Source organism: Deltaproteobacteria bacterium, assembly GCA_016874755.1.
Classification (GTDB): Bacteria; Desulfobacterota; Binatia; order UBA9968; family UBA9968; genus DP-20.
On the sequence record VGTH01000004.1, the window covers coordinates 57,672 to 115,342 of the forward strand.

General features: G+C 57.2%; 50 protein-coding genes (2 of these 50 cut by a window edge). 28 read left to right on the forward strand and 22 right to left on the reverse strand.

Going from position 1 to position 57,671, the window contains the following annotated elements; translation table 11 throughout:
• On the forward strand, positions 1-60 hold the 3' portion of the coding sequence (locus tag FJ145_03650) for a 2-oxoacid:ferredoxin oxidoreductase subunit beta (protein MBM4260517.1). It extends 972 nt beyond the left edge of the window; 60 of the gene's 1,032 nt are visible here — the last part of the coding sequence; its start codon lies beyond the left edge, outside the window; its stop codon occupies positions 58-60.
• Positions 61-134: 74 nt separating this feature from the next.
• Here the strand turns inward: FJ145_03650 and FJ145_03655 are convergent, their stop codons facing one another.
• The gene (locus FJ145_03655; GenBank protein MBM4260518.1) at positions 135-782 is read right to left on the reverse strand and encodes a cysteine hydrolase; all 648 of its coding nucleotides are present in this window, start codon (positions 780-782) and stop codon (positions 135-137) included.
• A gap of 66 nt (positions 783-848) precedes the next feature.
• Entirely contained in the window at positions 849-1,838 is a 990-nt protein-coding gene (locus FJ145_03660) for a molybdopterin-binding protein (GenBank protein ID MBM4260519.1), read from the reverse strand.
• Positions 1,839-1,980: 142 nt separating this feature from the next.
• Between FJ145_03660 and FJ145_03665 the strand changes: the two genes are divergently transcribed.
• Genes FJ145_03665 through FJ145_03675 form a run of 3 tightly spaced genes read left to right on the forward strand, consistent with a single transcriptional unit; the run spans position 1,981 to position 4,745 of the window.
• Positions 1,981-2,958: a chromate resistance protein gene (locus tag FJ145_03665; protein MBM4260520.1), complete on the forward strand. Its 978-nt coding sequence runs from the start codon at positions 1,981-1,983 to the stop codon at positions 2,956-2,958.
• A gap of 12 nt (positions 2,959-2,970) precedes the next feature.
• Positions 2,971-3,564 carry a superoxide dismutase gene (locus FJ145_03670; GenBank protein ID MBM4260521.1) on the forward strand — a complete coding sequence of 198 codons (594 nt, stop codon included), beginning with the start codon at positions 2,971-2,973 and terminating at the stop codon, positions 3,562-3,564.
• A 17-nt stretch (positions 3,565-3,581) separates the two neighbouring features.
• A complete protein-coding gene (locus FJ145_03675; protein ID MBM4260522.1) occupies positions 3,582-4,745 on the forward strand; it encodes a chromate transporter in 1,164 nt (387 codons plus the stop codon).
• Between the two features lie 6 nt (positions 4,746-4,751).
• On the opposite strand, the gene FJ145_03680 is transcribed toward FJ145_03675, so the two are convergent.
• On the reverse strand, positions 4,752-5,804 hold the full coding sequence (locus FJ145_03680; protein MBM4260523.1) for an Ldh family oxidoreductase: 1,053 nt from the start codon (positions 5,802-5,804) through the stop codon (positions 4,752-4,754).
• Between FJ145_03680 and FJ145_03685 the strand changes: the two genes are divergently transcribed.
• The gene (locus FJ145_03685) at positions 5,787-6,974 is read left to right on the forward strand and encodes an ABC transporter substrate-binding protein (GenBank protein MBM4260524.1); all 1,188 of its coding nucleotides are present in this window, start codon (positions 5,787-5,789) and stop codon (positions 6,972-6,974) included. The two genes, FJ145_03680 and FJ145_03685, sit on opposite strands and share 18 nt — an antisense overlap.
• 121 nt (positions 6,975-7,095) lie before the next feature.
• Complete coding sequence (locus tag FJ145_03690) at positions 7,096-7,581, forward strand: hypothetical protein (GenBank protein MBM4260525.1); 486 nt, start codon at positions 7,096-7,098, stop codon at positions 7,579-7,581.
• 24 nt (positions 7,582-7,605) lie between these two features.
• On the opposite strand, the gene FJ145_03695 is transcribed toward FJ145_03690, so the two are convergent.
• On the reverse strand, positions 7,606-7,863 hold the full coding sequence (locus FJ145_03695; GenBank protein ID MBM4260526.1) for a type II toxin-antitoxin system Phd/YefM family antitoxin: 258 nt from the start codon (positions 7,861-7,863) through the stop codon (positions 7,606-7,608).
• Positions 7,864-8,396: 533 nt separating this feature from the next.
• Between FJ145_03695 and FJ145_03700 the strand changes: the two genes are divergently transcribed.
• The gene (locus FJ145_03700) at positions 8,397-9,287 is read left to right on the forward strand and encodes an alpha/beta hydrolase (GenBank protein ID MBM4260527.1); all 891 of its coding nucleotides are present in this window, start codon (positions 8,397-8,399) and stop codon (positions 9,285-9,287) included.
• 137 nt (positions 9,288-9,424) lie between these two features.
• Here FJ145_03700 and FJ145_03705 read toward each other — a convergent pair whose 3' ends face one another.
• The 4 genes from FJ145_03705 to FJ145_03720 all read right to left on the reverse strand — a co-directional run bounded on the left by FJ145_03705 (position 9,425) and on the right by FJ145_03720 (position 14,642).
• Positions 9,425-10,429 carry an extracellular solute-binding protein gene (locus FJ145_03705; protein ID MBM4260528.1) on the reverse strand — a complete coding sequence of 335 codons (1,005 nt, stop codon included), beginning with the start codon at positions 10,427-10,429 and terminating at the stop codon, positions 9,425-9,427.
• Between the two features lie 73 nt (positions 10,430-10,502).
• Positions 10,503-11,492 carry a hypothetical protein gene (locus FJ145_03710; GenBank protein MBM4260529.1) on the reverse strand — a complete coding sequence of 330 codons (990 nt, stop codon included), beginning with the start codon at positions 11,490-11,492 and terminating at the stop codon, positions 10,503-10,505.
• Between the two features lie 117 nt (positions 11,493-11,609).
• Entirely contained in the window at positions 11,610-13,424 is a 1,815-nt protein-coding gene (locus tag FJ145_03715) for a hypothetical protein (GenBank protein ID MBM4260530.1), read from the reverse strand.
• A gap of 219 nt (positions 13,425-13,643) precedes the next feature.
• The gene (locus FJ145_03720; protein MBM4260531.1) at positions 13,644-14,642 is read right to left on the reverse strand and encodes an ABC transporter substrate-binding protein; all 999 of its coding nucleotides are present in this window, start codon (positions 14,640-14,642) and stop codon (positions 13,644-13,646) included.
• 161 nt (positions 14,643-14,803) lie between these two features.
• Between FJ145_03720 and FJ145_03725 the strand changes: the two genes are divergently transcribed.
• Complete coding sequence (locus FJ145_03725) at positions 14,804-16,492, forward strand: amidohydrolase family protein (protein MBM4260532.1); 1,689 nt, start codon at positions 14,804-14,806, stop codon at positions 16,490-16,492.
• Positions 16,489-17,544 (forward strand): hypothetical protein, encoded by a 1,056-nt coding sequence (locus FJ145_03730; protein MBM4260533.1) that lies wholly within the window; start codon positions 16,489-16,491, stop codon positions 17,542-17,544. Before FJ145_03725 ends, FJ145_03730 begins: the two co-directional genes overlap by 4 nt.
• A gap of 519 nt (positions 17,545-18,063) precedes the next feature.
• Here FJ145_03730 and FJ145_03735 read toward each other — a convergent pair.
• Positions 18,064-18,870, reverse strand: a complete 807-nt coding sequence (locus FJ145_03735) for a hypothetical protein (GenBank protein MBM4260534.1) — start codon at positions 18,868-18,870, stop codon at positions 18,064-18,066.
• A gap of 152 nt (positions 18,871-19,022) precedes the next feature.
• Here FJ145_03735 and FJ145_03740 point away from each other — a divergent pair, with 152 nt between their 5' ends.
• From FJ145_03740 to FJ145_03760, 5 genes are all read left to right on the forward strand, one after another.
• A complete protein-coding gene (locus FJ145_03740; protein ID MBM4260535.1) occupies positions 19,023-20,564 on the forward strand; it encodes an insulinase family protein in 1,542 nt (513 codons plus the stop codon).
• Positions 20,565-20,566: 2 nt separating this feature from the next.
• Positions 20,567-22,324 carry an insulinase family protein gene (locus FJ145_03745; protein MBM4260536.1) on the forward strand — a complete coding sequence of 586 codons (1,758 nt, stop codon included), beginning with the start codon at positions 20,567-20,569 and terminating at the stop codon, positions 22,322-22,324.
• Positions 22,325-22,354: 30 nt separating this feature from the next.
• Positions 22,355-24,760 carry a CoA transferase gene (locus tag FJ145_03750; protein ID MBM4260537.1) on the forward strand — a complete coding sequence of 802 codons (2,406 nt, stop codon included), beginning with the start codon at positions 22,355-22,357 and terminating at the stop codon, positions 24,758-24,760.
• Between the two features lie 48 nt (positions 24,761-24,808).
• Positions 24,809-25,948: a hypothetical protein gene (locus FJ145_03755; protein ID MBM4260538.1), complete on the forward strand. Its 1,140-nt coding sequence runs from the start codon at positions 24,809-24,811 to the stop codon at positions 25,946-25,948.
• A gap of 107 nt (positions 25,949-26,055) precedes the next feature.
• Complete coding sequence (locus FJ145_03760; GenBank protein MBM4260539.1) at positions 26,056-26,604, forward strand: DNA-3-methyladenine glycosylase 2 family protein; 549 nt, start codon at positions 26,056-26,058, stop codon at positions 26,602-26,604.
• Positions 26,605-26,613: 9 nt separating this feature from the next.
• Here the strand turns inward: FJ145_03760 and FJ145_03765 are convergent, their stop codons facing one another.
• From FJ145_03765 to FJ145_03790, 6 genes are all read right to left on the reverse strand, one after another.
• Positions 26,614-26,904, reverse strand: a complete 291-nt coding sequence (locus FJ145_03765; protein ID MBM4260540.1) for a type II toxin-antitoxin system RelE/ParE family toxin — start codon at positions 26,902-26,904, stop codon at positions 26,614-26,616.
• The gene (locus FJ145_03770; GenBank protein ID MBM4260541.1) at positions 26,846-27,841 is read right to left on the reverse strand and encodes an ABC transporter substrate-binding protein; all 996 of its coding nucleotides are present in this window, start codon (positions 27,839-27,841) and stop codon (positions 26,846-26,848) included. The genes FJ145_03765 and FJ145_03770 overlap by 59 nt, the downstream gene beginning before the upstream one ends.
• Before the next feature lie 606 nt (positions 27,842-28,447).
• On the reverse strand, positions 28,448-29,260 hold the full coding sequence (locus FJ145_03775) for an enoyl-CoA hydratase/isomerase family protein (GenBank protein ID MBM4260542.1): 813 nt from the start codon (positions 29,258-29,260) through the stop codon (positions 28,448-28,450).
• A 330-nt stretch (positions 29,261-29,590) separates the two neighbouring features.
• Positions 29,591-30,607, reverse strand: coding sequence for an amidohydrolase (locus FJ145_03780; GenBank protein ID MBM4260543.1), 1,017 nt, complete (start codon positions 30,605-30,607; stop codon positions 29,591-29,593).
• 89 nt (positions 30,608-30,696) lie between these two features.
• The gene (locus FJ145_03785; GenBank protein ID MBM4260544.1) at positions 30,697-32,391 is read right to left on the reverse strand and encodes an iron ABC transporter permease; all 1,695 of its coding nucleotides are present in this window, start codon (positions 32,389-32,391) and stop codon (positions 30,697-30,699) included.
• Between the two features lie 107 nt (positions 32,392-32,498).
• Entirely contained in the window at positions 32,499-33,716 is a 1,218-nt protein-coding gene (locus FJ145_03790; GenBank protein ID MBM4260545.1) for an extradiol dioxygenase, read from the reverse strand.
• A gap of 349 nt (positions 33,717-34,065) precedes the next feature.
• Between FJ145_03790 and FJ145_03795 the strand changes: the two genes are divergently transcribed.
• The 3 genes from FJ145_03795 to FJ145_03805 all read left to right on the forward strand — a co-directional run bounded on the left by FJ145_03795 (position 34,066) and on the right by FJ145_03805 (position 38,538).
• The gene (locus tag FJ145_03795; protein MBM4260546.1) at positions 34,066-35,799 is read left to right on the forward strand and encodes an FAD-dependent oxidoreductase; all 1,734 of its coding nucleotides are present in this window, start codon (positions 34,066-34,068) and stop codon (positions 35,797-35,799) included.
• Between the two features lie 178 nt (positions 35,800-35,977).
• On the forward strand, positions 35,978-37,996 hold the full coding sequence (locus FJ145_03800) for a hypothetical protein (GenBank protein MBM4260547.1): 2,019 nt from the start codon (positions 35,978-35,980) through the stop codon (positions 37,994-37,996).
• A 176-nt stretch (positions 37,997-38,172) separates the two neighbouring features.
• Positions 38,173-38,538: a hypothetical protein gene (locus FJ145_03805; GenBank protein MBM4260548.1), complete on the forward strand. Its 366-nt coding sequence runs from the start codon at positions 38,173-38,175 to the stop codon at positions 38,536-38,538.
• A 328-nt stretch (positions 38,539-38,866) separates the two neighbouring features.
• Here the strand turns inward: FJ145_03805 and FJ145_03810 are convergent, their stop codons facing one another.
• The gene (locus FJ145_03810) at positions 38,867-40,360 is read right to left on the reverse strand and encodes a M20/M25/M40 family metallo-hydrolase (GenBank protein ID MBM4260549.1); all 1,494 of its coding nucleotides are present in this window, start codon (positions 40,358-40,360) and stop codon (positions 38,867-38,869) included.
• A 156-nt stretch (positions 40,361-40,516) separates the two neighbouring features.
• On the opposite strand from FJ145_03810, the gene FJ145_03815 reads away from it, so the two are divergent.
• Positions 40,517-40,906: a hypothetical protein gene (locus FJ145_03815; GenBank protein ID MBM4260550.1), complete on the forward strand. Its 390-nt coding sequence runs from the start codon at positions 40,517-40,519 to the stop codon at positions 40,904-40,906.
• A gap of 35 nt (positions 40,907-40,941) precedes the next feature.
• On the opposite strand, the gene FJ145_03820 is transcribed toward FJ145_03815, so the two are convergent.
• Positions 40,942-42,102 carry a hypothetical protein gene (locus FJ145_03820; protein MBM4260551.1) on the reverse strand — a complete coding sequence of 387 codons (1,161 nt, stop codon included), beginning with the start codon at positions 42,100-42,102 and terminating at the stop codon, positions 40,942-40,944.
• 124 nt (positions 42,103-42,226) lie between these two features.
• Between FJ145_03820 and FJ145_03825 the strand changes: the two genes are divergently transcribed.
• The 3 genes from FJ145_03825 (at position 42,227) to FJ145_03835 (ending at position 45,416) form a co-directional block, all read left to right on the forward strand.
• Positions 42,227-43,435: a Rieske 2Fe-2S domain-containing protein gene (locus FJ145_03825; GenBank protein ID MBM4260552.1), complete on the forward strand. Its 1,209-nt coding sequence runs from the start codon at positions 42,227-42,229 to the stop codon at positions 43,433-43,435.
• 73 nt (positions 43,436-43,508) lie between these two features.
• Entirely contained in the window at positions 43,509-44,132 is a 624-nt protein-coding gene (locus tag FJ145_03830; protein ID MBM4260553.1) for a hypothetical protein, read from the forward strand.
• 126 nt (positions 44,133-44,258) lie between these two features.
• Positions 44,259-45,416, forward strand: a complete 1,158-nt coding sequence (locus FJ145_03835; GenBank protein ID MBM4260554.1) for an ATP-binding protein — start codon at positions 44,259-44,261, stop codon at positions 45,414-45,416.
• A 122-nt stretch (positions 45,417-45,538) separates the two neighbouring features.
• On the opposite strand, the gene FJ145_03840 is transcribed toward FJ145_03835, so the two are convergent.
• On the reverse strand, positions 45,539-46,585 hold the full coding sequence (locus FJ145_03840; protein MBM4260555.1) for a hypothetical protein: 1,047 nt from the start codon (positions 46,583-46,585) through the stop codon (positions 45,539-45,541).
• A gap of 31 nt (positions 46,586-46,616) precedes the next feature.
• Positions 46,617-47,744: an amidohydrolase gene (locus FJ145_03845; GenBank protein ID MBM4260556.1), complete on the reverse strand. Its 1,128-nt coding sequence runs from the start codon at positions 47,742-47,744 to the stop codon at positions 46,617-46,619.
• A 181-nt stretch (positions 47,745-47,925) separates the two neighbouring features.
• Here FJ145_03845 and FJ145_03850 point away from each other — a divergent pair, with 181 nt between their 5' ends.
• The 5 genes from FJ145_03850 to FJ145_03870 all read left to right on the forward strand — a co-directional run bounded on the left by FJ145_03850 (position 47,926) and on the right by FJ145_03870 (position 52,375).
• Positions 47,926-49,077: an extracellular solute-binding protein gene (locus tag FJ145_03850; protein ID MBM4260557.1), complete on the forward strand. Its 1,152-nt coding sequence runs from the start codon at positions 47,926-47,928 to the stop codon at positions 49,075-49,077.
• Between the two features lie 157 nt (positions 49,078-49,234).
• The gene (locus FJ145_03855) at positions 49,235-50,008 is read left to right on the forward strand and encodes an ABC transporter substrate-binding protein (protein MBM4260558.1); all 774 of its coding nucleotides are present in this window, start codon (positions 49,235-49,237) and stop codon (positions 50,006-50,008) included.
• An 8-nt stretch (positions 50,009-50,016) separates the two neighbouring features.
• Positions 50,017-50,256: a hypothetical protein gene (locus FJ145_03860; GenBank protein ID MBM4260559.1), complete on the forward strand. Its 240-nt coding sequence runs from the start codon at positions 50,017-50,019 to the stop codon at positions 50,254-50,256.
• Positions 50,257-50,270: 14 nt separating this feature from the next.
• Positions 50,271-51,362, forward strand: coding sequence for a hypothetical protein (locus FJ145_03865; GenBank protein ID MBM4260560.1), 1,092 nt, complete (start codon positions 50,271-50,273; stop codon positions 51,360-51,362).
• Between the two features lie 14 nt (positions 51,363-51,376).
• Entirely contained in the window at positions 51,377-52,375 is a 999-nt protein-coding gene (locus tag FJ145_03870; protein MBM4260561.1) for a hypothetical protein, read from the forward strand.
• 142 nt (positions 52,376-52,517) lie between these two features.
• Here the strand turns inward: FJ145_03870 and FJ145_03875 are convergent, their stop codons facing one another.
• Positions 52,518-53,573, reverse strand: a complete 1,056-nt coding sequence (locus FJ145_03875; GenBank protein ID MBM4260562.1) for an extracellular solute-binding protein — start codon at positions 53,571-53,573, stop codon at positions 52,518-52,520.
• 243 nt (positions 53,574-53,816) lie between these two features.
• On the reverse strand, positions 53,817-54,902 hold the full coding sequence (locus FJ145_03880; protein MBM4260563.1) for a hypothetical protein: 1,086 nt from the start codon (positions 54,900-54,902) through the stop codon (positions 53,817-53,819).
• A 172-nt stretch (positions 54,903-55,074) separates the two neighbouring features.
• Between FJ145_03880 and FJ145_03885 the strand changes: the two genes are divergently transcribed.
• Entirely contained in the window at positions 55,075-56,085 is a 1,011-nt protein-coding gene (locus FJ145_03885) for an extracellular solute-binding protein (GenBank protein ID MBM4260564.1), read from the forward strand.
• Between the two features lie 54 nt (positions 56,086-56,139).
• Positions 56,140-57,501: a CapA family protein gene (locus FJ145_03890; protein MBM4260565.1), complete on the forward strand. Its 1,362-nt coding sequence runs from the start codon at positions 56,140-56,142 to the stop codon at positions 57,499-57,501.
• Between the two features lie 109 nt (positions 57,502-57,610).
• Here the strand turns inward: FJ145_03890 and FJ145_03895 are convergent, their stop codons facing one another.
• Positions 57,611-57,671, reverse strand: partial view of a ribulose phosphate epimerase gene (locus FJ145_03895; protein ID MBM4260566.1) — the 3' end only. The gene runs 719 nt beyond the window's last position; only the last 61 of its 780 coding nucleotides appear in the window; its start codon lies beyond the right edge, outside the window — the gene reads right to left on this strand; it ends in the stop codon at positions 57,611-57,613.

A 57,671-nucleotide genomic window follows, 5' to 3' on the forward strand; every position in this document is an offset into this window, starting at 1 on the left:
GACATGTTGCAGCCGCCAGTGGAAGCGCTGGAGCGGATTAACTCGGACTTGATGAAGTAGATTTGTTCTAACCAAAACAAAAAGGCCCGGCAGGAATCATCCTCCGGGCCTTTCTTGTTTATAGGCAACCGAATTCATAGGCCGGGTGCTTTGTCCGGCAAGCTTTTCCAAGTGTCGATGATTTCGTTCGCAGACGCGACCATGCCAAAGTGGCGCCGGATATTATCCAGCGTGCCCAGGTGCAGCTTGGCTTCGTAGGCGGCGGAGCAGTCGTCGATCATCGTTACATAATAGTCGAACATGTAGGCGTCGCGCGCCGTGGTCTCGACGCAGACGTTGGTTGCCACGCCGCAGACCAGCACACTCTGAATGTTGCGGGCTTTTAGGACCGTGTTGAGATCGGTGTTGATAAAGGCGCTGTAGCGGTGTTTGACCACCACCCGCTCGGTGGGCAGCGGCGCGATGCCGTCGTAGAACTCGGCACCCCAGGTCCCCTCGCGGCAGGTGCTGAGCCCGCCTTTTTGTGAGCTGCGATAGATCCACGACGGCGTGTCGGTCCATTCGCTGTGCGTGGTGCGGATGTAGACGATGGTCAGGCCAATGCGCCGGGCTTCGTCGATCAAGCGCGTAAGCGGCGTCATGATCGCCATCGCCGCGCTGACGTCCTCGCCGCGCTTGCCGGCGCTGCCGTTGGGGCTGCAGAAATCGTTCTGCACATCGACGACGATTAGCGCCGCATTTTTCGGATCACAACGCTCTTTCAAAGTGCGTAAGACATCCATACAACCTCGGCTTCAAAATCCGAATTTGACAATTGTCCATTTTCCATTATCCATTTTCAATTGTTCTTAGTGGTCGTGTTTCCGCGCTAACCCGCCATGACCCATCTTCATAATCTCATTGCGGGTGATCTTTTCGCCGGCGATCAGGCGCGGCAGGAGCGCATCGAAGGCAGTAAACGGATCGTGGAGCACGCAGCCGGACAAGCCCATGACCGGCGTGTCGCCGAGATAAGCCATCAAAAACATCGAACCCGGCAACACCGGGAAACCATGGGTTTCCACCTTCGCGCCGCTGCGGCGAATGCCTTCCGGCGTTTTGTCGTCCGGATCGACGGACATACCGCCGCTCACGAGAATAACGTCCGCGCCCGCCTGCTTCGCATCCTTGATATGTCCGGCGATAACGTCCGGATCGTCAGGCGCGAGCTTTACGGATTCAACGCTCGAGCCAAAGTCCCCAACTTTTTTGCTCACCACCGGGCCGAAGCCGTCTTTAATCCTGCCGGTAAAAACCTCGCTGCCAGTAACCACCAGGTGAATTTTCTTCGCCGGCATCGGCATGATCGCAACAATCGGTCTGCCTTTGCAGAGCGCTTCGGCTTTCTGCACCAGCTCTTCTTTTACGACGACGGGAATGGTCCGCGTGCCAGCTACCACGGTTCCTTCACGCACTGGCCGGTCGCCCGGCAATGTTGCGAGCATGAGGTCGCCCAGCGAGTTGAATTGATAGAGCAGCTCGCCGTCCACTTTAAGCAAACCACCCATGGTCGCGACGAGATTGATGCGCCCCTCGCTCGGGTCGGTCAGTTTCAAGTTGGCGCCAGCCGCAGCTTTTGCCAAACGCCGCGCCGCGTCTTCTTCATGCAGCTCATCTTTCTCCAACTCCATGATGTAAATGTTGGCTTTGCCGACGTCTAGCAGCTTCGAGACATCTTCTTGGCGAATGATGTGGCCGCGACGAAACGCGGGGCCTTTGTGCTTGCCGGGGATGATCTCTGTGATGTCGTGGGCCAGCGGCATCCCGACCGCCTGTTCAACGGGAATGACTTTGAGCATTAATGATCTCCGTCGTGAGAATTTCTAAATCTGGTAATCTTGGATTCTATATCACGCCAAATGGTTTTCCAGCACTGCGCCAGCCAAAAATCGGTTGACTCGCTGATACAGCTATTATAGATACTGATACACTTTTTATACCATGAACGCGCCACTGGAAGCACGCTGGCTTTTACTGATTCATCAGCTGCCGCCTAAGCCGGCCTATTTGAGGGTTAAGATTTGGCGCCGTCTGCAGCGGCTCGGCGCTGTGCCGGTGAAAAACGCCGTCTACGCCTTACCCAAAAACGAACAGACCCAAGAAGATTTCCAATGGGTGCTGCGCGAGATCGTTCAAGCCGGCGGCGATGCTTCGCTTTGCGATGCTCGATTTATTGAGGGAATTAGCGACGATCAACTAGAACAGTTGTTCCGTTGCGCAAGGGAGGACGATTTTCAGCAGATTGGCAAGCAAGCCGCGCGCATCGCGGACCGGGTGTCGAAGAAGCGCAAATGGCCGGCTGATCAGAAGCGAGCCCTGGCCGTAGAATTGGAGCGGCTGCAAAAACGGCTGGCGGAAATTGTCGCCATCGATTTCTTTGGCGCTTCGGGACGCGACGCTGCCGAGCGGCAGCTCTTTGCCTTGGGCGCGCGCTTGCATGAGCCTGGCGATGGCGCGACGGCGGCGAAAGCGAAGCGGCCTATCCAAGACTTGAAGCGCCGCACCTGGGTGACGCGTAAAGGCATTCACGTGGACCGCATGGCTAGCGCATGGTTCATTCGGCGTTTTGTCGATACGGAGTCTCAGTTCAAGTTCGTTAACGCCAAAGGGTACCAACCCCAACCCGAAGAGCTGCGCTTCGACATGTATGAGGCGGAATTTACCCATGAGGGGGACCTGTGCACTCTTGAGGTCCTGTTCGATCGCGTCGACGTCAAAGACCCGGCCGTCCGAAAAATCGCCGAGATCGTCCACGACATCGATTTGAAGGATGGCAAGTTCGGCCACGAAGAAACCGCGGGCATCGACCGCCTGATTGCCGGCGTGGCCATGGCGCACAGTGACGACGAGGCGCGCCTGGCCCGCGCCATCGCGCTATTCGACGACTTGTACGAGTATTTTAGACGCAAAAGCAGATGAGAGGAGGAAATCATGCCGTACGAAATCAAACCGCTTTCCTGCGACCCAAAGAATCTCCAGGGCCTGTCGGAAAAACTTGTCCTGAGCCACTACGAAAACAACTACAAAGGCGCGGTCAATCGGCTTAACGCGATCACGGCGCAGCTTGAAACGCTCGATTTCGCCACCGCCCCCGTGTTCGTCATCAACGGCTTAAAGCGCGAAGAGTTGATCGCCAGCAATTCGATGATCCTCCATGAGCTCTACTTCGACAGTCTCGGCGCCGGCGGCGCGCCGGCCAGCGCGTTAAGAAACGCTCTTGCGCAAGATTTCGGAAGCGTCGAGAAATGGACGGCGCAGTTTACCGCAATGGGCAAAGCCCTCGGCGGCGGTTCCGGATGGGTGCTGCTCACCTACTCTCATCGCGATAAGAAACTCCTTAACCAGTGGGCCGCCGATCATTCTTGCAGTTTAGCCGGCGCGACACCCATCCTTGCGCTCGACATGTATGAGCATTCGTATCACATCGATTTCGGCGCCCAGGCGGCTGCCTACGTCGACGCCTTTATGGCCGACATCAACTGGGATAACGTCGCTCGTCTGTACAGCGCGAAAACCAGTTCTTAGATCGAAGGGGTTAAAATATGTCGCTGGCGGAATTGGTTCGTTATTTTCTCTATCTCGGAACCTTTGGCTTTGGCGGACCCGTCGCACTCGTCGGCTTCATGCACCGCGATCTAGTCGACAAACAAAAGCGGATCACCGAGGACACCTACAAATTGTCTTTGGCTTTAGCCCAAATCATGCCTGGTCCGCTCGCAGCGCAAACTGCGATCGCGATTGGTTACTTCGAAGCCGGCATCGTTGGCGCGACGTTGGCGGGAATCGCTTTTATCCTGCCGTCTTTCCTGATGGTCGTAGGTATCTCACTGGCTTATGTTGCCTATGGCGGACTGTGGTGGATGCAGGCGTTGTTCTATGCGATCGGCGCCACCGTGATTGCCATCATTGCCATCTCGGCCTACAAGCTTGCTCGTAGCACCAACAAAAAGGACCCGCTGCTTTGGGGAATTTTTGTTATGTTAGCCGCCGTCACCGTGTGGGCCCAAGCCGAACTGGCCGAGTTTTTCATTCTTGCCGGCTTGGCGATTCTCTTGATACGCGCCTGGCCCGGGTGGAGAAACGCCATCATCGTCACGCTGAGCTGCTTTGCATTGGGTTTGCTTATCTGGTTGATCGGCTCCTCGGTTGCGGCAAGCGGCGCCGCGGGTAAATCGGAAAACCTGCTCGGGCAAATTCTTTGGTTTTTCACCAAGGCCGGGGCGTTTGTCTTCGGCAGCGGCTTGGCGATCGTGCCGTTCTTGCAGCAAGGGGTGGTGCAGCAGTTCGGTTGGCTCAACAATCAGCAATTTCTTGACGCGGTCGCTGTGGCAATGATCACCCCGGGGCCGGTGGTCATTACCGTGGCATTCATCGGTTTTCTGGTGGCCGGCTTGGCGGGATCGATCATGGCCGCCATCGGCATCTTTCTGCCGGTCTACGTTTTTACGATTGTGCCGGCGCCGTGGTTCAAGCGCCACCGTGACAATGCGCAGCTCAAAGCGTTCGTCGACGGCGCCACCGCGGCGGCCACCGGCGCGATCACCGGCGCGGTCATTGTCCTAGCGACGCGCGCGATCATCGACATTCCGACGGCCGTGATCGCGCTCGTCAGTTTAGTTATTTTGTGGAACTACAAGATTCCCGAGCCGGTGATCGTTTCCGTCGCCGCTCTGATCGGATTGGTGCTCTTCCCAATTTTTCATTGAGTGCGTTCATTCCAAATCATACGCCACGCCCAATTCCGTCCCGACGTCGCGGAGTCCTTTGAGCACCGAGCTGTGCAGCGGCACACCGTGCTCGCCGCGCTCGTCGGCGGTTTCGAACTCGATCTCGCCGGCGACGTAGACCCGCTCCTGGCCGGCAATCGGAGTGGTGGATTTCAAATCGCGAATCAATCGATCCATGTCGTTTTTGAATTCGGCCGCAGGGCGGAAAGTATCGACTTTAATGGCGCCGAAGAAGTGGCCGCGCGGGTCCTGGTCGGCGTTCAACGCCGTGATTGTTCCGGACAAAACTCCACACAAGATTTCGACAAGAATGCCGAGACCATAGCCCTTGTGACTGGCGCCCTCGCGCGTGCTGCCGAGTGGCAAGAGCTTGCGGGCTTTCTGCGCGACGCGCGGGTCGTTGGTGTTTTCGGCTTTTTCATCGAGCGCCCAGCCATCGGGAATCGGGTTACCTAACCGAGCGGCCAATTCCAACTTCCCGGCGGCGGCGGTGTTAGTTGCCATGTCGAGCACGAAAGGCCTTTCTCTATTGGTTGGCACGGCGAAGGACATCGGATTAGTGCCAAACTTCGGATCGCGGCCAAAGGTCGGCACGACGAGCCGGCTCGCGTTGGTCATGGCAATGCCGATCATATCGTGCGGCAGTGCCATCATCGAATAGTAGGCTGACATACCGTAGTGGCGAGAATTGCGCACGCTGACCATGGCAACGCCGGACTTCTTGGCTTTGTCGATGGCGATCTCCATCGCCCGATGACCGACGACCATGCCCATGCCTTTGTCGCCGTCGATCAGTGCCGACGACGGGCTTTCGTTAACGATGCGGATATTGGGCTTGGGCGTCATCGATCCTTCTTTGAGCCATTGCACGTACCACGCACTAGGTTGAAAGCGGATGACGCCGTGGGTGTCGACGCCGCGCAGGTCGGAGGCGACCAATACCCTGGCGGCGATCTCTGCATCGGCGGCGGAGACGCCGAGCTTTTCAAAATTGCGGCTGACGAAGCGCGTAAGTTTTTTATGATCGACCCTGGTCATCCCTGTAGTATCGGTTGCCATGAAGTCCTCCGATTGAGTTATGGCTGCACAACTATCGTTGGACCGGTTTGCTGTCAAACTCCCTTGACGGTGTCTGGAGGTTTGCCTATCTTACGCTGGCCTTCGAGATTGACGGAGTGGTGGAGCAATGGAGTATTGGGCCGCACCGAAAGAGGAGTGCTAATGAGAAAAATCTTCGCAATATTGGTCGCGCTGCTGCTGACGCCGGTTTTTGCGTTGGCTCAGCCGCTGGAAAAAATTCGCGTCGCCCGCTCGTCAGACTCGGCGACGGAAGCGGCGCTCTGGTTCGCCAAGGATGCGGGCTTGTACGAGAAACACGGTCTGTCGGTCGAGCTGCTGCGCCTGTCCGGCAGCTCGCTGGTGGTCAGCACGATGCTCTCCGGCGAAATGCCTTTTAGCCAAATCGGCGCCGCTGCGGTGATCGACGCCAATCTCGCCGGCGGCGATTTGGTGATCATCACGACGCTAATCAAGAACTTCGTTTACTACATCTATAGCCGCCCCGAGATTCAGACTGTCGGCGATTTGAAAGGCAAAGCGATCGGCGTCACGCGCTACGGCGCCAATTCCGATTTTGCCGCGCGCTTCGCCGTCACCAAATTTGGCCTGCAGGCCGACAAAGACGTAACGTTCCTGCAGACCGGCGGGCCGGCCGAGAGCGTGGCGGCTTTGAATGGCAATCGCATTCAAGCTGTGCCGCTCACCGCGCCGGCAACTATTCGAGCGCGCCAATTGGGTCTGCGCGAGATTCTCGATGTCTCGAAGCTCGAAGCCAACTTTCCATTTAACGGCATGGTTGCCACGCGTAGCTATCTGCGGACGAATGCTCCCACTGTGCGCAAATTTCTCATGGCGCAGGCCGAAGGTGTGGCCCTCGCCAAACGTGATGCCAACTTTGCGAAGAAGGTAATGGCGAAATATTTTCGCAACGACGATAAGGAACTGCTAGAGGAGAGCTACAACTGGATCGTCAAGCAGAACTACACCTTGCCAAACTATCCAGCCTTGGCTGGGTTGAATACGATTCTGAAGGCCACCGAGGCACGCAACCCCAAGGCGAAAACCGCCAAGCCGGAAGATTTCGTCGATGCGCGCTTCGTGCAGGAGTTGGACAAGAGCGGGTTTTACAAGGAGTTGGAGTCAAGGTGAGCGATGGCGGTGATTTCGAATTAGTCGTCTTCTCGTTGTCGCGGGGAAACGCCAAAACTAGATGCCGGCCTGCGCCGGCATGACGTACAGTGGTTCAGTCAATTAAGTGGAGGCCTGCGAGATGCGTCGAGTCCATTCCAGTCTACCGCTATCGCTGTGCTTGCTGTCCCACTCGCTAGCGGCGTCAATTGCCAGTACCGCCGAACTCCCTGTCGTTCGCATCGCCCACGGCGCCTTCAGTGAGAAAGTCGCCGCTCTTTGGATCGGCGCCGAACAAGATCTTTTTCGCAAACATGGCGTCAATCTTGAGGTCATCAATATTCGCAGCGGAGCGCAGACGATGGCGGCGCTGGTCTCGGGCGACATTCAAATCGCCTACACCATTCCTGGTTCGGTAGTAAGCGCCGTCACCAGCGGCCTCGACGTCGCCTTCTTTGCCGGCATTGTCAATCGCGCCGATGGCGACTTCATTGGCAATCCGAGTATTCGCAACGCCGAAGACCTCAAAGGCAAACGCATCGGCGTGCAAAGCATCGGCGGCGGCGTCTGGTCCATGGCGATGATCATCGTGGGCCGAGTTTTGAAGGGTCGTCGACCGCCCAGATAACTGTGTGAGCATCAACAAGCAGCCTCACCCGTCGTACTCCTTGAATTCGTCGAGCGGAGCATCGAAGTCAGGAGCCATATGGTTCACTGTACCCCTTAAGCTACCGAGCTTTCGTTGTGCTCGCGTCGCCTCGGCAGGAACCAAGCGAGCAACCGGCTGGTTCTTTTCCGTAATTATGATTTCATCGCCGGGCTTAAGCTGGTGGATCAACTCTGAGAGTTTCGCTTTTGCCTCATCAATCGACACAGCATTCATGGTTGCCCCTCTTATTCGGCCGCTCATTTCGGATTCTGCGCCCTCAGCTACCACGCCTGACAATCAGCCAAACATTGATATATATCGTAGGCGCGTTCGGGGCGAATGGCGCCCAATTTCGCGCTCTCCATCACCTGGTCGCTCTCTTTCGATTGGCTCTTGATACCTTTTTTCTTGGCGGAATCTTACCCGCGCTCGATAGCGTGCGTTGTCCTTCCTGCGATAAAGCCGCGCCGTGAAGAGTGTTTGGCGCGCTTACCGCCAGGTGGGTTTTTCATCCGTCAGCAAAATTTGACATCCCTCCCGGTCCTGCGATATAGCTCCGACTCATAGAAGAAAAGGGCGTTTACAAATCCTATCCATTCCGGCGACTTCGGTACAGGAAATCAAAAACCGGCCGCGAACGTTCGTGTAAGCTGGCATGGATCGACTCATCGTCCCTTGCGTCCCCGTAACCGAGCCTGTCATTGACGATGCCCGCAGACTCATCGAAGCGTGGAGCAAATCATAGCCTGCATTTAATGAACAAATCGAAAACCTTTTGAAAGGACCTTTGATAGATGCGAGAGAGAATAACCTACTATAGCGACGGCCTAAAACTGTCCGGCATCCTTAGTACACCTGACAGTTCCGGAGCAAAACGTTTTCCTGGTGTCGTGCTTGTGCCAGGTTTCATGAGCACAGCGGATGCTTTCTTTCCTGGGTTCGCTGAAGAGTTGAAGGCAGGTGGCTTTGTATCCCTGACCATGGATTTCAGAGGATTCGGAGAGAGCGAAGGCGTGCGCGGCGAGGTCATTCCCTACCTGCAGATCTATGACGCCAGCAACGCCATATCCTACCTGCAGTCAAGACCAGAAGTGGACCCAAACAAAATCGCCATATTAGGGGTAAGTCTGGGAGGAGGAGAAGTCGCGTACATCGCAGCTCGAGACCGACGCGTAAAGGCGGTTGCCTCAATGGTCCTGGTCGGTGACGGCGTGCGAAGAATGCGAAAATTTCGAACCGAGGAACAGTGGCAAACTCTCATGCAAAAAGTCCAGGAGGACCGGATCAACCGGGCTGTGACCGGCAAGTCCAAAGAATTCCGCGGGTTTTTGAAGGAGGGAACTGATTCGGTACTAATCATGCCTCCTGATCTGACCTCTTCCTTGAAGGATGCTGAGCAGGTGGAAGACGAAAAAGGCAACAGCACAACTCTCGCAACCGTTGATGGGTGGCTGGCCTACAAGCCCGAAGAGATTATCGACAAGGTGTCTCCCACGCCAATTCTCTTCGTTCAGGCTGAGAAGGACGAGCTCGAGGCTGATGACGCCGATATTTTGTATCGCAAGGCTAAGGAACCGAAGAAGCTCTTCACTCTAAAAGACGGCGTGCACTTCGACGTGTATGGGAAGAGGACAAATGAAGCCATGAACCCGGTCCTTGAATGGTTCAAACAGCACCTTCAATGAATCAAATGAAGAAACCGATCAATCTACAAGTTTGACCGTTCAAACCTAACGAAAAGCGGCAACGAAAAAACGGGACAGCCTACGAATTCTTGAATCGCAGAATTCGTAGGTGATCCCGATGTAATCTCGAATCTCTTTTACCTTATCCCAAGATACTCGTTGTAGATTTTCATGTATCTGTCGTAGCTGCCGTCGGGGCGAACGACGTGCAGGCTGCCGCCCTCCAACACCTGATCGATATCTTTCGACGGACTCTTCACGCCTTTGCGCAATGGGATTTTTCCCGCAGCGGCCAACGCCCGTTGACCTTCGGCGGAAAGATAAAAGTCGATCAATAGCTGGGCAGCCGCCGGGTGTTGGGGGTTTTTCACCATGCCAACGCTGGCAATCGTCGCGAAGGTTTGCGGTGCCGCCACCCAATCCACCGGCGCGTCTTTGCGTTTCATCGCGTCGAGTTTGGAAACTTGCATGAAGCCGGTGAGGGCATACTCGCCGGCGGCCATCAAGTTGACCATGTGATTGAAGTCGCCGATTAAGCGCAAGTCCTGCTGAGCAAACTTCTTGAAGTAGGCTAGCCCTTGCTCTTCGCCGCGCAGCGATACCATACCGGTGAGCGGATAGGGCACGCCGCGGTTGATGGCCATTTGCCCTTTAATCTGTGCGCGCAGGTAGTCGTCGTAACTCTTTGGCACCGCGGCCTTTGACATCAGTCGCGGGTTGAAGCCGGTGACGAGCAAATCAGTCGTGATCCCAGACCAGAAACCGTCAGTGTCCCACGCTCCCTGAAATAGATTCTTAGCTTCCGGCGAGCGATAGGGTCCGACGACGCCTTGTTGTTTGAGATAGACGAGCGTGTCCGGGCTGTTGCCCAAGACGTCGGCCTGGACACCGCCGGCGCGAAACTCTTGCATGACGCGCGCGGTTTGGCGCGACGACGGCAAGGATATGTGGCGCAGGTTGATGCGCGGATATTTCTCTTTGAAGGCCTTGGCGAGGTGCGCGAAATCGGCCACCGACATGGTCGCGTAGAGATTAACTTCGCCTTCCTTCTCGGCCCTGGCGATGAGCTCTTGGCTTTGGGCGAAGCTGACGGTGGGAGCGATCGATAAGAACCATAGCAACAACGGGAGCCTAAATTTCATGACCGACCTCACGAAAGAAATACGGTGCGCACGGCGCACCCTGCGGAAATCCGATTTGGTTTTGCGCCTGATCTTATTTTTTGTTTACCTGCTCGATGAACCCGCTGGCTTGAATCTTCTGCACAATCGAATTGTCATAAAAGTCCTGCGGCTTCATCGTCTTCGCTTTAGGGCTCTTGGCGACGTCGAGCACGGCCTGGACTTCCGCCGCCGTCATCAGCGGCGTGGTCGGAAAGACATCGCGGTATTCGTCATAAACCGAATCGAGAATTTCGCGGTCATTAGTCTTTTGAAAGCGCGACAGCGCTTTCTGGGTTGTCTCTTTGTCCTTGCGAATCACCGCCATCGCTTCGATGTAGGCACGCAGGAACCGCGTCAGCGCTTCGTTCTTCTCCTTCATTACTTTGGGCGACGACAACATGCCGGTGAACAAGAAGGGAATCTTCAGATCGGTGATATTGACGAGCATCTTGGCGCCTCCGGCTTTGGCTTTAATCGACAGCGGCGCGGAGAGAATCCCGGCGGCGATGTTACCCACCAGCAGGGAGTTGAGCACGTTGTTGGTGTCTTGGGCGTACATGATTTTGACGTCTTTGTCGGGCTCGAGGTTGTTTTTCTTAAAGACAATCCGGCTGGCGTAGTCTGTCGACGCTGAGGGTTGTGTCGCGGCGAAGATTTTGCCTTTGAGATCCTGGATCGTTTTGATTTCCGGCCGGGCGTAAATTTGAAAAACAAACGTCGGCAAGCCGCTGGCGACATAGATCAAGTCCGCCCCTTCGAGCTTCGCGTCGATCCCCTGATTGCCGACAAAGCCTACTTCTTCGCCGCCGCCCACCATCGCTTGGACGGCTGACGTCGCTGCCAAGTATTTCAGATCGACGTTGACCCCGTGCTTTTTAAACAGTCCGGCATCGTCCGCGACCCAGATCGGCGCCATGACGCCGCCCAGGGCGTTGTACACGGCACGGAGCGAATGCTCCTGGGCGGCGAGATTCACGGTCGTTAAGATCGCCGAAAAAAAGTACGTCAACAGAGCGCAACCAACTCTTTTCGAACCGGTCATGACGAAGCTCCTTTGGCTTGGTGGCCGTACGTTAACAATGCTTGAGGGAAATTTCTAGGACAAATCACTCGGCGGCGGTCTAAATCCACGAATGGATGCCGGCCTCCACCGGCTGACCTAATGCAGCCAATCCAGCAGGGCGCTTTCGAGGTAGATAATAACCGTGATCACCACGAGCATCTGCAAGATGACCGGCGTGATCTCCTTGATCCACTGCACCGGCGTGTAGCGATCGTCGATATCGCGCTGAATAAAAGCGAAGGCGACCACCGATTGCGCCGAGCCAATGTGGGTCCAGCAGCCGCCCAAGGCGTAGCCGGCGATCTGGGCCATGGCGAATAGATGCAAGATCGCGATGTCCAAGTTCTCCAGAGCGCGCGAGGCGAAGTCGGCGACCACGTTGTTGTCGAGGATGGCCGAAAGAAACGTGCAACCCAAAAACTGCGCAAAGGCCACGTGGGCCGGGCCAAAGGTTTGCACGCCCTGATGAATCAGAGTCTGCAAGTGATCGAAGAAGCCGGCCTTAGTCAAGAGCGTGATCGAGAGAAACAGCGGGAACAAAAAATAGTACTCGGAAAATTCATGTTTGGCGTCGCGCAGAGCCAAGTTGCGCATGCGCGGCAGGTGAAAAATTCCCATCAACGCAACAGCGAATCCCGCGAAAGATGCCAAAAACAACGGCACGCTGTGATCGATGCCATGCCAAATAAGCATGCCGATGAACGGCACTAGGGCGAAGGCGCCGAACTTTTGCGCCACCTCGCGCCGTCGCGCCGTCGCGGCGATCTCGGCGTCCACCCCTTTCTCCGCGTCCAACGCCGCTTCATGTTCGCCTTCGTGCTCTAGCAGATAGTGGCGGTCCAAGGTTTCCGCCAGCTCGTCGCTGACGTAATAGCCGAGCAGTTTTTTGCGCAGCGCTTCGGGGACATCGGCGCGAATAAGCGCGATGCCGAGGGGTTCGCCTTCGCGCAGCGATTGGCGCACGAGATCGGCCCTATCGCCCAATTCGTTTTCGTGGTCCTCGACCAACTCCAACGTCGTCGAGACTTTGCCGTGGCGCTGCGCCTGTAAAAAGCGCACGTCTTCGGCATTGGCGTCAATGACGTCCATCTTGTCGAGCTCGATGCGCTCGCCGCTCAGCCGGCTGCGCAGCTGCCAAGCGATCACCAGATAGCAAGCGATGGCCGCCGGCGCGCAGTAGCGCAGGAAGAATGCGTTATCGATATGCGGATAAAGATTGGCCTTCATGATCAAGTTAGGCGGCTCGCCATAGGCCAGCCAGATGCCGCAGACCGTCGTGACCGTCGTGCAGACCATTACCGCGTAGCGCACCACTGAGATCGGCGCGGCGGCGAGCAGCATGATGATTACTAGCGTGCGGATGGTGAGCCCGATCATCGACACACCGTCGAGAATGCCTGAAGCGAAGGCCACCACGGCAGTAACGGACACCACGGTCGGCACCACCGCGCCGCGAAACTTACGCAACAAAAAGAACGTCAACCCCTCAAGCAGCCGCGTCTGGGCGATCACAGCGACGAAAAGTGTCAGGCCGAGAATAAACAGCATGGTATCGGCATGAACCAGGTCGTTGAGGCCGTGAAACGATAGCAAATTTTGCCGCGCCCAGACCCACCAGCCGTTTTTGGCGATGTCGACATGCCACGCGGACGTGCGCAAGCCGCAAAAGGTTGCGACGATGATGAGCAGCATGCCGTAAGTCAAAGCGTTTTTGTGAATCTGATATCGGAACGATCCGAAGAAGAATAAGCCAAGAATGGTGGCGAAGACTTCAGCGGCCAATAAAGAGGCCGGTAGAGCCGTCGATCGCCCAACCCACAAAAGAATCGCGGCGATCACGGCACAGGCGAGGACAAACCGGCCGCCGGGCAACATGATGACGGCGCCGCTGTCGCTGTGTTCAGTGCTCACGAAAAAATGATCTCCCTGACTTGCCCGTCACTGTACAGGGAGAAAAGGTTAATTCAACAAGAAATTTGCGAAATCAGGCATAGGCCGATGGGCTGGAACGTATGCGCTCAGCCGCCCTGGCAGGTTGGGCAGTTGATGCAGTTGGTGTCTACGAAAAACTCGCCGGCAACGTTGTTCGGATGGGCCATACGCGCGTTAGCCATGCTCGTGCTCCCAGGGTCAGCGAAACAACCCTTTTTGCTCCAGCCGGCGCACGATGCGATCGTCGATGAGGTCTTCGGCGCGCAGCGCGCGAATTTTTTCGTTGCTCTGGCCGAGCAGACGAATCGTGTTGCGCACGCCGTTGACGGTCGGATAGATCTTTCGTTCAAACAACGTTTTCACGTTCTCATAGCCGTCGGCGGTGTCTTCCGGTTTTGCCAAGCGCAGGCCTTTGGCGAGAATGCGCATCACGGCTGCTTTGTTAGTTGGGTCTTGGATGAACGCGATTGCCTCGACGATGCCGGTTAATAGTTTTTCCATTGCATCGGCGTTCTGATTCAAATAACTGCGCCGGGTAAAAACGGTGACGCCCTGATAGGGCACGCCCAGGTCGGGCAGATCGGCGAGCACGCGCGCACCCTGGCGCTTGAGGGGCGCGACCAGCGAATAGGCGGAGAGCTGCGTGGCATCGATCGTCCCATTGGTGATCGCCTGGGCGCGCACGGCGTCGTTGCCGATGACGCGTATCGTGATGTTGTCGCGTTTGACGTCGAGCTTCCAATGCTCCAGCGCAAGCATGGTGAATACCCAATTGCCGCCGCCGATGCTGGTGACGCCGATGGTCTTGCCCTTGAGATCAGCCGGTGAGTTGATATTCGGCGCCGCGATGATCACGCCGCTCAATTTGTTGATCAACCCCGCAACGAAAACTAAATCCAACCCGCCGGCCATGGCGCCAAGAATGGCTCCCGACGCCGATCCGGTGTTGACCTGCGAGTCGCCGTGGGCGATGGACGCCAGGGCAACCGGCGCACTGGGCATGTAGACCAGTTCGACGTCGAGGCCTTGTTTACGAAAGAAGCCTTGGTCGCGTGCCACCAAGAGCGCGCCTTCGCGCTCGCTCAGGGCAGCGTAGCTGATGACCATCTTATGCGGCGCCGAGGCAGCCGCAGCCGGCGTCAAGCAGGACGGATAGGAGAGCACGACGGCGATTAAGAAAAAGCGAGTAAAGTTCATTGTAAGCGGTTGACCGGTTTTGTGTCGGGTTCCGCCAGAGAATTGGTCAAATCATACTGAATCTAGCCCCGCGTCATGTCCGGGGTCAACACTTGACCCAGCCGCGATATTTCGACTAACGTCGCATAAAAATCAACCGCGCGAAATCGAGGAGCAAAACCATGTACGATCTACTACTCAAAGGCGGGCGGGTTTATGACGGGTCGGGGCTGCCGAGCTTCAATGCGGATGTCGGCATCGCTGATGGAAAGATCGTCGATATCGGCCGCTTGAACGGCGCCGCCAAGCGCACCCTCAACGTCGACGGCTTGGCGGTGGCGCCAGGCTTCATCGATCCGCACACCCACCTCGATGGCCAATTGTTCTGGGACCCCTACGGCACTTCTTGCTGCTATCACGGCGTGACTTCCGTGGTCGTCGGCAACTGCGGTTTGAGCCTGGCGCCGGCGAAACCGGAAGATCGCGAAGCGATGATCAAGAGCTTCGTGCGCGTCGAGGCGATCAGCCGCAATGTGCTCGAACAGGGCTTCGAATGGAAGTGGACCACGACGGAAGAATACATGAAAGCGCTGGGCCAGCGCTTGGGCATCAACGCCGCGGTCTTAGTCGGCCACATCGCGGTGCGCCACCACGTCATGGGCGAAGACGCCGTGGAACGCGAAGCGACAGCGGCAGAGATCGAAAAGATGCGCGCGCTGGTGCGCCAGGGCATGGCAGCCGGCGCGGTTGGTTTTTCGACCAACCAGAATCCGCGCCATATTCGTGAAGACAAAAAACCGGTGGCAAGCCGTCTAGCTTCCGACGAGGAGCTGGGTTCGTTGCTCGATGTGCTTGGTGACATGAACAGCGGTGTCGTGCAGCTCAGCGGCGGCGGTGCCGATGCACGCGGGCGCATCGCCTACGCCGCCAACATGGCGCGGCGCACCGGGCGGCCGGTGCTATGGCAGAGCATCAGCCACAGTTGGACCCGGCCGGACCACTGGCGCGGCATGTTGGAAGCGACCGGGAAAGTTTTTCAAGAAGAGGGCTTGCCGATTTACGCCATGACGCAAGCCAAGCCGTTTGAGATGCGTTACACGCTACTCGACGCGCAATGCTTCGACGAGTTTCCTACCTGGAAAGCGGCGATGTTTAGTCCGGTCGAAGCGCGCAAGCAGATGTTCGCCGATAAAGAATGCCGCAAGAAGCTGCGCGCCGAGGCCATCGAAGACAAGTCGGCGTCGGTCTTTCCGCGGCGCTGGGATGTGATCTACGTCGACCAGGCGAAACTCGATGAGAACAGAAAGTACGAGCACAAGACGATTGAGGAATTGGCCCGCGCGCAAAACAAAGACGGCCTCGACGCCTTTCTCGACTTGGCGCTGGAAGAAAATCTCGAAACCCGCTTCGTGCACATTACGACCCAGGGCGATCCCAACGCGGTCTGTGAGATTCTCAAACACCCTGCCGTGATGGTGGGCCAATCCGACGCCGGCGCGCACATGGGCTACGATGCGCGCTTTGGTTACTGCACGACGTTTCTCGGCCGCTGGGTGCGCGATCATAAAATCATGCCGCTGGAACAAGCGGTGGCGAAGTTGACCTTCCAAGTTGCGTCGCTGTTCGGCCTTGGCGACCGCGGTTTGTTGCGGCCGAAGTTCGCTGGCGATATCGTTGTCTTCGATCCTGTGACGATCAACACCTTGGAGCCTGAGTACGTGCAAGACCTGCCGGCTAACGAAACCCGCATGATTCAAAACGCCACCGGTATTCATTACACCGTCGTCAACGGCGCGGTGGCGATCGATCACGGTAAGCCGACCCAGGCGCACACGGGGAAGGTGTTGAGGCCGACGAGTTGGGCAGCATGACGGGTAGTCGGATGGGTCAATTTGCCGGGCGGTTTTGTTTGCTTGCTTCGCTGCTGTTTGTCTTTTGCAGCGATGGGTTCGCGCAGGCCAATTTCTACAACGGCAAAACAATCACCGTCGTGGTCGGCTCGGCGCCGGGCGGGCTCTATGACCTATGGGGCCGGCTGCTCGCGCGCACCATGGGCAAATATCTGCCGGGCAATCCGACCATGCTGGTGCAGAACATGCCGGGCGGCGGTTCGATCGTCGCGGCGAATTATCTTTACGGCATCGCCAAACCCGATGGTTTGACCATCGGCATGTTTCAAACCCATCTCTATTTGGAACAAATGGTCGGACGCTCCGAAGTCAAGTTCGACGTGCGCCGCTTCAACTGGCTGGGCTCTCAAGAGAAAGGCCAGATGATGCTCTACATCCGCGCCGACTCGCCGTACAAATCCATCGACGACATCATCAAAGCAAAAGAACCGCCCAAATGCGGCGGCTCGGGGACCGCGGACCAATCGGCGCTGCTGACGCGGCTGCTTGAAGAAACGGTCGGTGCCAAGTTCACCCGGGTGTTGGGTTACAAAGGCGGCGGTGAAGTCGATCTGGCGATGGAGCGCGGTGAAGTGGTTTGCCGCGCGACCAGAATCACCGTGCATTTCAGCCGCGAGCCGTTTCTCACCTGGGAAAAGAAGGGTTTTGACCGCCACTTGCTGCAAGCCGGCAAGAAGCGCGACGCGCGCCTGCCGGATGTGCCGACGATTTACGAGCTCATGGACAAGTACAAAGCCTCAGAAACCAGCCGCCGCGTCACGCAAATCTTCCTCGCTGGCGACGACCTCGGTCGCCCCATGGTCGCGCCGCCCGGCGTGCCCACTGAGCGCGTGAAGCTGCTGCGCGACGCCTATGCCAAAGCGCTCAAAGACCCCGACTTACTCACCGAGGTCGAAAAATCGCGGCTCGATATGGAACCGTCGACGGGCGAAGAGATTCAAAACGTGATTAAGGAACTGATGAATCAGAAACCGGAAGTGGTCGAGCGGGTGAAGCGGCTGTTGGAAAACTAGCTTGATTCGCTCCTGTCGCACAACGGCAGTCAAATTGCTGACGTGGAAAGAATATCATTTCCTATCCATTTGTACTCCCAACGTTTTACCGTTTAGAGCGCGTGATCTGCTAACCCAAGCTTTTCGCCAGCAAAGCGAACTTGTGAATGAGAAAATTCGCCTCTGGCCGTCGATATATCGACAACGCAACGGCACAACTCTTGCTTTTAGTCAGTGCAGGTTGAATTTCGTCGCCGCTTGCGCGTCTATCGTCTATGCTATGGCTCTCGCCCACCATGCTTCTCTAATGTTAGAGAGTAATCGTGGCATCCCTGATAGCCACCGCGCGCGTTTTCGCTAGGAACCTGCTTGCAAATTGGGTAGGCCTGCTTGCGGATGCTGTCGTCGCTTTCTTTCTGACGCCTTACATTATCAGCAGTTTGGGTTTGGTCGTATACGGCATCTGGAGCCTAATCAATACGCTCATCGGTTACTTTGGTTTAATCGACATGGGCATCCTTGGCAGCGTCGGCCGCTACATCAACTACTATCTCGCGCGAAACGACGACCGCCGGGTCGGCAAAGTTGTTTCAACCTCGCTGGTCTTTCGCGCTCGGCAAAACTCCAATCGACAACTTGTTGAGTTTTGGCGGTGATTTTTTCTTTGGCGCGAAAAGTTCCCACTGAAATCCATTCCTCCACGACCGAATCTGGGACCGTGAGATCGGGGTTGTACTGCTCGCGATAGAGCGGGTAGAAGCGCTCGGCGACGGGCCGCTCGAGCTTCAAAAGTTTTTCTACTAAACCGGCGCTGATCTCGCGCTGGTTCTGCAAAAACAAAATCGCATTGCGCAGGGCGCGCAGCATGCGCACGATTTCGTCGGGCTCTTTGTCGATCTTGCGCATTTCGCCGGGCGGCGGATTCCTATAGAGCTCGCCGAAATGGCCTTGGACCGGACACGATACGTTGGCGGCTAAGCTCGCGGGTGTTGGACGATCGCCCCATTGCTGGTAGCAGCCGCCGCCATAGAAATCGATCGCTGCTTTAAACGACGTGGTTGCCGCAGCGGCAAGGAAGGCAATGCGCCCGCCCATGCAGAAGCCGACAATGCCCAAGCGCGAAACATCGGCGCTGGCGCAGCTTTGAGAAAATTGATCGGCGCGTTGACATCGTTCAACACCTTGACGTCGCGGCGCGATGCCGACATCGCCGGCTTCGGCACAACGTCGAGCCATGTATTGGGTAGATTCCTTAACGCCGTGCTGATTCTGAATGACGATGATCGCCGGCGCCGGGCCGCTCGTATCAAGCTGCGCCAAGGACGTGCCCATCGGACTTTTATCCACCGTGACTTTTTGCTCGCTCCTAAAAAAAGTCTTGCAACTCCTTAGCTTCTTGGTGTCGACCTGTCAACGCGTATTGCTTGCTCACGCAGGCCTGTTAGAAATATACTCCGAAACTCATAGTCAGCCGGCCCACTAAAAGGACCCAAATTCCTATGGCTAGTTCCGCATCGCCAAGCTCATGGTGCGCGCGGCGCACTCGACGATTGGCACAAATGGTTTTTTCTCTCTGTTTAGCGATTTGTTTTGTCCTGGCTTATGCCGAACCCGCAACCAGTGCGGCCGCAAAGAAAAAAGCCGGACGAAACGCGAAGGCGGCGGTGGCTTCAGTCAAGGGAGAAGCAGACAACGGGAAAAAAAACCGGAAAACAGTAGACGAAGCGAAGAAGACCCCGCCTGCTCAGAAGGCCGCGGAACCGAGTCGCTCATTTAATATCCAGTTCCAAGAATTCAAATTGAAAAATGGCCTGCGCGTGATTCTTGCTGAAGACCACCACGCGCCGACCTATTCTATTTGTATGACCTACAATGTCGGTTCGCGCGATGAGCGGCCGGGCCGCACCGGCTTTGCCCATCTCTTCGAGCATATGTTGTTCCAGGGCTCGGAAAACGTCGGCAAAGGCGAGCACTTTATTCTCGTGCAAAATAACGGCGGCAGCGCCAACGGCACGACCAGCGCCGATCGCACCAACTATTTTCAAACCCTGCCGGCGAATCAACTGGAGCTGGGGATTTTTCTCGAAGCCGACCGCATGCGCGCCCCGGCGATCACCCAAGCGAATTTCGACAATCAACGGTTGACGGTGCAGGAGGAGCGGCGCCAAAGCTATGACAATCGCCCCTACGGCAAAACCTATGAAGCGGTGATCGACACTGCCTTCGATGCTTTTGGCTACAAACATTCGACCATCGGTTCGATGGAGGATTTGAACGCCGCGACGGTCGACGATGCCAAGGAGTTTTTTCGCACCTACTACGCGCCCAACAACGCGGTGCTGACGCTGGTCGGCAGTTTCGAAACCGAAGAGGCGCTCAGCTTGATCAAGAAGTATTTCGAAAAAATTCCTGGGCACGCGCCGCCGCCGGCGCCCGAGGTGTCCGAGCCGGTCCAGCAAGCCGAGCGGCGTAGAACCATCGAAGACAATTTCGCCCAAGCAGCGCGCCTCGATATTGTTTTCAAAACCCCGCAGGGGAACACTCCCGACTGGCATGCCCTCAGCGTGTTAGGCGAAGTGCTGTCGAGCGGCGCGTCGTCGCGTCTCTATCAAAAGTTTGTCAAAGAGAAGGAGCTTGCGGTCGATGTCTCGGCCGGTCCCGAAGAGCGGCGCGGACCGACGCTGTTTTGGTTTTCTGTCACGGCGCGCCCGGGAGTTGATCTAGGGATGCTCGAACAACTCATCTACGAAGAAATTGCGCGCGTGCAGACCGAGCCGGTGGCCGACTGGGAGCTTGCTAAAGTTCGCATGCAGCTGCGCCGCCAACGCGCCCAGCAACGCTACAGCACGCGCGCCAGAGCGAACTCGCTGGGCCATTACGCGGTTTTTTACAACGAACCACAGTTGATCAATACCGAATACGAGAAATACAACGCGGTCACCAAGGTCGATATGCAACGTGTGGCGCGGACCTATTTTCAAGAGTCGAATCGGACTGTGGTGACGACATTGCCGAAGAGCGCTAAAGCGGGGGAGCGGTGAGGATGAAACCGATGACCTTAATCTTGAGTCGGGTTTACCCCCCTTTGAAAAAGGGGAGGGGGGATTTTCTTCACACGCAGGGCAGACAAATCCCCCTCAGTCCCCCGCTTTCAAAGAGACTGTGTCGCAATTGTCATTCTGAGCCAAAGGCGAAGAATCTGCTGCATGCAACTGCGCGGAAAAGCAGATCCTTCGCTTACGCTCAGGATGACGAACCCGGGAATTTTGCGCATTGCGACACAGTTTCAAAGGGGGAAGGTCGGAAGCGATCACGAGCAGCGGTTTTTAGAAAACAAGTTGGATTATTGTTGCTAGCGTTTGCGATTCTATCCGGCAATGTGATCTCTGCCCAAGAAACCCTCGAAACACCGACGAGCAAAGTCGAACGCAAAAATCGCGCACCGGTATCGCGCGAAATCCTCCGGGTAAAATTGCCCAAGCCCCAGGAGTCGCGACTGAAAAATGGTCTTACCGTGCTGATCTTAGAGGATCATCGCGCGCCGTTTGTCACGATGCAGCTTAGTATCCGCGGCGCCGGCGCGCTGTTCGAGCCTGCCAATCGCGTTGGCCTGACCAGAGCCACAGCGCAGATGCTGCACGAGGGAACCCCGACCAAAAACAGTTTGCAAATCGCCGAAGCGATCGATCGTCTCGGCGCCTCCGTCAGCGCCGGCTCGGGTTTTGGCTCCTCTGAAACGGTCTTGAGCGCGTCGGGGCTGAGTAACAATCTCGATGCCTGGTTTGGCATCGCCGCGGATATCTTGCTGCAACCGAGTTTTCCCAACGAAGAATTAGAAAAATACAAACAGCGCGAACACGTACAGCTGCGTCAGCAGCGCACCAACGCCAACTTTCTCACCAGCGAGCGCTTCAACCGCGCGGTCTACGGCGATCACCCGGCGGCCAACGTGGCGCCGACGGCGCAATCCATCGATGCGCTGACGCGCGATGCGCTTACGCAGTGGCATCGGGAGCGCTACGCGCCGCAAAACGCTATTCTGGGCGTCGCCGGCGATGTGCGCGCCAAGGAACTATTGCCCAAGCTGGAAAAATGGCTGGCTCCTTGGAAGCGCACGGAGCTAACCACGCCATTGCCGCAAAATCCCGAACCGCTGCGCGCGCGCAAAGTCTATCTTGTCGACCGGCCCAACTCGGTGCAGACCACGGTCGCGCTGGGCAACATTGCCATCGACCGGCGCAGCCCCGATTACATCCCGATGCTGGTGATGAATCAGATCGTCGGCGGCGGCGCCACTGGGCGTTTGTTTCTCAACCTGCGCGAAGAAAAGGGCTACACCTATGGGGTCTATAGCGATTTTTCGGCGCTGCGCTATCCCGGCCCGTGGCGCGCCGGCGGCAACATGCGCACCGAGGTGACCGCGGACGCATTGGCCGAGTTTTACAATGAGATCCGCCGGATTCGCGATGAAAAAGTTCCGGCGGATGAGCTGGAAGCGAGCAAACGGTCGATCGCAGCGCGTTTCGCTTTGTCGCTGGAACAGCCGGCGACTGTGTTGGGCTTGGCTTTGCTGCGCAAGCAATACGGCTTTGCGCCTGACTATTGGGATACCTACCCGAGTAAGATCTTGGCGGTGAGAGCCGAAGACGTGCAGCGGGTGGCGCGCAAGTATCTTCACCCCGATGCCATGCAGTTGGTGGCCGTCGGCGACGCCGGAAAAATCAAAGCTGTCCTGGAAAAATACGGTCGAGTTGAGTTATTCGATAGCGACGGGCGCGCGCTCGGCGGGCCGGCGAGTTGAGCCAATTGCACAGGGAAGGGAAAGCTTTCGATGGCTGCCGATTCAAATACAACAACAGAGAAACCGGGCGCATTGGACAACCTGCGTGTGCTCGACCTCACGAGCCGGCAGGGTGGCTATTGCGGTCTGCTGCTCGCCAATCTCGGCGCCGACGTGATTCTCATGGAACCGCCGAGCGGCGACGCGATGCGCCAGCAAGGGCCGTTCAAAGGCGACACGCCGCACGCCGACGGCAGCTTGTCGTTCGCGGCGTATCACACCAACAAGCGCGGCGTCGTGCTCGATCTCGATAGCGATGCGGGGCGGCAATCGCTGCGTGAACTCGTGCGCAACGCCGATATCCTGATTGAAGACAAGCCGGTCGGGTTTCTCGACAAGCTTGGTTTAGGATATGGGGCCCTCAAAGCCATCAATCCAGCGCTGGTCATGACTTCGATCACCGGCTTCGGCCAGTCGGGCCCTTACCGCGATTTCAAGACTGCGACCATCGTCAGCTTTGCCATGGGCGGTTTGATGAATCTCTGCGGCCATCCAGGGCGTGCGCCTCTGATGGGGCCCAGCGACGTGGCGCCCCATTTGGGTTCGGTGCACGCGGCGTTTGCGACGCTCATTGCGTTGTTCAACCGGCGCATGACCGGTCAAGGCGATCACATCGACGCGTCGCTGCAAGACGTGCTGGTGGCCGATCCGTTTTTGCGCATCATGACGCGCTACAGTGTCGCCGGTGAAATACCCGAGCGCACCGGCCATAGTCAGGGCACTACCGTGGCGGAAACTTACAAGTGCAAAGACGGCTACGCGCGCATCTTCGTCAATCAAGCGGATCATTGGCGGCGTTTTGTCGAATGGCTTGGCAGTCCCGCCGAGCTTACCGATCCGGCGCTGGAAACCGTCACAAAGCGTTTCCCACTGCGGCCCACCATCGACAAATTGGTCGAAGCGCGCACGGTCGATTACACGGCGAAGGGTTTTTTCGAAGAGTTCCAAGGCAAGCGATTAGCTGCCGCGCCGATCAATTCGCCAAGCCAATTTCTCAACGACGAGCAGACGCAGCATCGGCAATACATCACCGAAGTTGAGCACAGTTATTTGGGCCGGCATCGCTTTACCGGCGACCCCTACAAGTTCTCAGCAAGTCCCTATCGCATTGGCCGTGGCGCGCCGCGATTGGGCGAACATCAAGCCTTGGTCAATGGCGCACTGTCAAAGCCGTCGCAGTGGCAAAACAAAAGCAGTGTCATGGAAGCGCAACTATTTTCCAGTGTGCGCGTGATCAGTTTTCCCACCGGCATCGTCGGACCGGCGTTGGCGAGCTTTCTCGCCGACCACGGCGCCGAAGTTATAGCCATCGAAGCGAGCCGCGGTTTGCGCAGCCCGCAGCGCGGTCAGCGTTGGCAAGTGGCGTCGGATTTGGAAAGCAATCACAGCAAGAGACGCATTGTCATCAACATGAAAAACCCCGACGGCGTGGCGCTGACCAAGCAATTGATCGCCAAGTCCGATGTCGTGGCGGAAAACTATAGCGCGCGGGTCATGGCGAGTTGGGGCTTGGACTATCCGCGCATAAAAGAGATTCGCAGCGACATCATCATGGCGAGTCTGCAAGCGTTTGGCCAAACCGGGCCGCGCCGCGATTTCGTCAGCTTTGGACCGATTCTCATGGCTTTCTCAGGCATGACTTACTTGTGGCGCGATCCGGCGATGGAGCGGCCGGGCGCCGGCTGTCAAACCGCATTTCCGGATTTTATCGCGCCTTCCTACGGCGCATTGGCGATTCTCGCCGCGCTGCATCACCGGGCGCGCACCGGGGAAGGGCAGTACATTGACATTTCGCAAGCGGAAACTGCGGCGTCGATGATCGGTCCGGCGTATCTCGATTATTTTATCAACGGCCGCGAGCCCCAGCCGGCGGGCAACGTGGTTTCCTACGCGGTGCCCCATGGCGCCTACCGTTGCAAAGGCGACGACCGTTGGTGTGCGATTGCCGTCGAGACTCAAGACGAGTGGCTCAGGTTTTGTGAGGCGACAGGCCACAAAGAGTGGGCGAGCGATGCGCGCTTCGCCGACCTGGAGGCGCGGGTGGCGAATCGAGAAGCGTTGGACGGACTCGTTGAATCGTGGACCAGCAAGCAGACGGCCCATCAGGTCATGATCGTTTTGCAGCGCGATGGCATCGCCGCCGGCGTAGTGCAAACCGCTGAGGATCTCTACCGCGATCCGCACTTGCGCGAGCGCGGTTTTTGCCGCGAGGTTTTTCACAAAGCGGTTGGTTGGGTGACCCGTGCCGGCGCGCCGGTGCGGATGACGGAATCGAAATTCTCAGGGGACGGCATCGCGCATAGCGCGGGAGATGATAATGAAGCGGTGTTCGGCGAATTGTTGGGCTTGTCCAGTGCGCAGGTAAAGGAGCTGGTCGAGCGTGAGGTTTTGCGTTAACGCGTGTCGAATTCCACTGCTTCCCGCGGTGACCCATAGGAGACATTTATGCTCCAAGGCTATAAGCTCTTCGACGCCGATGCCCACGCGATGATGAGCCCGCGGATGTGGGAAACACTGCCGCAAGAGTACTCAGTGCGCCGGCCGCGGGCGACGCGCGTCCATGATGTCGCCGACATGAACCGTTGGACCAACGGCTGGCTGGTCGAAGGGCAAATCATTCCGCACGCTCTGGGACCTAGCAGCCAGCCCGGCAACGAACCGGCGCGCGTGCTCGAAGAGTTTGGCGCGCAGACGCACACGCCGGAGTTTCCACTGAGCAGCTTCGATTTATCCGATCCGCACGCGCGCATTCGCGGCATGGACTTCATGGGCGTCGATCATCAGATGCTGTATCCCACGACGCTCTATGCGCGCATGACGCAGGATCCGGGATTCGAAGCCGCGCTCATGCGCTCGTACAATCGTTACGTGGGCAAACAATGCGCCGCGGCGCCGAAACGGCTCAAGTGGGCGGGGCTCTTGCCGCTGCGCGATGCCAGGCAGGGATGCGAGGCCGTCACCGAAATGAAAAAACTTGGCGCCACGGCAGCCGTGGTTTACGGCACCGCGGGCGACAAGTTGTTGTGCCATCCGAGTTTTGCGCCGGTGTGGGATGAGCTGCATCGCTCCGGTCTGCCGCTCTGCGTCCACATGGGCATGAGCTATCCGCCGTTCGCCGATGTTTGCAACGGACTGCTCGCCGCCCATGGCATCGGCATGAGTCTGCCCGCCATGATGGCGTTTGTCGCCATTGTCGGCCAGGGCATGCTCGACCGTTATCCCAATTTGAAGGTCGGCTTTCTTGAGTTCGGCGCCGAGTGGATTCTCTACATGGTGCCGCGCCTGGATCACTACCTGCCCATCGACCGCAGCCAGATGCCAATCAAGACCGAGGTGCCCCAGCGTACCATTGAAGACTACGTAAAATCGGGACGGATCTTTCTTGCCGGCGAAGCCGACGACAAGATGCTATCGCAGGAGATTGAGCTGCTCGGCGAAGACCAGTTGCTCTATTCCTCTGACTTGCCGCACGGCGAAGGGCGCCACAACGCCGCTAAAGAAATCATCGCGCGCACCGACATCACCGACACGCAAAAGCGCAAGATTCTCTACGACAACGCGGTCAGGTTTTTTGGCGCGCCGTGAAAAAACTTGCCAACAACAACGGCGCGAATCATTCTCCTCTTGATCGCGCCGTCGTCGATCAAAATATCCGGAAAGCGGAACGGCACTTAGCGAAAGCCGATCCGATCATGAAGCGTTTGATCGCCCAGCATGGCCACTGCCCGCTGGCCGAGCGCGAGTTTCAACCGTTTCACATGCTGGCCAACTCGATCATCAGCCAGCAGCTTTCCACCAAGGCAGCAGCGACGATCAAACAGCGGGTCGGTGCCTTGGTCGGCGTGCCGTTTCAGACCAAGCTCATTCTCTCCCGCTCTCCGGAAGATTTGCGCGGCGCCGGATTGTCGCAGGCCAAGGCCCGCTACATCCGCGAGCTGGCCGCGCGCGTCGATGACGGACGATTGACCTTCGATCAGCTGATCACGCTGGAAGACGAAGCGGTTATCGGGAAACTTGTCGAAGCGCCCGGCATCGGCCGCTGGACCGCCGAGATGTTTTTGCTTTTCGGCTTGAAGCGCATGGACGTGCTCGCTGTGGCCGACGTGGGACTGCAGCGCGCCGCGCGCAATCTTTACGGCAAGAAACGGAGGTCGGCGACACTCCTGCCACGCGTCGCCGAAGCGTGGCGGCCCTATCGCTCGATTGCGTCGTGGTATTTGTGGCGGTCGTTGGGAGGTTAACGAATAATTTCACAGGGATCTGGGTGATCCCGGAATTTGCGCACCGCGCCACACCGCCACAATCCACACGATGTCGCCTTGGATGCGATAGAAAAATCGATACGGAGAAACGATCACCTCACGGTGGGGCAATTCAGGAAACTCGGGTATACGCCGTCCAGATCGCGGAAACCGTTCAAGTCTCTTTAGAGTTTGCCGCGCCTTTGCGTCCTTTGCGTCTTTGCGCGAGTCATCTCTTTTCTTATTCGTACAGCTTCTTGATGAAGCCGCTGTCTTCAATCTCTTTGACGATGCTACTATCGATGAAAGACTTCGGATCGGCGCTGCGCGCTTTCGGATTGTCCCGCGACATGAACTCCAAAACGCTCGCGACCCCTTTAAGCGCCGGATACGGCGCGTTTTCGAAATAGCCGGACGAGTAGAGCGTGTGCGAGCGCTCGAGATATTTCACTTGCGCCGGTCCAGTGCGTAGTTTCTTTTTCATGACTTCGACGGCGTCAACCCGGTTCTTCTTAAAGTAAGCCATGCCCTCGATGTAAGACTTCATAAAGCGGATCGTGACGTCGCGATTGTTGCGCACATAGGCGCGCGTCGCGTCGATCATCGAGTGCAGATAGTAAATATCCATGTCGGCGAGGTCGGCGAGCACGCGGTAGCCTAGGTCTTCGGCGATGAAAAACGTCGGCTCGGTCAGCACCGCCGCGTCGATGGCGTTTTTCTCCAGAGCCGCCATCATGGCCGGCGACGCGTTCAATTGCAGGGTCTGAATATCATTGGGGCTCATGCCCCATTGGCGCAGCATGAGCAGCAAGACCATGTGCGATGACGCACCCAAGCGCGTGACGCCGACCCGCTTGCCGCGCAGATCTTCCGGGCGGCGGATGTCGCCGCGCGCCATGACGCGCTGCACACCTTTGTTGACGATGGAGCCGATGAAAACCACATCGGCGCCGCTCAACCCAGCGTTGATCACCGCGCCGCCGCCGGCGGTGATGAACTGCACGTCGCCGGCAATCAGCGCGCTGACGCCGCCAGCGGACGCGCCGGCGAGCACGATCACTTCCGGATCGATGCCGTGCTTTTTGAAGAACCCTCGTTCTTCAGCGATCCAGATTGCGGCGTTGATCGGCGTGTAGGAGCTGAGGCCGATGCGCAGGCGGTCGGGGGCGGAGGCGGCAAACGTGCCGCTGGCGAGCATGTTAAGAATTGCGGTGACTGTAATGAATTTAGTAATCATGTCATCAAGCCTCTGTCGTTGAGTGAAGCTAGAACAGTTCCCTCGCCCCCTGAGAGAGGGTTAGGGTGAGGGCACATGCGAAGTGTGACAGGATCATGCCACAACGCGCCCTCACCTCAATCCTCTCCCAGAGGGAGAGGAGGTAAGATCGTCGCTCGGTAATCAGTCGTTTCGAAGTTTAATGGGCTTCCAATCGATTCGGAATAACGTTAAACGCCAAATATCTCGCGAAACTCCTTGGCATACTGGTCGATATTGAGTGCGACTTCTATCGGGATACGCCGAATCTTCAACTTAGCGACCAGCGGTGTCACGTCACGCCGGGACGGCACCAGGCTTCTCCTTAATCGTTGAAGAGCGAATTCTTCACCAAATGAACTTGCGTAGATACCAGCCTAAGCTAGCGATGATAATGGCCAAAGCAAGGATACCCGTGAATACGACAGCGGCGCCATCAGGATCCAGATCCTTCTTCTTTCGGAAAGGAGCGATGTACCTGAGGACTAGGTACCCCAATCCTTTGACCAAGCCCTCAAAAACCAACCATGGCAAGAATTCAACAATTGATTGCACTATCTAGAATTATCCGCTGCGCGAAAGACGCTTCTACTTCCGATCCTCCGGTTTCACATACTTCACGGTGCCGCCGCCTTTTTGCGAGTGCAGGTAGCCTTCGACGTCGCTCAGCGGGTTGGTGTAGTAGCGCATTCGGTGTTGGACCAAGTCGTCGGATTGGAGTGCGAGATCGAAGGGCAAATCTCTTTGTAGGTAAGCGGCGATCTTGGCACTTTCTAGTGTGACCGGGTTGCGCGTGCCGAGCTCTTTCGCCAGCGTGTCGACGTAGCTGTCCAATTCTTTTTCGGGAACCACTTGCGAGACCAAGCCGATGCGCTCGGCTTCGATGCCGGTCAAATTTCTCCCGGTGAGCGAGATGAAGAACGCTTTTTTGAACGGAATCGCGCCGTGAAATAGCGACGGGGTGGCGGTGGCGCCGTAGCTGCCGCGGATCACTTCGGGCATGCCGAACATGGCGTTCTCGGCGCTGATCACTAGTTCGTGGCCGTTTATCAGAGCAAGCCCGCCACCCAAGCACCAGCCTCTAACTTTGGCAACTGTTACCTGCGGCATGCGGCGCATGATGTCGACGATCTCGGCGACGCCGGAGAGCTCGCGGTTGCGCCGGCGGTTGTTTTGGTTGCGCATATCGTAGAGATCGCGACCTGACGAGTAAGAGTCGCCGGCGCCGGTGGTGACGACGCATTTGATGTTCTCATTGCCGGCGATTTCGCGCAGCGAGCTGGCGACTTCTGCTAGTAGGGCGATGCTGAGTGCATTTTTTTTCTCTGGACGGCTGAGCGTCAGCGATGCTACGCCCGTCTTTTCGTCGATATCTACTTTGATGAATTTGGTTTGTGCCATGATTTTCTCCTTGGAAAGTATTTTTTAAATTTTTCGGTTATTCAGGTCGTTCAAAAGGTCCCGAGAGCTCAAGAGGGTTTCAACACAAGACAATGTCACCCCTATATCCCCTTTTCAAAGGCGGAAAGATGCAGGTTGACTCCGAGTTCCCCTCTTTGGAAAAGAGGGGTTAGGGGAGATTTCCGGGGTGCCGGTGGAGAGGCTCATGATTTTTCACATCCTCAGATAGATCAAAAGCATTTTCTTGCACGCGGGCCAATCCCCCCTCACCCGCTTTTTCAAAGGGGGGAACCCGGATCAACTTACGCTGCATCACTCTTTATCTGTCGATCAGGCCAACGACAAGCGGTAGAACGCTTTGGCGTTGTCGGCGAGAATGTTTTGCTTGGTCTTGTCGGAAATATCCTTGCGGTTAACCACCTGTGCGACGCTGTGTGGCCACTCCATGTCCCAGTGGGGATAATCGGACGCGTACATCATGCACTTGTCGCCAAATTGCTCGATCACCAGCGGTAACGCTGATTCTTCGCCTTCGCAGGTGAAATAGCAGCGGCCGGCTTTGATGTATTCGCTCGGCAGCATCTTGAGCGGTGTCTCGGATTTTCTGATTAGATATTTCTCGTCGAAGCACTCCATCCAGTACGGCAAGAAGCCGACGCCGGCTTCGAGGAATCCCACTTTTAAATTGGGAAAACGGTCGAGGACACCGCCGGCGATAATCGCGATGACCGAAAGCATTTGCTCGAATGGATGTGAGGTCATGTGCACGCCGATGTACTTGTGAAAGCGCGTGTTGCCGACGGCAACCTGCGCGGCGGCGTGAAAGCCAATCGGCACGCCCAGCTCCTGCGCTTCAGCGTAGATGGGATCGAATTGCGGTTGGCCCAAGTCCAAACCTTGCTGCACGTAGGTGGGCATCATCACACCAACCGCGCCCTTCTCAGTCACGGCGCGGCGGATTTCTTTGACGGATTCTGAAACGACTTGCGGTGCGATCACAGCTGCATACTTCACGCGATTGCCGCTCGTCTTGCAGAAATCATAGGCCCAGTCGTTATAAGCGGTCGCCAGCGCAGGCGCGAGATCGAGCTCGCGCACAAGCCCGATGGCCAGCGCAAAGCTCGGATAGGCGACGGCGTCGCCGATCTTCTCAACGTCCAGGTCTTTGCAATACTCTTCAGGATTTTTCGGATTACGCCCGGTGGTGCCGTTCAAAAAAATGTCCCAGCCAAAGGACGGAAAATAGGGGCCGCTGCGCGCGCGAAATTTCTCTGGCAGATAGGTTTTATAGGCGCCGCCGTCCAAGTGATGGGCGTCCGCGTCGATGATGGTGAAAGCGTGATTCACGACAAATTCTGGTGTCTGGCGTTTAGGGTCTAGCGTCTAGCGTTGTTGGGAGAGAACACTAGACCCCAGACGCTAGACGCCAAACGATTCTAGTCTTGCAACCCGTGCCGCTGGGCGATCTTCAAGAAGATAGAGCCCACGACGACGGTTCCGATCGCAATCACGAGGCTAAACGCAGCGAGCTGGCCGACGTGGCCGTTATCCCACAGTTCCCAAATGGTCACGGCGACAACCTGTGAGCCGGGGGAGTAGAGCAATAGCGCAATGGAAAGCTCCCGGAAGGTGATCAGGAAAATATAGATCCAGCCGGCGAGTAGCGCGGGCATGATCAGCGGCACAACGACGTGACGCACCATCTGAAACCAACTGGCGCCGCTGGCCATGGCGCCCTCTTCGAGTTCTTTGTGCAGGCTCAACAGCGCGGAGTGGCTGAAGCGAATGCCATAGGGCACGTAGCGCGCGATGAAGGCCAGCACCAATATCCAGATGGTGCCGTACACCGGCACCGGCAGCAGGAGATACATCTTCAAGATCGCAATGCCCATCACGATGCCGGGGAACACTAGAGGCAACATCGCCATTTGGTCGAGAATCCAGCGCGCCTTGATGGACGCGCGCACCACCAGCCAGGCGGCGAAGAACGTGATCGCGACGGCGATAGTGGCCGAAGAGATGCTCACCGTGACGCTGTTCATGATCGAGCGGATAATGCCTCTGTCGTTGAAGGCGGAGAAGTAATTGTCCAAGGTCAGAAGCTGCAACGCCTTGGCTGAGGGCGGCTGCGCGAAGGGGAGAAACGACGACCAGGCAATCGCAGCGATGGGCAGGAACTGCAAGAGCGGCAGCACCAACATGAGCAGCCCGCCGACCCAGCGCCATTTACCGAGCGCGACGCGGTGCGGGCGATAGTTTTTGCCGCTGATGGTGGTGAACTTATAGGTCTTGCTGGTGATGCGGTAGTAGGGAATCAAACCGAGGGCGACCAACACGATCAATATGATGGAGTAGGCGCTGGCTTCGCCGTATTTGGGAATCAAGCCGCCTTTGATTTGCAGATATATCTTCGTGGTCAAAACCTCGACGCCGGCGGGAATGCCGATCAGCGCGGGAATTTCAAAAGCTTCCAATGACCGGATGAAAGTCAGGATCAACACCGCCAGCACGCTGGGCACGGCCAAGGGAAAGGTGACGCGGCGAAAAACTTGCCAACCCGTGCTACCCGCCGTTGTGGCGGCTTCCTCGAGCGCCGGGTCCATCGAGCGGAACGGGGTGGACATCAGCAAAAATACGATCGGTATCCAGAGAAAGCTCTCGACGAGAATCATGCCGCCCATGGTGAAGATGTTGAAGATCGGTTGACCGATCAAGGCGTTGCCGAAAGAGTTGAGGATGCCCGCTTTCGGACCCAGCAGCATGATCCAGCCAACAACTTTGATGATGCCCGGAACGGCAAATGAAATGTACGCGCAAGCGTAGGCTACCTTGCGAAAGGGCGCGTCGCTGCGCTCGGCAAGCCAGGCCAGCGTCGTGCCATAGACCAAGGCAAGGCCAGCGCTGCCAACGGAAAAAACCATCGAGTTCCAAAGCAGTATCTTTACGTCGCCCAGCGAGTCGATGATGTTCGCGAAGTGCTGAATGGTAAAAGCGCCCGCTTGAAGGCCGCGGTCGGTAACAAGACTCGTGTGGAGAATGAAGAAGAACGGCGGTAAGACGAGGTAGGCCAAGACGATGGTTGTAAAGACAAACAACATATTAGCTGGATTGCGCATCATCATGGTCAACATGGTATTGCCCTCACGATTGGGGTTTTTGTTCCTGATTATATATCAAAACCGGCCTGGGTAAGTCGAGGCAAGTAAGGAGTGAGGGAGTGAGGGGACTCCTCACTTTTTCACGCCCACGGTCCAATAAACGGCTCACCATTATAAGTATCCGACAGAGGTTCGAGCATTTCCGGCCAATTTTTTGGATCGACCTTGCGGCGCAGTTCTTTCGGTCGCGGTTTACCGTCCCAGCCGACCTGCTCCATATAATAGTAAAGCTCCAGGCAATGGCCGTCGGGGTCAAAGGCGTAGGCGGCATAGTCGATGCCTGGGTGCAGCTCTGGCGGGATAATATCGGTCTCGACGCGCACGCCGTTGTCGCGCAGGAACTTCACTCCGTCCTTGAGCTGTTGGTAGTTCGCGAGCTGCAGGCCGAAGGACATATTCGATGTCTGTTCGCTCAGCCCCAATTTCTTGCGCCATGACTTGGGAAACAGGCTTAGCGAATGGTGCTCGTTGTCACAGCGGAAAAAGCCGCAGCGCTCGCCCTGCCATTCGACCTCTTCGGTGAGCGTAAAACCCATCACTTCGGTATGCCAGCGCTTTAGCTGCTCGTAATCGTCGACGAACAGGTTCACCGGCCCAACTTTGGTGATCTTGAAGGGCTGCGGCAAGAGCAAGCCGTCGACATCATACTTTAGCGGCATGTCGTGCATCCAACGCCGGCCGTCAAGGATGTTGATGCCGTTCTTGAGATCGCGGTTGACGAGTTCGTATTCCGGCAGCTGGGGCTCCGTCGGCGCGACCTGGGTACCGTGGCGCATCGCCACCGGGCGGGCGTAGCCATTCCAACTGATCTGCTCGATGCCGTAATAAAGCTCGAAGACTTGATCGGCCGGGTCCCACACGTAAAGGTGGTACTGCGCACCGCCGCCGCCGGCGCGCCCTTCACGGATCACCTCGACGCCGATGTCGTGGAAATATTTGGTCGCGTCGGCCATTTCGGTGATGCTTTGTACCTGCCAAGTGATCTGGTTGATGTCGTTCTCCTCGCGGAAATGCTTGGCCTTGGCGCCGACGTACTCGCGCTCGTTGAAGCGTTTCTTATCGAATAGAGCAAAGGAATGATGGTCGCCGGCGTGGCGGCCGAAATAGCCCGCGCCGGCCGGCTCGGTGACAAAAAAGCCTAACAGGTCGAAATAGAAACGCCGGCTCGCTTCGAGGTCCGAGGCGTTGAAGCCAAAGTGGCCCAAGCGGCGAATTTTAAACGGCCGGTCCCAGGCGACGCCGCCGACGTTGTACTTTTTCCCCATGTTCGTTTCCTCCTGCCCAACTGCGGATACCATAGCGCCCAGCGTCGTCGCAAGACAAGGAATCGTTCACCACGAAGACGCGAAGGACACGAAGTTCGGAGGGAAGTTTGTCAAACAACTGTACCCCGTCGTTCCGAGGCCTTTGGGTGGTCGAGCCCGTAGGGGCGCGATTCATCGCGCCCGCTCCGCTCCTCGCTGGCACTCGGAATGGCATATGTCAAATCTCATATCTCAGAATATCTCAGCATTGGCGTGGCAAGCGAACCTATACTATGAAAATCTGAGATTTGAAATCTGAGATTCCGAGCGCCAGCGAGGACCCGGTTGTATTTTTTCGCCCGCGGTTGTAATCGATTCTCAACCTAAACTGAAGGAACGAAACATGGCACAAGCGACACAAAACTGGGACTACGAAGCGGATCTGATCATCATCGGCTCGGGACCGGCCGGGATGTCCGCGGCGATCAAAGCCGTGGATGAAGGCGCTTCGGTGATCGTCGTTGAAGCGAACTATGACATCGGCGGCCACGCGATCATCAGCGGAGGTCACATGGCGCTCGGCGGCGGCACCAGCGCGCAGAAGAAATACAACATCCCCGACTCGCCGGACACCGTGTTTGCCGACTTGACCGATTGGTCGGTGGTCCAGCCCAATGGCACGCCAGACTTTCGCTACAACGACCGCGCGCTGATGCGCGCCTTTGCCGATCATTGTGCCATTGCTTTTGAGTTCTTGTTGGAGAACGGCGTGGAGTTCGTGGACAAGGCGCCGGACAACCAGGGCGCTTCGACGCTTGGCAATTCCGCGCTACGGGAAAATCATGCGATCTGGACCAAAGGGGCTGGCCTGGAGAGTCCCAATGCCGCTAATGGCACGGCCGTCATGCGGCCGCTGGAGGCGAGCGCGCGCAAAAAAGGCGTGCGCTTTTTGTTGAACTATTGGATGACCGAGATCGTGCGTGAGCCATCGATGGATGGCTGGCCGGGTCACGTGATCGGCATTAACGCCAAGTACAACCCACGTATTATGCCGGGACAGAGCGAGCCGCTGAAGAGTTTTCGCTCCGAAGGCAATATCGATAATACGAAGCCAATAGTCGCATTGCGCGCCCGCAAGGCGGTCATGATCGCCACTGGTGGCAGCACGAGTCATTTAGAATTTCGCCGCATGTTCGACCCGCGTTTGACCGCCGAGGTGCAGGTCGGCGGCGAACCCTACAGCTATCAAGACGCCAGCGGTGAGCTGGCCGGCATGGCGGTGGGCGGCGCGCTGTGGGGCTTGAACCATCAGGCTTTGGAAAACGGCGCGACCATGCGGGCGCAGCGCGCGCTGGCGACCAAGTACAATTACACGACGTGGAAATTGGAGAGTCCGATTTTTCCGCTGGTCAAGGCGACCGGCTTCAACGTCAAAGACTGGCAAGATCTGATTCTCGTCGACCAGGTTGGGCGGCGCTTCTACGACGAAACCAGGGGCGACCCGCCGCACGGCAACAACGGCCACCAGGTGCCTGAGTACACCCACAACGATCACCGCAACACCGCCAAGCTCGGCTACACGCCGCACAAGTATAATTTCGTCCACGCCGCGCTGCAGATGAACGAATACTCCGAAGCACCCGACTACGCGGCCGGGCCGCAGTGGGCGATCTTCGACGCCGACGCTGTCGAGCGCGAGGGCTGGAAAGTCGTGCCACCCTACGTCGACCCCGACGGCTATTTCTTCAGCGCCAATACGCCGCGCGAGCTGGCTGCCAAGATCAAAAACGAATATCAAGCCAAACCGATGAACGGCGAAATACTCGAAGCGACAGTGGCGCGCTACAATTCCTTCGTCGATAAAGGCGTCGATGAAGACTTCGCCAAGCCGACGCCGAAGTACAAAATCCAAAAGCCGCCGTTCTACGCCGCCTGGGGCACCGTGATCGTGCACGACACCCGCTCCGGCCTGCGCATCGACGCCAAGTGCCGCGTCGTTGATATGCAAGGCAAAGTGATTCCCGGTCTGTACTGCGCCGGCGAATCGGCCGGCGGTTTCAACCAACACGGCATGGGGCGCTGCGTTACGCAGGGGTATATTTGCGGCGCGGATGCGGCGAAACTACCCAAGTACTAAAAACTGTAAGGGGTAAGGCATGAGGGGTGAGGGGTTTCGGAAAAAGACTTGAAAGCGGAAAACGGAAATCGGAAACTCCGGATACGCCTTACCCCTCACCCTTTACCCCTTACGAAACTCGAACTACGCAAAGTTGATGCAATTCGCTTTACGCGAAACAAGTCGAAAGAAGATTAAGATGTCGAAAAACCAGATTCGCTTGGAATGGGAAAGCACGCAGCCCTTTGGCGACGGCAAATCGTTTGGCAAGACCGGGACGTATGAATGGCTGCACGGCATGGTGCACTACGCCATCGATCCCGATGAAAATGACTTGCCGTTCATCTGCGATTTAGAATACGCCCCGCGCAACGCCGACGGTTTGGTTGAGTTCAAGGCTGTCATCGACATGGTCAAGCCGGTTGATGTCAGCAAAGGCAATGGCAAGTTGCTCTTCGATTTTTCCAACCGCGGCGGCAAGGGCGCGTTTACGCGTTTGAACGATGGCGGCGGCGACTACACCAAAGCTGGTGCGGCGGGCAATGGCTTTCTCAACAAGGAAGGCTACACCGTGGTTACTGCCGGATGGCAAGGCGATTTGATTTACAACGGCAACAACGTCGTCGCCTTCGTGCCGGAGGCGCGGCAGAACGGCCAGCCATTGAATGGCAAAGTGCGCCAAGAGTTTATCTCGGACAAAAAAGGTGTGCTGTCGATGCCCGTGAGCGGCGCGGCGAATATCCAATGCTACCCGGTGATCAATCCTGCGACGGCGACCTTGACCATGCGCGAGATGGAAGCCGACCCGCGCGTGCCGGTGCCGAGGAGCGAGTGGGAGTTCGCCAAGGCTGTAGGGGCGAAAGATGTTTCGCCCGTCCTTACGCCGTCCAATGTCGACCTCTACGTCAAAGGCGGCTTCAAGACCGGTTGGATCTACGAGCTGATCTACGAGACCGAAGGCTCGCGCGTCATGGGCCTGGGCTTCCTCGGCCTGCGCGATCTGATTTCATTGTTGCGCCACGGCAGCAAAGATTCCGCCGGCAATGCCAACCCGATCGCCGGTCGCGTTAAAAAAGTCTATGGCTACGGCGCGTCATTGGCTGGCCGCGTCGCGCGCGAGTTTATCTACGAAGGTTGGAACCGCGATGTCCAAGGGCGAAAAGTTTTCGACGCCGTGCAGACCCACACCGGCATCGGCCGGTTGTATTTCAACATGCGCTTCGCCCAGATCGGCCGCTACCCGCGCCAGCACGAAGAGCACTCTTATCCGTCAGAGCGCTATCCGTTTAACTTCGCGTCGATCCCGGACAAGTTCAGCGAGCGCAACGACGGCGTGATGAAGCGCCCCGACACCGATCCGCTGCTGATCCACTGCCACACCGCGAGCGAATACTGGGAACGCCACGGCTCGATGACCCACACCGACCCGCGCGATGCCAGGGACGCGCCGATTCCGCCCAACGTGCGCATGTACATGCTTGCCGGCTCGCCGCACGCCGCGATCGCCGCCGACAACCCACGCTGGGCCGGCCAGTTGCCGCCAAGCAACTTCTCGCCGCAGCCGTTCCTGCGCGCCTGCTTTGTGATCATGGACAAGTGGGCCAGCCAGGGCATCGAGCCGCCGCCCAGCTATCTACCGCGGCGTGACAAAGGCCAGTTGGTTGCGCCGGAAGTAGCGCTGCAAAAATTCCCAAAAATCCCCGGCGTCAATCTACCCAAGACACCAAGCAAACTGCCGCTGTGGAACTACGGCCCCGAGTTCGACACCAAAGGCATCATGAGCATCTTCCCGCCCGAAGCCGTGCCGGGAAAGGAATACATCATCCAGGTGCCCATGGTCGACGACGACGGCAACGATCTGGGCGGCGTTCGCTACCCCGACATGCAAGCGCCGATCGCTACCTACATCGGCTGGGCCCTGCGCAAAGCCGGCTTCGCCGAAGGCGAGCTGATGATGACCAACGGCTGCATCAAAGCGTTTTGCCGAACCAAAGCCGAACGAGAAAAAACCGGCGATCCAAGACTGTCCATCGAAGAGCGCTACCCAACCCACCACGCCTACGTCGACATCGTCAAACGCGCCGTCGGCGACCTGATCAAAGAGGGCTTCATGTTGCCCGAAGACGGCGACGCCTACATCGCGGCGGCCGAGCGGAAGAATCCGTTGGATCCGAATACGGTGATTGAGCCGTTGGTTACGGCGGGGAAGGAAGATTAGATATTAGGGGAACCCCGATTTGCCGTCATCCGCTTGGTGGCCAAATTGCCGGGGTCACAGCGCTATGCTATAAACGCCATATGAGTTCTCCTCGAGAAAACAGCGAGGCGGCCATACTCGATCGCGTGTTTCGACCGAATGCGGCAGATTGGTCACCCGCTGCGGCGGAAGCGATTTTGAAAATCGAGTTTGACTCAAGTGACCGCGAGAAGATGCTCGACCTGCTCGAGAAAGCGAAAGCAGGCGAGCTGACTCAAGAGCAAGCCCAAACGCTTGAACACTACCGTCATGTGGGGCGTTTGCTAGAGCTGATGAAATCCGGCAGCGCGCCGACTGGGGTCATGAGCGACGTGCAGCGAGCGGCTTGCGCGGCGGCAAATACGGGTATCAGTATCAGCGCGACGGCCATGACAGAGACACTGAAGGTTCGGTGGAGACAAGGAATCTTCATGACAGTTTCCCTCCGTGTCTGGCGAGTTTCGGGCTTGCGAACCGCCTGCGCAGCACAAGCTTATTGCTTTGTATTCCCTAGGTTAATGTAGAGATGGCGACCTACTTCGTTCAGTTGACGAAGAGTTCTGCGGCGGTTGATGACCGAGAATCCGCAGTGTCTTTCAATTAAAAGAGGCATGTTTCCGTGGGGAGAGTCCTGCAAGGCAAGGCTCGATCACCAAGTTGGAAGTGACTAGCAGGACAAACTCAAACACGTTGACCCATCCATTCAATCATGCACGCCTGACTTATTTGTAATATGTCGCGCATCCGCGCGGCAGGCGATCAGCCTAAGAAAATCCAAAAGGGGTCGCGTAAAAATCCAAAAGGGATCGCGTATATGGTTAGCTCGTAAGAACAGGCAATAGGGCTACGTCTTTAATGAATGGGTTGAGACGTCAATGGGAATGTGAGCGCAGATGTCGAGGCTTCTATTGCGCTCTCTCGTACAGCCGCGTGATCGGACATGATCGAGGCGACGCAGGCGGTGAGCTGTTTCGCGTAGCCGATGTGCAGGAATTCATTCGGGCCGTGGGCGTTCGACATTGGGCCGAGCACGCCGGTGATCAGGAACTGGGCCTTGGGGAACTTCGCGCCGAGCATGCCCATGAAAGGAATCGATCCACCCTCGCCCATGTAGACGGCTGGCTTGCCGTAATAGGTCTGCGATGCACGCGCGACAGCGTTCTCCAACCATTGCGCCATCTCCGGTGCGTTCCAGCCCGTGCCCGGCGTGCCAGGCTTGAAGGTCACCTTCGCGCCGTAGGGCGGATTCTTTTCGAGCAGCGCCTTGAGCTCGCGCGCCGCTTGCTGGGCGTTTTTCGTCGGCGGCAAGCGCAGCGACACTTTCACCGACGTGCGCGGACGCAGCACGTTGCCGGCGTTGGCGATCGGCGGCAAGCCGTCGGCGCCGATGATCGACAGCGCCGGACGCCAGGTGCGATTCAAGATCATCTCGACATTGTCGGAGCGCATCGTCCTGACGCCGTCGAGGACTGGGAACTTGCGCCAGACATCGTCGCCGAGCACCTTCGCCGTGACCTTTATCTGCGCGAGCCGGTCCTTCGGCACGGTGGCATAGAAGTTCTTCGGGATGATCTGGCCGGTCTCGGGTTTTTCAAGCCGCGATAGAATCGCGCGCAGAATGCGAAAGGAGCTCGGCACGATGCCGCTCGCGTCGCCCGAATGTACGCCCTCGCGCAGCACCTCCACCGAGAGCTCGCCGTCGATAAGACCACGCAGCGAGGTGGTGCCCCAAAGCTGCTCGTAGTTGCCGCAGCCGGAGTCAAGGCAGACGATCAACGACGGCGTGCCGATCTGTTTTCTCAGTAAGTCGACATAGAACGGCAAGTCGGGGCTGCCGGATTCTTCACCAGATTCGATGAGCACGACGCAGCGTGCGTGGGGCACGCCCTGGGCTTGGAGCGCCTCGATGGCGCACAACGACGCGAACGCCGCATAGCCGTCGTCGGCGCCGCCGCGGCCGTAGAGTTTTTCACCCTTGATCACCGGGGTCCACGGACCGAGGCCCTTCGACCAGCCGGCCATTTCGGGCTGCTTGTCGAGGTGACCGTAGAGCAGCACCGTGTCGTCGACCTGCCCCGGGATCTCCATGAAGATCACTGGCGTGCGCTTGCCCTTTTCGATCACCCGGAGCTTGAGCCCCGCGATCTTGCGCGACCGGCACCACTCGGCGATCAGCTCGACCGCGCGAGCCATGTGGCCGTGTTCCTTCCACTCTTGGTCGAAGTGCGGCGACTTGTTAGGGATGGCGATGTACTCGACGAGCCTGGGGACGATACTCTCGGTCCAGACCTTGTCGACATAGCTCTGGGTTTTCTTCGGATCGAGGGAAGCGGTGAGTGTTGGCATCGACCGAGACATAGCGCACGACCGGTAGAGAGGTCAATTCTTCCGTCGGCAACGCTGTTGGGTTGCGAGCGATTGGCAGCTAAGCCCGAGTTTGACAGGTCTATACAAAGGTGCGATGAGTCCCGACAAGCGCTGAAATCTCAGGAGGGTCGACCGATGGCAAATCAAAACGCGAAGAGCGAGCCAATCGTTATCAAACAACCAGGCATGGATCTGACCATCGAACATCGCCAAGGTCTCGGCGGCGAGGACGAGGGGCTGAGCTTTGATGTCACGACCGAGTCCGAGGGAAAACGGATCATTCGCTTCGATTGTTTCTACAAAGATCCGCATTATCACATCGGGACTACGGGCGAGCGGAAAAACTGTAAGATGAAGAACGAGGGCATCACCGACCCGGTGAGTTGGTCCTTGGAGCAGCTAAAGACGCGGCTCCCTTCGTTGGTCAGGCAAGCCGGTTATGAATCCATCGCCGCGACGATCGACCAGCAGTTTGTTGCGGCTCAGCTCAGCCGCTTAGATGCCGACATCCGCGCTAGGTATTGAAATTGGAACCATCTATAGCGTTGTCAGCGAGTCGATTACGGCGCGCCAAAACATTTGGTCGCGTTGTCCCACATCATTTTTCGCAGCTTGTCATCGCCAAGCGACTTCCACGCCAACACTTTGTCGGTTGATTCGGGAAAGCGCGACTCGGCGTGGGGGTAGTCGGAGGAGTACATCAGAACGCCGTCGCCCAAGAACTCACTGACCATCTTCGCCATCTTCTCGCCTTCATGAATGACGACGCTGGCGAAGAAGCGGCCGCCGGTCATGTATTCGCTGGGTTGATGCGCTAGGTTTTTCGGCAGGGCATAGGGCATGTACTCACTTTGATCGTCCATGCGCGCGGCCCAAAAGGGTAGCCAGCCAAAGCCGGATTCTAAAATGCAGTAGCGAATACTCGGGTAGCGATCCATGATGCCGGCGCCGAAGAAGGCGCTGACGGCGCGCATGGCACCCCACGGGTGCGACGCAGTGCGGCCGATGAAAGGGTTGTCCCACAGATCGCGATAGCCAGGATAGCCGGAAGTGAAACTATGATGCGCTACGCAGAGGCCTGCTTCATTGGCGGCGGCCCAGATTGGCTCCAGGCTTGGATGATCGATGGGCACGCCTTCAGCGAGTTGCGGATGGATGCCGGTGGCCCACGACGACTTCGCCCAGGTTTTGATTTCCTGGACCGATGCTTCAACGGCGTTGCTGCTCACGACGATGAGCGATTTCAGTCGGTGCGGATGCTTGCCACAAAAGTCGTTCGTGAAGCGATGGTTGGCGCGGATGAACGCCATCTCGATTTCTCGATCGTCGGTTGCTGGCGGCAGGCCGGGTAACATGAGCTGCACGTCGACGCCTTCTTCGTCCATGTCGCGGATGCGCGCGTCAACGTTGTCGTCCGAACCGCCGGGCGTAGGATAGCGCTTGCCCATAAACGTCGGAAAAACATGTTCGGTTTGCGCGCGCGGCGCAGCTTCGCCAAGAACCCGCAACTCCTCGCGCCAGCCTTCGCGTTTTTTGAAGCGGTAGCGATGGCGAAACGGTGGTTCTAGTTTTTCCCCCGCCCAGCCGATGCGAAAGGGAACTTTGCAGCTCTCCCACTCGGGCAGCCGTTTGCGCACCGCGCCTTCGAAGTAACGCTCCAAGGTTTCCGCCGATGGGGCCAGGTGTGTATCGGAATCGTAGATCTTATAACCGTCGCGCATAAAAACTCCTCGGTACCGGTAGAGCCTATATCGTTTTCCATAGCACGACTAGCAGCAAGGCTTGAAGCCTGGCGTTGGACGAATTTGCCCGAGACCGGTATCATCGGGGTGAGGTAACGATCGCATGCTTTCGAGAGAACACAACGAACTGCTAACGCGAACCGACAGGGGCACGCCGATGGGGGAGCTGATGCGCCGCTATTGGATGCCGGCTTTGCTCTCGGAGGAAATCCCCGTGCCCGATTGTCCGCCCGTGCGGGTGCAGATGCTTGGTGAAAAATTGGTGGCGTTTCGCGATAGCAAAGGCAAAGTCGGTTTGCTCGGTGAAAATTGCGCGCACCGCGGCACGTCGTTGTTCTTTGGCCGCAACGAAGAATGCGGCCTGCGCTGTGTTTACCACGGCTGGAAATTCGACGTCGATGGCAATGTGTTGGAGACGCCGGCCGAGCCGGCGGGCAGCGATTTTAAAAGCAAGCTCAAGCACACCGCCTATCCAACCATTGAAGTTGCCGGGATGGTGCTTGCTTATCTTGGCCCGCGCGACAAGCAGCCGCTGTTTCCCAACTACGAATGGGCCCAGGTGCCGACGGATCAGACCTACGTCACCAAGGCGCTGATGGATTGCAATTACTTGCAGGGCGTCGAGGGTGAGTGTGACTCGTCGCACTTGTCGTTTTTGCACCGTGAGTTCTCCGCCGAGGGGCGGCGCCAGATGTTTGCTCTAGATACCGCGCCTGAGTATGCGACCGAAGAGACCAACTTTGGCATGCGCTTAGTGGCCACGCGCAAGGCCGGGCCAGAAACGCAGTATGTGCGCGTGTCGAGCTTCGTCATGCCGACCTACTGCTGGGTGCGAGCGCGCAATCGCGAAGCGCATATCTATGTCCCCGCCGATGATCGACACTCCTGGCGCTACGATCTAGGTTTTCTGAAAGATCGCAAACCGACTCTGGACGATTGGAATCGCAAGACCCAGATTGGTCCCGGCAACGTGAAGATTAGAAATATTCGGAACAACTATCTGCAGGACCGCGAGATGCAGCGAAGCACGAACTACACCGGCATCGACAACTTTCTGAACCACGATGCCTGCGCGACCGAGACCATGGGGCCGATCTACGATCGCTCACAGGAACACTTGGGCGTGAGCGACAAGGCGGTGATCGGCATGCGTAAGTATTTGATCGACGCCGTGAACGGCTTGCAAGCGGGCAAAGAGCCGCCGCACATCGTGCGCGATCCGGCGCAGAATAGTTTTCCCAACATCGATACCTTCGCGGAGATAATTCCCGCTGGGATTCACTGGCGGGAGCGATTTACCCACCTGAGGTAGTTATGTGGGATATATTGGAGAGGATGACTGCGAGACCAACGGTCTGAACTTGGGTCATAACATGACATACAGTATGAAAACTTTCTCTGCGCTATTCTTTTCGATTGTGTTGTTGTCCGGCTGCAACGCGGCGTTTCGCGCGTCGAGCGCGGTCGCGCTGGGAAGGCAGGAGTTATTCCGAGGACAAAATGCCGAAGCGCTCGAATCTTTTCAAGTCGCCGTGCGCGAGTCTCCGGATTATTCGTTTGGCATCGATCGTCCCGCGGGCGTTCTAAGTTATCTGGGCCGATCGCAGTATCTCAACGGTCACTATTCTCAGGCGCGCCAGACCTTGGAACGTGATCTCGCCCGCGACGAGGGTAACAGTCTATCGCGTTTGTACTTGGGCCTGACGCTGGTTCGGCTGAACGACCGGCAGAACGGACTGTACGCCATTAAGTGGGGCTTAAGTGGAATCCCCTATCACATCAACTACGTCGTTGACGGCGCGGATGCGAAAGATATTCGTCGCTTCTGGGATCGTCACAAGCAGATACGCAACGCAGTCGCTATCGCTCTCAAAATGAGCGAACGCCCGGATCTCAATTGGAACGCGCTTATCTCGCTCAGCGAGAGAATCGCGCTGGCCTGGGAACACGAGCCGGATTTCACGCGCATGTCGCCTGAGATGCAGCGCCCCTACAATCTCAATCCATAGTTCTCGGCAATTCCCCGGGGCATAACCGAGTTGACTCACTCCTTCGGGCTCGTGGAAACTTGAGAGAGCCCTCTTGACCATACAAATCACTAAGCTTAATTTAAATATGTCCGCCTTTTTTAAAGTATGGTAAACAGAGAGCTTAAAATACCAGAAAACAACAGTTTTTCCCTATTTGGCGCCAGAGGAACGGGCAAAACCCATTTGCTGAGGGGGCGCTTCCCAGGTGATAGCGGTCATTACATCGATTTGCTTAACCCGGACCAGAATGAGCTATTCAACCTTAGGCCGAACGCTTTGACAGGGCAGCTCACGGCCCTCAAACCAGATGTCGAGTGGGTTATCATTGATGAGATCCAGAAAGCACCGAAGCTCCTCGACATCGTTCATCAACAGATCGAAACGACACGCATCAAATTTGCCTTGACCGGTTCCAATGCGCGCAAACTACGTCACGGCAGCGCCAACCTACTCGCGGGCCGGGCGTTTGTCTTGCATCTGTTTCCGTTTACCGCACGCGAACTCGCCGACGGTTTTTCGCTCCCCAGCGCACTCGCTTGGGGCACGCTGCCGCGCGCGGTGACGATCGACAACGATGAAGACCGCCGCGACTTTTTGCGCAGCTATGCTCATACCTATTTGCAGGAAGAAATCACCCAGGAGCAGATCGTCCGCCGTCTCGACCCGTTTCGACGTTTCCTTGTCGTGGCGGCACAGATGAGCGGCCAAATCATCAACTTCTCGAAAATTGCTCGCGAGATTGGCTCGTCGTCGGTCACCGTACAATCGTACTTTCAGATTCTCGAAGACACTTTGATCGGCATGTTGGTCGAACCGTTTCACGAATCGGTGCGCCAACGCCAGCGAGGCAACCCGAAGTTTTATTTCTTCGATACCGGCGTGCAACGCGCTCTCAATAACACGCTGCAAGTTGCGCTGGTGCCGCAGACCTACGCGTTCGGAGTTGCCTTTGAGCATTTTATCGTGAACGAAATCCAGCGCCTGCAATCCTACGGCAAAAAAGATTTTCGCATCTCTTATCTGCGCACCAAGGACGGCGTCGAGATCGATCTCATCGTCGAGCGACCGGGGATGAAACGTGCGCTTATCGAGATCAAGTCCACCGAACGCATCACCGATGAGGACATCCGGTCGTTGATCCTATTGGGCAAGGATGTGGCGAACAGTGAAGCGTTTTGCTTATCACGGGATCCCATGGCACGGAGGATCGACGCAGTTACCTGTCTGCCATGGCAAGAAGGCCTCATCCAGCTTGGTTTGTGAGCGGTAGTGCGGCGCGCTCCGAATACTTGCCCCCGAGCAGCTTTGCCGAGCCTCTGCGGCATTGACGGTTTCGTACGACGACATTATCAGCAATAGTATGATGACCCAAGATTGCGTTGGCTTCATTGCGTGAGTAGCTTTTTCATCCTTCCGATGACTTCGGGTGGCTGCACTGTCACCTCCTTCGCCAGGCTTTCCAATTCCACCCATGACAAACCGTTGGCTTCCCACTCGCGCTTTTTTACCTCGGCGAGAAATTCGAGGTCCATCATCGTTTTGGCGAATCCCTCCCGCAGCGCTTTGGTGCGGTCTGGCGCCAAACCCGGCGGGGCGAGAAAAGGCCGCCCAAAGTCGCCGGGCGATAACAGCACCACGGCCAAGCGCCGGATGGCGTCGGGGGTTCTATATTTATCCATGAGCTCGTAGATTGTCGGCGTATCGGCGGCGCGGGCATCGCGCTTCTTGCCGCCCTGGACGAGGATGCGCACGAAATTGTTTTTTACCCAGGTGCGGCCCGGCTCGCGGCCGAAGAACGACGAAAGCGTGCCGGCGCGGCATTGCATCTCGCCTTTTTCCACTGCGAGGTCGATGTCGGCGGCACCCTGATAACCGGTCACAACCGCGAACTTCGCGCCGACGGCGTCTTCCAATAGTTTGGGAAAATAGTAGTCCGTACTGCCGATGCCTACCGCGCCGCACTTCGGTGGGTCGGCGGCTTTGCGCAGGTCTTCGACGCTCTTGAAAGGTGAATCGGAGCGGAGGAAAAGCATTTCGCTGGTGCGCTCCGGCGTGCCGATCCACGTATACTTGCTCCAGTTGAAATTCACCTCTTTGCGCCCGATCAGTTGGTCGAAGTAAAGCGCCGATGAAATCGAACCGATGGTGAGGCCGTCGGGTTTGGCGATGTTCATCAAATAGTTCGCCGCCGATATGGAACCGGCGCCGGGCATATTTTGCACGACGAGATTGGGATTGCCGGGAATGTATTTGCCCAAATACTTGATAATCATGCGTGCCCAGGTGTCGTAGGCCCCGCCGGGTGAGAAGGCGACGACTACACGCAGGGTTTTACCCTGGTAGAACGTTTCAACTTGGGCGCTGGCGCGCCTAGGCGTTGTGAAAGAGACGGCGATAAGACAGAGGAGAAGCAGAATCATTTTTTGGATCATCGCTGCAACATCCCTTCTTTGGCTGCGCGGTCTATATCGAGAGACCGTAAAGCCGTGCCGGGTTACCTTCGAGAATCTTTAGCTTCGCCGATTCGCTGATATCTTTTCTGCCCTTAACTTTCCGGACGACAAAGGCTTCGCGGTCGCCATGCGGCATGTCGGAGCCAAAGACCATATTGTCTTCGCCGACCAGCTCGATGACCTGCGGTAGCAAGACGTCGTCGGCCTCTGTGCTGAAAAATAGATTGCCCTTGCGCACGTAGTCCATGGGCGGCAATTCGTGCTTGGGCGCGGTTTGCGAATGAAACGTCGATAGCTGATTGCGGGTGCGGCGGAAGCGATGCTCCATTCTTTCCAAGACGAAGTGCACCCACTGGCAGCCCGCTTCCAAAAAAGTCACGCGCAGGTTGGGAAAACGATCGAGCACACCGCCGCTGATCAAACCCACCAGACCCATCATCACCGGCACGAGAAAAGCGATCACGCCAGAAGGATAGATATGGCTGTATATGTTGTTCAACGCCGGGCAGCTCCAACCGACGTGAACCGCCAGCGGCAAATTCGCTTCGGCGAGGGCTTCGAAGAATGGCACTAGGGTTGGATGATCAAAAGTGAGATCACCGGCGGTGCCAAGCACCATGACCGCGGCGGCACCGAGCGACTTGGCTTCACGGACTTGCTGCACGGCGGCTTGGACGTCGTCGAGATTGACGATGGCAGCCCACCTGATTCTCTCGTTGCCACCCAATCGATCGCCGAGCCAGCGGTTGTAAGATGAATAGAGCGCTGTCGCCAGTGCGGAATTCGAGGTCAGCGGATAGGCGAGAAACAAGCTCGGATAGACAACCTGAACCGCGATCTCTTCCTCATCCATGGAGCGCAGCCGCGCGTTGATATCGGTCAGCTCCATGCTTTCGATGCTGTCGGGCTTCAGCGCGGTATGGCGCGTTGGCTTGCCGTCGTAGCTCGCCGGCGTGCCGAGATTGTTACAGCCCTTGCCGACACGGCGCGGAAACATCTGCTCGTCGATGACCCAGTAGGCGAGGCCGTCGCGGCCAATGACCGTGGGCCGCAATGGCCGAAACGCCGGATCGAGATATTTGTCGCTGAAAGTAGGCAGGCATTCTTCGACGTGACCATCGGCGTCGATATATTTCATCAGAACCTCCCAGAGCGGCTGGAGACGCTGTTTAGGCTCGCGTCGTGAAGAGGAGAGGGGAAGAGAGGCGCGAACCAGAATGGGGCACACTTCGACTGCGGCGACGCTATCGCAGCCGCTAAACCAGTGTCAAGTCAGCGTAGCGCTAGTCGGTTGACACTAGGCGCGATTCTTTCATACTGTGCGGGCCAGTTTAGGAAATGACTCTTATGAAAAAAGTTTTCGGTTGTTGATCTTGTCGGCGGTTTTGAGTCGCGATTGGGCGTTTGGCGCCGAAGCCAAACCTGCTTGGCGCGTGGAATGGGACAAGACCGTGGCAGCGGCGGAAAAAGAGGGCGCGCTTAGCCTCTATATATTCGAAGCCGGTCCGCTCACGGAGGATACCGTGCACGCGTTTGAGCGCGCCTATCCAAAAATCAAGGTGAACCAACTGCGCGGCCGCGGCAACGATCTCGGGCCGCGCATCCTGGCTGAGCGGCGCGGCGGCAAGTATCTCGTCGACCTATTTGCCGGCGGCAAGGGCACGGCGCTGGGGACGCTTTATCTCGGCAAGATCTTGGACCCGATCAAGCCGCTGTTGCTGCTGCCGGAAGTATTAGACGAAACCAAATGGTATCGCCGCGAGCTTAAGTTTGTCGATCCGGAAAATAAATTCATCTTCGCCTACATTGGCAACGCCGGCGGTGTGGAGATCAACTACAATTCATCACTGGTCAATGCCAAAGAGTTTACCTCTTATTGGGATCTGATTCAGCCCAAGTGGAAGGGCAAGATCACCGCCACCGACCCGCGCACCCGCGGCATGGACAACCCGGTTTTGTTTTTCTACTACCACGCAAAGCTTGGTCCCGATTTTATTCGCAAGCTCTACGGCGACCTGGAAGTAACCATCTCGCGCGACTATCGCCAACCGGTGGATTGGCTGGCGTCGGGGCGCTACGCCTTGTGCATTCCTTGTGTTTCCGACGAGATGGATAAAGCGATGGACCAAAAACTACCGGTGGGGCAGATCCTCAACCTAAAGGAGGGCGGCACCTTGAGCTCTTCCGGCGGGACGCTAACGCTGCTGCAAAACGCGCCCCATCCCAACGCGGCGAAGGTTTTCGTCAACTGGCTGCTGTCACGGGAAGGCCAAACTATCGTGCAAAAAGGCCGCAAAGGCCGTACCCGCACGGCGTCAAATTCACTGCGCATCGATATCCCCAAGCACGATCTGCCAGACGAAGTGCAGCGCCGCGATGGCGTCGATTATTTCGATGCCGACAATGATAACTTTTCCGACCGCCGCCCGGCCGACAAACTGTTCAACGAGATATTTGGCAAGTCCAAGTAAAGGCCGCGAAGCTCGAATGGCCGCAAAAAACGCAAAAGCCAGAAGAACGTTTTCCGGCGTAGCAAGAGGCGGGTTTCAAACCACGCCCTCCGAGTTATGCGTTCAAGTATTACAGTGCAAGCTGAGAGAGGCGCGGGACTAATTCGGAGGTGATCGCATGTCATTGAAGCCGATGAGTCGCTTGATTTGTGTAGCCGCGTCCTTGTCCCTAGCAATCGCCATCGCTGCGGCAGGAGTTGCCGACGGCCAAGATCCGAAGTTGTCCACCCTGCGGCTCGGCGGTGGCAGTTTTACCACTACTGCAGCGCAGGCCAACGGACTCTTCGCCAAATATGGTTTGCGGGTGGAGATTCCGCGTTCCGAGGCCGGCGGGTCGGAGGAAGTGCGTCGCTGGTTGGCCTCGGGAGAAATCGATCTCGCCGACTACGGCGTCGACAACGCGGTAGCCATGGTGGAGAACGCCGGCGCTGACGTGATTGTCGTCGCCGCCACTGACTACACCCCCACCGAGCTCATGGTCCAGCCGGAGATAAAGTCGCTTGCCGATCTAAAAAGTAGAATCGTCATTGTCGACGCACCTAACACGCAGAACGCACTGGCACTGAAAAAGATACTTTCCACGGTCGGCCTGCAGGCCGGCAGCGACTATGAGATGAAAGAGGTCGGCGGCACCGGGGCGCGCATCGCTGCGATGCTGAAGCAGAAAGAATACGCCGCGACCATGGCCTCGGGTCAGACGGCGGCGCAGGCGCGCCACGGTGGGCTGGTCAGTCTCGCGAGCACCGTAAACATTTTCGGTCCGATGCTGCGCTACGGCGTTTTCACGCCGCGTCAATGGGCAAAGGAAAATAGCGATCTTTTGACGCGCTACCTGCGGCACAGATCGAGGCGCAGCGCTGGCTGCTCACTCCGGCTAACAAAGAGAAAGTGATCGATCTCATGTTGAGCCAGCGGAAAATGCCGCGGGCGCTGGCGCAGGGAATCTACGAAATGGATTCTGGACCAAACGGTCTAGCTAAAGACGCGGCGATCGACGTGCCGCGCTTTAACAACGTGCTCAAGTTCAGAGCGGAAGTCGAAGGCAGTTGGGGCGGCAAAGCGCCGGCGCCCGAGCGGTATTATGACTCGTCCTATCACAGCAAAGCGTTGGCACTGGTGAACAGTAAGACGCCGGGTTGATGCTGGCGATGTCATTGGCTACGTTGATCCAGCGAACGACGATGCAAAAGCGCACAAGAGTGACAGCAGGTTTGGTAGCCGGTTTGGCCGCCGCATTGATTCTCGGATGTACGGATGCGCCGGCTCAGACGCTCTTCTACCAAGGCAAAACGATCACGATTATTTCCGGCGTTGCCGCCGGTGGATCGGGCGATGTTAGGATTCGCACGCTGCTGCCCTTCTGGCGCAAGTACATTCCCGGAAATCCGACGCTCGTGGTTGAAAACCAGCCGGGCGCTGGCGGCCGTAGAGCCGCTAATCATCTCTACGGCAACGTCAAAGCCGATGGCTTGACCATCGGTGTGCTTGCGGCGACCGCCATTCCACTCGAAGTGATGAGAGAGAGCGGTGTGCTGTTTGACAGCGCGAAGTTTATCTACCTTGGCGCGACCGAACATGCTTTTCACACAGTCTTTTTTACCCGCAAGGAACTGGGGCTCGGCAGCCTGGAAAAACTCCGCGCGGCATCGGGTTTGCGCGTGGGCGGTTTGTCGGTAGGACACACCAACTACGTAGCCGCGCGCATGTTTGCTTTTCTGCTGGGCATGAAAGATTCAAAATGGGTGACCGGCTACAACGGCACCGGCGATTTAGAAGTTGCGCTGGCGCAGGGCGAGTTGGATGGCAGCGCCAACGGCGCCAGCGCGATTTTGCGGCGCAATCCCGACTGGGTCGAAAAAGGCGGCATGGATTTCCACTCGATTATCGACATGCCCAAAGGAGTCAAGCACGGGCGGATGGGTCACTTGCCCGAGGTCGAAAGCTTTGCTAGGTCTCCACGCGAGGTCAAACTCGTCAACACCTGGCGCACCTTCAGAACCGTCGGTTCTCCCTACGCGATGGTGCCGGGAACACCGAAAGAGCGAGTGGAAATCTTGGAAGAGGCGATGCGCAAAGTACTCAAAGACACCGAGTTTCACCGCGAGTACAGAAAAGTTGTCGGCGACGACGTCGAGCCGGTGACCGCCGAACAGTTGACGAAAGAAATTCGTGAGATGCCGCGCGACCCGGAAGTGATAGATCTCCTCAAAGCGATATCGGGAGGCGGGCCACTGCCAGCGCGCTAAAATTGGGAGTTGTCATGTTGCAAAAGCTGCGAACGATTCTTGTGCTACTTGCGATCTTTGCGCTTACGGCGCCGGGATGGGCCCAAGACAAGCCGCTCAAGAAAATCTATTGGGGTGTTTCGACGCTGTCGCCGACCTTGTGGATACCGTGGGTCGCCAAAGAAGCCAAGATCTTTGAGAAGAACGGACTCGATGTCGAAGCGGTATTGCTCAACGGCTCGGGCCGTACTTCGCAGGCGATGTTATCAGGAAGTCTTTTCGCTGCATCGGTGGCGTTGCCCCAAGTCATGCTTGCCGTAATCAATGGCGCCGATCTAGTCAACGTTGCCCATGGCATCGGCGTGCAGGGTAGCCGCTTGATGGTCAAGCCGGAGATACGGCGGGTCGAAGATCTTAAAGGTAAGAAAATTGGCATATCGAGTTTGGGCTCAGCGGGCGATCTGCTGTTCGGCTATGTGCTGCGGAAATACGGCATCGACACCACGCGCGATCTTTACTGGCTCGCCGTGGGTAATACTGCCGAGCGACTGCAGGCGCTGTACAATGGGTCCATCGATGCCGCCGACCTTTCGTATCCCGCCGACATTCAGGCCGAGCGCAAAGGCTATCGTCCATTGCTCGATGCCAAAAAAGAGATCGTCTATCCGACGGCGTCAGTGGTGACGCGGCGCCGGACGATCAAAGAGGACCGCGACAGCGTGATGCGCTTTGTGCGGTCCTTTGTCGAAGGCATCGCTTATCTGAAACACAACAAAGAACATAGCAAACAAATACTTGCAAAATATCTGCGTAACAACGATCCCGAGTACCTCGAAGGGGCGTATATAATTCACCGGCAGGATTTCATCTCCGCCCCGTATCCGATCACCAAAGGGCTAGAGGCGATTTACGACATCGCAGCGCATCGCCGGCCGGAAGTCCGCTCGCACAAACCGGAAGAGTTTGTCGATACAAGCTTCGTCGCCGATTTGGACAAGAGCGGGTTCATCAAGAAGTTGTACGAGGGGAAATAATTAAACACAAAGGGCACAAAGATCACAAAGATCACAAAGATCACAAAGATCACAGAAGGAAATACTTAGATACGGACTTTTCACCGCAAAGACCGCGGAATACGCAACGCATTTCCATGTGTTTTTTGTGGTTAATTTCTGCCTACGCCCCTCGGCGGCCGGTTTCTTTCAGCAACTTTTCCCAGCGCTCTAACTCCTTCTCATACTTTTCCATCGACATCTCGCGCTCCGGACGCCAGCGTTTGAAGCCGTAATTCTTCGCGGCGTTGCCGTATTGATATTTTTCCAAGATGCCTTGGCCTTCAGGGCCGAGCAGATAATCGGCCAGTAGCAGCGCGCCGTGGGGGTGCGGCGGCTGGGCAGCAACGGCGACGCCGCCGACGTTGGTCGGTACGATGTCCATCGGCACCCACTCGACCGGCGAGCCTTTTTGCTGGGCAACGATCACATGGTTGCGAAAGATCGCCGCGCCGGCGATCAGCTCGCCGGAACCGATCAGCTCAAGCAGCGCCGGCGGGATGATCGTGTGTAACGGGATCTCCTGGCCCTTTAATTTTTTTACAAACTCTGGCCCGCGGGTTTTTAACATCGCACCGATGGATTTGGAACTGGTATCGTCAATGGTCAACCCCATGCGGCCTTTGAGGGCTGGGTGGAGCAGGCCGTCGTAGTTCTTCGGCACAGCGTCTTTGGGGACCAAGTTCTTGTTGTAGCCAAAGCCGATGTAGGACTCGCGCGCAGTGCCCCAAAAGTAAAGGCCGCGCTCGCCTCTTGCTTTGGCCTCCTCGGGATAGGCCGCGAAAAACGGCGAGTGATAGGGGCGCAGCAGGAACGCTTCGCGCTGGAACATCAAGTTCGCTTCGGTGGTCTCGATCGTGTCGACAATGGACCGTCTCGCTTTGGCCTCTTCGACCATGCGGTTGGTGATCTCGCTGCCGTTGGAGCGGTAGGCTTCGATTTTCACGCCGGGGTATTTGCCTTCGAAAGCCTTGATCAAGGCTTTGTAGGAATCCCCGGCGAGCGAGGTGTACCAAGTCACTTTACCTTCGGCCTTGGCGCCGGCAAAGAGCACTTGCTCGCGGTCTTTGCCGTTGTAGGTTACGAGCTCCGAAATGGTCAGGGCTTTGCGTGCTTGGGCGAACAGCTGAAGCGGGAATAAAACTGATAGGGCAAGAAGGACGAATACGAAAAAGTGCATCGTTTACGGGTCTCCTCGGTAACTTTGTACCGACAAGAGACCGCGCTATCAAGCACCTACTGGCTATTGGCCGCGCCGGCTGGTTTCTTTCATAAGCTTTTCCCAGCGCTCCAGTTCTTTCTCGTATTTTTCTAAAACGGCTTGGCCTTCGGGGCCAGGCAGTAGCCGTCGCCGCCGAGCGAAGTGTACCAGGTCACCACGCCTTCGGATAATCCGCCGAATACGAGTTGCTTCATCGGCAGTCTACTTGTTCGCCTCCTCGATAAACTTGCGCAGGAAACTGACAACCTCCTGCGGCACTTGCGAGGCTTGCTTGAACAAACGTTCGCCCGCTTCGCCGACTTCGAAGCGCGGATGGAAGCGCATCGCGGCGATGGCTTCCTGGAGAAAGTCCTGATCGCGCGCGAGGCCGTCGAAGGCTTTGCGCAAAGTCGCGGTCGCTTCTGCCGGCGCTTTGGGCGGCAAAAGCACCATGCGGGTCATGTTGGTGCTCGACATGTTGGCGGCTTTCAAAGCTTCGTATTTGATCCCAGACGGATTCTTGCCGAACGCTTCGCGGTAGAAATAGGTAAAGGGCAGCAGCTCCGGGACGTCGCGGCTCACCAAGATTTCCCCGCTGGGCGCAACCAGATCGGTATAATAGAGGGGCACCACCATACCGGTCTTCACCATCTGCGGCTCCACTTGCGTTCGATAGCCGGGCAGGGTTTCGTCGTGATATTGGGCTTCGTTGCGCTGGACGGCCAGGCGGGCATCGGAACTGCTGTTGTAGCCGGTCACATAATCGTATTTCAGGCCGAGGAGATCGAACGAAAGCCGGAAACGAACGTCCTTCGAACTGCTCACACCGAGCCCGGCGGCGCGAAATCTGGGCAGCTTCAAAAAGTCGGCGGGCTTCTTGACGCCGGGAGGCGTGTCGGCGCGAATGTAGGAAACCGTTACGCCGTGAACGCCGGTGACGAAGCCGAATGTACTCAGATCGACGCGCTGCCCAGGATCTTTGACCTGCTGATGAAACAAGCTGCCGGTGAAGTACGCGCCGGTGAAGCCGTCGGGTTTGGCCACTTCGCCCATATAGTTCACGGCCGTGATGCCGCCGCCGCCACCCATGTTTTGCACTGTCACCGTCGGGTTGCCAGCAATATGCTTCGGCAGATGCTTGGCAAAAATGCGCCCTTCGATGTCGGTAGGACCGCCGGCGGCGAAGTTGATGATCAGATTTAAGGTCCTGCCCTGGTAAAAGGGCGCTTTTTCCGCGGCGAAGGCTGCCACCGTTAGGGCGAAGAAAGCCGCGGTCAGTGATAAACATCGCGCGAGGGTGCGCTCCATAATAATTACTCCTTCCGTTTTGCCCGTTATACAACGATCGATTGCTTTGACCAATTCCTCAATACACCTTTTGTGTAGCGTGAAGCAAAGCTTTTTTTGCATTGACGCCCCTTTGTTATCGGTGGTAATCCTCCCTCACCTACGGTGTCGAGTCTATGCGGAGGGACGTCCTATGAAGCTTGCCGTTTCGATTTTTGCGCCAATGCTTTGGTTTGCGGCTTTCGTGTTGACCTATGCGCAAGGCGCCGAGGCGATTATTGACGCAGCGCGCAAAGAAGGCCAGGTGGTCTTCTATGCTTCGATGGAAGCCGCCTCGGCACAGCGCCTGGCCGCCGCTTTCGAGAAAAAATATCCCGGCATCAAGGTCAACACCACCCGCATCGGGTCCGAGCGCATGGCAACCCGCTTGGTCGCCGAGACCCAGGCGCGCAAAGTCAGCGCCGACGTGGTGCAACAATCGGCGTTCGATTTCTACGGGGTTTTGCAAAAAGGCATCTTCGATAGCTACTTCTCGCCCGAGCGTGCCGCCTATCCCGCCGAGTACCGCGATGAAAAGGGCGTTTGGATGATACCCGCCTCAACCTTGAACGTAATCGCCTACAACAAGAAAATGGTCGCTCCTGCCGATGCGCCGAAGAGTTTTTGGGATCTGGTCGAGCCAAAGTGGAAAGGCCAGCTCCTGATGGACGAGAACGAGAGCAAATGGATGGCCGGTATGATGCAGTACTACGGCGAGGCGAAGACCCTGGATTTGCTGCGCCGGCTGGCGCGTCAGGAGATTCAATTTCGCACCGGCCATACTCTGCTGCAAACCTTATGTGCCGCCGGTGAGCGTCCCATCGTCGTGGTCGCCTTTGCCAACGGCGTCGATCGCTTAAAAAAAGACAACGCGCCCATCGAGTGGGTCGCCGCCGAGCCAGTGATCGGCCTGACCTTCGGTTCGGCGGTTGTAAAAGAAGCGCCCCATCCCAATGCTGGACGGCTGTTCCAAGATTTCATGCTGTCGCGGGAGGGCCAGGAGGTCATGGCCGCCGCCGGCTATCACGTGCCGCGCACCGATGTCAGCTCGCCGATTCTGCGCGAAGCGCCGAAAAACACCAAAGTGATTCCGCTGCCGATGAGTTTAGCGGCGCGCTACAACGAATTTTACAAAACCTATCGCAACGTAATGGGATTGAAATGAGGTAGGGGCGACCGGCTGGTCGCCCTCTCCATCTGAACGACGAGGAGAACCACCATGCCCTACGAAGCCGAAGCGGGAAATTTTTCCATCGCCCTGGGCGGCGACACCATGTTAACGCGAAAATTGACGCCCTTCAAAGAACCCGCGTTCTTAAAACTGCGCGAGGTTCTTCACAGCGCCGACGCTCGTTTCGTCAACCTCGAAGGCACGGTGCATACCTGGGAAGAAGGCACGCCCGGCATCACCCAGGGAACCTTCATGACCACGTTGCCGCCGCTGCTCGAGGATTTAAAATGGCTCGGCGTTAATATAGTTTCCTGCGCCAACAATCATGCCTTCGATTATGGTGAAGACGGCGTGCTCGCTAATATTCGCCATCTCGACGAGGCGGGTATGACCCATGCGGGCACGGGAAAAAATCTCGCCGCGGCGCGCGCGCCGGGATATTTGGACACGCCCAATGGGCGCGTCGGTCTCATAGCGACTACGGCAACATTCCGGCCATGGAACCAAGCCGGCGAGCAGCGTCCCGATCTGCGCGGCCGGCCGGGTATCAGTCCGCTCGGATTTGAAACCACCCACTGCGTCGATGGCGCCGCCTTCGAGCAGTTAAAACGCATCAGCCGCGAGCTCGGCTTCGAGAAAAGCAACGAGCGCGCACGCAAGCACTTTTATAGCGATAAGGAAATCACCAAGGCCGATGCGCCGGAACTAAGCCTACTCGGTCATCGCTATGTGGCGGGCGAAGGTTTCTCCATAACGACGAAAGCCAACGAGCGCGACTTACAAGATAATCTCAAATGGATTCGCGAGGCGCGCCGCCAAGCCGATTGGTTGGTGGTCAGCGCCCACTGTCACGAATTCGGCGGACCAACGTTGCTCTCAGCGGGCACGCGCGCGGAGCTCGAAGAGACCGCAGACTTCTTCACCAAGTTTGCCCATCAAGCGATCGACGAAGGCGCCGACATCTTCGTCGGCCACGGCTCCCATTTTCCGATGGGCATCGAAATCTACAAAGGCAAGCCGATTCTCTACAGCGTCGGCAACTTCGTTTTTCAAAACGAAACCGTCGGTTTTTTCCCCGCCGACGCCTACGAACGATTCGATCTCGATCTCAAAGCGACGCCGACCGATTTCCTCGACGCGCGCACCAACGGCGGCAAGAAAGGCCACCCCAGCGATCGCGCCTACTGGGAAAACATGTTCGCGGTGTGCAAGTTCGAAAAGAAGAAGTTAGCGCGCATCGAAGTCCACGCCATCGATCAAGGCTTCGGCCGGCCGCTGCCGCAAAGAGGCCGCCCCGTGTTAGCCGAAGGGGAAGTTGCCAAGCGCGTGATCGATCGCGTGACGAAACTATCGGCACGCTACGGCACCAAAGTCACCAATCGCGACGGCGTCGGAGTTATTTCACTTTAGATTCGCGTAGGTGATGTAAGAGCCGATTTTTCTGTAGCGCACTTTCCGGTCCCTCCCTTTCGCAGAGCGAGGTTAGTGGGATTTTTCGAAGCTGGGCAGGGTGGGCGGTTCAGTCGACCACGGATCGATCAGGAACCAGCGACCGCTGTAGCCACTGGAATAGTCTCCAG

Coding starts and splice junctions, on each gene's coding strand:
- FJ145_03655 (MBM4260518.1), bottom strand. CDS start 782: ATGGATGTCTTACGCACTTTGAAAGAGCGTTGTGATCCGAAAAATGCG.
- FJ145_03660 (MBM4260519.1), bottom strand. CDS start 1,838: ATGCTCAAAGTCATTCCCGTTGAACAGGCGGTCGGGATGCCGCTGGCC.
- FJ145_03665 (MBM4260520.1), top strand. CDS start 1,981: ATGAACGCGCCACTGGAAGCACGCTGGCTTTTACTGATTCATCAGCTG.
- FJ145_03670 (MBM4260521.1), top strand. CDS start 2,971: ATGCCGTACGAAATCAAACCGCTTTCCTGCGACCCAAAGAATCTCCAG.
- FJ145_03675 (MBM4260522.1), top strand. CDS start 3,582: ATGTCGCTGGCGGAATTGGTTCGTTATTTTCTCTATCTCGGAACCTTT.
- FJ145_03685 (MBM4260524.1), top strand. CDS start 5,787: ATGATCGACCCTGGTCATCCCTGTAGTATCGGTTGCCATGAAGTCCTC.
- FJ145_03680 (MBM4260523.1), bottom strand. CDS start 5,804: ATGACCAGGGTCGATCATAAAAAACTTACGCGCTTCGTCAGCCGCAAT.
- FJ145_03690 (MBM4260525.1), top strand. CDS start 7,096: ATGCGTCGAGTCCATTCCAGTCTACCGCTATCGCTGTGCTTGCTGTCC.
- FJ145_03695 (MBM4260526.1), bottom strand. CDS start 7,863: ATGAGCGGCCGAATAAGAGGGGCAACCATGAATGCTGTGTCGATTGAT.
- FJ145_03700 (MBM4260527.1), top strand. CDS start 8,397: ATGCGAGAGAGAATAACCTACTATAGCGACGGCCTAAAACTGTCCGGC.
- FJ145_03705 (MBM4260528.1), bottom strand. CDS start 10,429: ATGAAATTTAGGCTCCCGTTGTTGCTATGGTTCTTATCGATCGCTCCC.
- FJ145_03710 (MBM4260529.1), bottom strand. CDS start 11,492: ATGACCGGTTCGAAAAGAGTTGGTTGCGCTCTGTTGACGTACTTTTTT.
- FJ145_03720 (MBM4260531.1), bottom strand. CDS start 14,642: ATGAACTTTACTCGCTTTTTCTTAATCGCCGTCGTGCTCTCCTATCCG.
- FJ145_03725 (MBM4260532.1), top strand. CDS start 14,804: ATGTACGATCTACTACTCAAAGGCGGGCGGGTTTATGACGGGTCGGGG.
- FJ145_03730 (MBM4260533.1), top strand. CDS start 16,489: ATGACGGGTAGTCGGATGGGTCAATTTGCCGGGCGGTTTTGTTTGCTT.
- FJ145_03740 (MBM4260535.1), top strand. CDS start 19,023: ATGGCTAGTTCCGCATCGCCAAGCTCATGGTGCGCGCGGCGCACTCGA.
- FJ145_03745 (MBM4260536.1), top strand. CDS start 20,567: ATGAAACCGATGACCTTAATCTTGAGTCGGGTTTACCCCCCTTTGAAA.
- FJ145_03750 (MBM4260537.1), top strand. CDS start 22,355: ATGGCTGCCGATTCAAATACAACAACAGAGAAACCGGGCGCATTGGAC.
- FJ145_03755 (MBM4260538.1), top strand. CDS start 24,809: ATGCTCCAAGGCTATAAGCTCTTCGACGCCGATGCCCACGCGATGATG.
- FJ145_03760 (MBM4260539.1), top strand. CDS start 26,056: ATGAAGCGTTTGATCGCCCAGCATGGCCACTGCCCGCTGGCCGAGCGC.
- FJ145_03770 (MBM4260541.1), bottom strand. CDS start 27,841: ATGATTACTAAATTCATTACAGTCACCGCAATTCTTAACATGCTCGCC.
- FJ145_03775 (MBM4260542.1), bottom strand. CDS start 29,260: ATGGCACAAACCAAATTCATCAAAGTAGATATCGACGAAAAGACGGGC.
- FJ145_03785 (MBM4260544.1), bottom strand. CDS start 32,391: ATGTTGACCATGATGATGCGCAATCCAGCTAATATGTTGTTTGTCTTT.
- FJ145_03790 (MBM4260545.1), bottom strand. CDS start 33,716: ATGGTATCCGCAGTTGGGCAGGAGGAAACGAACATGGGGAAAAAGTAC.
- FJ145_03795 (MBM4260546.1), top strand. CDS start 34,066: ATGGCACAAGCGACACAAAACTGGGACTACGAAGCGGATCTGATCATC.
- FJ145_03800 (MBM4260547.1), top strand. CDS start 35,978: ATGTCGAAAAACCAGATTCGCTTGGAATGGGAAAGCACGCAGCCCTTT.
- FJ145_03810 (MBM4260549.1), bottom strand. CDS start 40,360: ATGCCAACACTCACCGCTTCCCTCGATCCGAAGAAAACCCAGAGCTAT.
- FJ145_03815 (MBM4260550.1), top strand. CDS start 40,517: ATGGCAAATCAAAACGCGAAGAGCGAGCCAATCGTTATCAAACAACCA.
- FJ145_03820 (MBM4260551.1), bottom strand. CDS start 42,102: ATGCGCGACGGTTATAAGATCTACGATTCCGATACACACCTGGCCCCA.
- FJ145_03825 (MBM4260552.1), top strand. CDS start 42,227: ATGCTTTCGAGAGAACACAACGAACTGCTAACGCGAACCGACAGGGGC.
- FJ145_03830 (MBM4260553.1), top strand. CDS start 43,509: ATGAAAACTTTCTCTGCGCTATTCTTTTCGATTGTGTTGTTGTCCGGC.
- FJ145_03835 (MBM4260554.1), top strand. CDS start 44,259: ATGGTAAACAGAGAGCTTAAAATACCAGAAAACAACAGTTTTTCCCTA.
- FJ145_03840 (MBM4260555.1), bottom strand. CDS start 46,585: ATGATCCAAAAAATGATTCTGCTTCTCCTCTGTCTTATCGCCGTCTCT.
- FJ145_03845 (MBM4260556.1), bottom strand. CDS start 47,744: ATGAAATATATCGACGCCGATGGTCACGTCGAAGAATGCCTGCCTACT.
- FJ145_03855 (MBM4260558.1), top strand. CDS start 49,235: ATGTCATTGAAGCCGATGAGTCGCTTGATTTGTGTAGCCGCGTCCTTG.
- FJ145_03860 (MBM4260559.1), top strand. CDS start 50,017: ATGTTGAGCCAGCGGAAAATGCCGCGGGCGCTGGCGCAGGGAATCTAC.
- FJ145_03870 (MBM4260561.1), top strand. CDS start 51,377: ATGTTGCAAAAGCTGCGAACGATTCTTGTGCTACTTGCGATCTTTGCG.
- FJ145_03875 (MBM4260562.1), bottom strand. CDS start 53,573: ATGCACTTTTTCGTATTCGTCCTTCTTGCCCTATCAGTTTTATTCCCG.
- FJ145_03880 (MBM4260563.1), bottom strand. CDS start 54,902: ATGGAGCGCACCCTCGCGCGATGTTTATCACTGACCGCGGCTTTCTTC.
- FJ145_03885 (MBM4260564.1), top strand. CDS start 55,075: ATGAAGCTTGCCGTTTCGATTTTTGCGCCAATGCTTTGGTTTGCGGCT.
- FJ145_03890 (MBM4260565.1), top strand. CDS start 56,140: ATGCCCTACGAAGCCGAAGCGGGAAATTTTTCCATCGCCCTGGGCGGC.